We start from the raw sequence: 57671 nt of genomic DNA, 5'->3' as shown, positions 1-57671 counted from the left end.
ATGGCCGCCGTGGTATCCAGGGTGCCATTGCCGGTCAGGCTCAGGGCACCCGTACCAAGCGCTGCGCTGTTACCGAGGGTGAGCGTGCCGCCCGCCAGGGTGGTACCGCCGCTGAAGGTGTTGCTGCCGTTGAGGGTCAGGTTGCCGCTGCCGCTCTTGACCAGCGAACCGTTGCCACTGAGCACACCGCCCAGGGTCAGGGCGTTGCTGCCAGGCAGGCTGAGGGCCGCGTTGAGTGCCACGGCGTTGTTCAGCACCAGCGGCACGCTGCCTTGCAGGCTGCCGGCGCCGCTGACGGTAAGCCCGCCAGAGCCCAGCGCCGCGGCGCTGGTCAGGTTGAGGCCGCCGGCAGTCAAGGTGGTGCCGCCGCTGTAAGTGTTGGTGCCGCCGAGGGTGAGCAGGCCGGTGCCGGTCTTGGTCAGCCCGCCAACACCGCTGACCACTCCGTTGAGGGCCATGTCGGTGGTGCCGCCGACGTTCAGGCCGGCGTTCAGGGTCAGCGCATTGCTCAGACTCAGCCCGCCGATGGTGCCTGCCAGGCCGCCGCCGTTGACGGTAATGGCGCCGGCGCCGAAAGCGTTGGAGTTATCGAAGTTGACCAGGCCGCCGTTGAGGGTGGTCAGGGTGGTGCCGTTGAGCACCTGACCGAGCAGGCTCCAGGTGCCGCTGTCGACGATCAGGCGGCTGAAGTTGATGTAGTTGCTGGCGTTGATCGTGCCGCTGCCACCGGTGCCGCTGCCGCCGCCGATGGCGTTTTGCAGGGCCAGGGTGTTGGTGCCGCCGGCACCGCCGTCGATCTTGCCCGCCGCCGCGAAGGCGAGGTTTGGATTGCTGGTGACCAGCAGGGCCACGCCGACACCCAGCCCGGCACCGACACTGGAACCGGTGATGGCGTTGAAACGGTTGGTGCTGTTGGCACCCATCGCCAGGCTGCCGGTGATGGTGCCGGCGTTGGTGAAGGTGTTGCCTGCCGCAGAGGCTTCGAAGGCTGCACGGCCGAGGATGGTGCCGGTGTTGGTGAAGTTCACCGTGCTGCCGCCGGTCACGGCGATCACCGGGGTGTCTTCGCTCACCAGGGTAAGGCTGGCCAGCGCCGAGGAGCCGATGCTGCCGGCGTTGCTGATGGTGGTGGTGCCAGATGCACCATTGCGCACATCCAGCGCCATGCCCGTGAGGTTCAGCAGGTTCGCGCCGAGCAAGGCACCGGTGCCCTTGATCACGCCCGTGGCGTTGTTGTTGATGTTGAGGGTGCTGCCGGTGCCGGTGTTGCCGATCAGCACGGCAGTGGATTGGATGCTCAGCAACCCCAGCAAGGTCGGGTCGATGGTGCCGGAGTTGTTCAGGGTGTTGTTGTTGCCCGCCAGCGACAGCGAGGTACCGCCAACCCCCAGCAGCGTGCCCAGGCCGGCGCCCGGGTTGACGTTGACCGTAAGGCCACTGCCGCCGTTGCTATAGCTCGGCGCCAGTGGGTTGGCCGCGCCGTTGCAGGTGATGATGGACCCTGCCGCACTACAGACGGCCAGCGCCTGTTCACTGTTGAGGGAAACGGCCATGCCCCCGACAACCAGGCTGACGGCCAGGGACAATTGCGAGAGACGGGCAGGCAAACGGGCGGCAACACTTCTGTCCACGGAGAGCTCCTTCGTGGATCAGGTCATTCAGTCCTTGAATACGTGTATCGCGGTGCTGCAGCAGCGCGACGCACGCCGGCCGAAACGCCTGACCCTGGCTACAAGTTCCTTTGTGGAAATGTGTAGCCGCTCAAGCACGGACAGCACGCCGCTCGGGGCGGTCAAATGGTGTTAATACTATTTCGAGGCGGTACGAACTACGCGGGCTGCAGCGCAGTCGGGATTGGATCCATCCGACAAGCGGTCATGGCCAGTCGCCAGAGTGTGACCGCTTCGCCGTTTCGCTTGCGCCTCAGGCAACCTCGGCGCCGTCGTCCGGCCAATGCGGCTCGTTGGCGCCAGGCGGCGTCAGGGGGGGCAGGCCGTAGGCCGCACGGGCGTCGTCGCAGCTAGGGTTGTGCACACCGTTTTCCCACGACGCATCGAATTCCCGACAGGGGCTCGAGCGGTTCTCGTAGATGCCGCAGGCGACCTGCTTACCGATCTCGCCACCCAGGCTGGTGCAGCGGCAGGGCTTGGCGTCGGTGCCGATCATGGCGACGCGGGTCGGATTGATCTGTACCACCAGGTCGTCCGGCACCAGGCCGCCGGCCGACTGGCATTCACCCCAGAAGAAAGACACACGAAAGTAGCCGCAGCAGGCGCCGCAGGTCAGGCAAGGGTTCTGTTCGGACATGATGACCAGGGAGGGAGGTTGTTGTTATCGGGGCGAGCGCCCGCGGCGCTATTTTTAATCCAGGCGCGACTGGCTGAGAAGGGGGGAAATGAAAAAAAGATCGCCGCTGATCGGCGTAAAAGCATCGCGGGGCAAGCCCGCTCCCACGCCATCACCAGACGGCGTGGGAGCGGGCTTGCCCCGCGATCAGGTCGGACCTGCTTACTTGCTGGTCAAACCATCGGCCCGGAACATCTGGCGAATGCCGCGGATGGCCTGGCGAATGCGGTCCTGGTTCTCGATCAGGGCGAAGCGCACATGGTCATCGCCGTAGTCACCGAAACCCACGCCCGGCGACACGCAGACCTTGGCTTCGGCCAGCAGCTTCTTGGAAAACTCCAGCGAACCGAGGTGTGCGTACTGCTCGGGGATCTTGGCCCAGACGTACATCGACGCTTTGGGGTTCTCGACCATCCAGCCCATCTCGTGCAGGCCCTTGACCAGCAGGTTGCGGCGCTGGCGGTACTGCTCGGCGATGTCGCGCACGCACTGCTGGTCGCCTTCCAGTGCGGCGATGGCCGCCACCTGCAAGGGGGTGAAGGTGCCGTAGTCGTGGTAGCTCTTGATGCGTGCCAGGGCGCTGACCAGCTCCGGGTTGCCGACCATGAAGCCGATCCGCCAGCCGGCCATGTTGTAGCTCTTGGACAGGGTGAAGAATTCCACCGCGATGTCCTTGGCCCCCGGCACCTGCATGATCGACGGCGCCTTCCAGCCGTCGTAGACGATATCGGCGTAGGCCAGGTCGTGCACCACCAGCACGTCGTACTGCTTGGCCAGGGCCACCACGCGCTCGAAGAAGTCCAGCTCGACGCACTGGGCAGTGGGGTTGGACGGGAAGCCGAGGATCATCATCTTCGGCTTGGGGATCGACTCGCGGATCGCCCGCTCCAGCTCGTTGAAGAAGTCCACGCCCGGCACCAGCGGCACCGAACGCACCTGGGCGCCGGCGATCACCGCGCCGTAGATGTGGATCGGGTAGCTGGGGTTGGGCACCAGCACGGTGTCGCCCTGGTCGAGGGTGGCGAGCATCAGGTGCGCCAGGCCCTCTTTCGAGCCGATGGTGACGATGGCTTCGCTTTCCGGGTCGATCTCGACCTCGTAGCGGTCCTTGTACCAGTTGGAGATGGCCCGGCGCAGGCGCGGGATGCCGCGCGAGGTGGAATAGCCATGGGTGTCTTCACGCTGTGCGACCTGCACCAGCTTCTCGACGATGTGCGGCGGGGTGGCACCATCGGGGTTGCCCATGCTCAGGTCGATGATGTCCTCGCCACGGCGGCGGGCAGCCATCTTGAGCTCGGCAGTGATGTTGAAGACGTAGGGGGGCAGACGATCGATGCGCGCGAAACGGCGCGGCGAACCTGGATTGGCCATGGTTTCCTCTGGAGACGTAAGCGCCCGGAACCGTCCGAGCGACGTTGGCCGCTGCGGCGGCCGAATCAGAAGATAATCCCGCCAAGTAAAATTCGCAAAGGATAATTTTCTGTTTTTATAAAAATTTTCAGGCGCAAAATTTGAAAAAACAGAAAATTCAAAATCGACGATTTCCCTGTGGGAGCGGGTTTACCCGCGAATGCGTCGGTGGATCCACCCTCGAATTCGCGGCCCACTCCCACAGTCAGTTCAATGAATCAATAAACCTGCACCCGCCACAACTCGCGCGAAGCCGAGGCCGCGCTCATGGGCAGGCGCCCATGCAGGGTCTGGTAGTTGTCGATCAGCACCAGGTCGCCCGCCGCCCACTCATGGGCGATCAGGCACTGAGGGTCGTAGACCAGCCCATCGAGCTGTTCGATCAACCCGCGCTGGTACGCCTCATCGCCCCCCTGCACTTGCTGCTCCAAGGTCTGCAGCGACGACTCGCAACCTTCCTGGTAACGCAGCACCGGCTCGCCCGTGCGGGGGTCGCGGTCCACCAGTGGATAGGTACGTGGCGAGCCGCCGAAATAAGTCATGCGCGTGTAGTAGGTGATGTCGACGCCCTGCCACTGCCGGGCCACCTTGAGCCCGACCTGGCGCAGGGCGTTGCGGCTGTCGACGATGGTGGTCTGCCCTTCCCCGGGCTGCGGCGGGGTCTTGCAGTAGAGCATGAAGGTATGGGCGCAGAACTTGGGATCGCGCTGCACCAGCGGGTCGCTGTCGGGCAGCAGGTTGAGGTCCCAGTGCAGCGGCGTCTTCTCCAGCGAATGCACCACGCCCTGGGGCCGGTCGGCCGGCTTGACCACGTGCACCTCGCCGAAGGCCCAGCGGTAGATGGTGCCGAAGCGCGCGCAGTCGGCGGCGAAGTCGGACTGCTCGGCGTACTCGCAACCTCGCAGGCAGACGAAGCCGAAACTGCGCACCAGCGCCTGCAAGGTCTCGGTGCTGAGCTGTTGCGGGCCCTGCCCCGAGGGTGCGCTGACCACCAGGCCGAACAGCGGTAGCTTCTGCAGCTCGAAGCGATAGCCCTCCAGCGCCTCGCCGCAGGTTTCATGCAGCAGCCACGGCCGTCCTTGCCAGGTCACCTGCACGTGCCGGGCGCTATCGATCTCGGCATGGCCGCGCAGTGCCTGGCCGCCGTCGAGCTGGCGCACCGGTACCGCGTGCCAGGGGCTGACGACCTGGCCCAAGCCCTCGGCCAGGGCCAGGGTGAACTTGGGGCCGGCATTGTCGTACTGATGCACCGACAGGCGAATGTGTTCGGGGAAGAAGCGATCGACCGCCGCGTTGAGCGCTTGGCCGCGCAGCATCATCTGGAAGGCCTTGTGGGAGATCTGGTGCAGGTGCTCGTCGCGGTCCTGCCCGGGCTCGCCGCACAGGCGCAGGTCGTTGTACAGATGGCTGCACAGCTTGTCGTGGCTGCGGGCCAGGGTGTCGTCGTGCTGGCATTGCTCGATCAGGGCCTCGACGTGCTTCCACGGCAGGCGCGCCTGCTTGACCAGGGTCGCGCGCAGCGCCTCGGGGCTGCTGGCCTGGGGGAACAGATCTTCCATGCTCACCCAGCGGATGCAATGGGTGACGCACAGGCTGCGCAGCGCCTGGTTGTAGGCGCGGCGTACCTCGTCGGGCACACCGACGATGTCGTTGAAGGTGGTGCCATCGCTGAGGATAGCGATCTCGCAGCCTGGCGCGTGCAGCGCGGCGATCTCCTGGCCGAGGCGGTCGAGGCGCTCGATGGCCATCACCTCGCCGTAGTCCGGCAACACGCCGAAGGTCTTGTCGCGGTCGTTCGGCGACTTGCAGGGAAAGCCCGGCAGCACCATGCGCACCGGCTCGCCGCGTGCGAAGCAACGGGCCAGGCCCTGGGCCAGGCGAGCTTTGCCGGTGTCGGCGAAACGGTCGCCCTCGGCCTTGAGCAGATAGCCGTCCAGCACCTGGCTGACGGCTGCGATCCAGCTGTCTTGGTCATGCATGTCTTGTCGTCCTTTGGTGGTGTTACAACGAACCGGCCCGTTCCATGGGTTGGCTCAAGAGGGAGACAGCCGCCGGGCACAAGGCCGCGAGCAGCTGATCAGGGGCCTGGCAGTACGCCTGCGGGCGGTGGGCTCGCAATGTCTCGGGCTCGCCATAACCCCAGCCGGCAGCGACTACCGGCATTCCGGCGGCATGCGCCGTCAGCAGGTCGATAGTCGTGTCACCGACGAACAGGCAGTCGCCAGGGGCGACGCCAAGCCGCTCGGCCGCCTGCAACGCGGCGTCCGGAGCCGGTTTCAACGGCTGACCCGGCTGATGCCCGATGACTGCGTCGAAGGCCGTGGCCGGCAACAGCAGCTCCAGCACTTGCCGGGCCAGGGTGTGAGACTTGTTGGTGACCACGGCCATGGGCAGGCCGCGCGCCGCAAGCGATTCGAGCAACTGCTCGATGCCGGCATAGGGGCGGGAGAACTGCACCAGGTGCTGACGGTAACAGGCGCTGTAGTCCGCCAGCAGGCGCCCGGCGTCCGGCGTACCCTGTTCCAGCGCCACCTGTTCGATCATCGCCGCCACGCCTCCGCCGACCAGGGCGCGCAGCCGTGTCTCGGGCAGCGCGGCCAACTGGTGCTGCGCCAATACGTGATTCAGGCACCAGGCAATATCCGGCAGGGTGTCCACCAGGGTGCCGTCCAGGTCGAACAGCACCGCTTGCGCTTCGCTCAGCCGCATCATCAGTGCACGCTCGCGTAATGGCAGGGGCGACCGCGACGGAACACCAGGCGGCTGTAGCGTTCATCGACGTTGCTGCGCCGCTCGAGGGTGACCACGCCGCGGCGCTTGATGGCCACCGAGTGCCAGGGGGTGCGCCACAGGTCGCTGGTGGGCACCAGGCGGATACCGATCTTGCTCGACACCGCCAGCTGCGGGTGGATCGACAGACGCAGGCAGTGCGGGTAGCGCTCCTGCAGCAATGCGCTCCAGGCTTCGCTGCGCTGGATCACCCGCTGGGAGGCCGGCTTGGCTACCTTTTTCACCGCGTTCATGCTCATGCCGGCGAAGTCCGCCAGGCCCGAGTAGTCCTCCGCGAGGAAGCGGTGGATCCCGCAGTACATCAACATCATGTGGTCCTCGGACTCGAAGCGTTGCTGCAACGCGCGCAGCGACTGGCCGTGCTCGATCATCAGTTCTTCGCGCATGGAGTCCAGGCAGCCAAGGTGCGGGTAGGCGTCTTTCAGGTCGAACAGGGTGAAGCTGCCCGGATAGTGCTGGTCGGCGTAGCGCTGGATGTCGTCGGTGTAGGCCTGGACGTGGGTGTCGGGCACCCGCACCAGGTCGGAGAACACGTAGCCGTCGGAGCAGATATGGATCACCGCGCCAGGCGCATGCAGCGCTTTAATCTCTTCGCAGAGCCGGTGCAGTTCGTCGATGGCGTGGTGCTCGGCCAGGTCCGGCAACGGGCCGAGGGTTTTCTGGCGATTGGGTGACTTGCCTGGGAATGCCGGCAACACCATCTCGATCGGCAGGCCCTGCTCGAGCGCGGCCAGGACCTTGGGCAGATGTGGCGCGAGCGCGGCTTCGTCCAGCGCAGGGTCTTGCCCAGGCGCCAGGCTGCGGCGGCTGAACAAGCATTGCAAGATAGCGAGCGCGGTGTCCAGGTGGGCAACGGGGTGACGCTGGCGCAGCAATGCGCCACACGCCGAAAGCGCAAGGCTCGGTTCGGTCATGGAACAATCCTTTGTCTGAATAGGAAACGCGGTAACTTCACCGCCGGGTCATCCTGACCCGCGGCGGATAAATTCCGGCAAAGTGGGTAACGATGTCAACTCCGTCCCGATGAATTTTTTCCAGGCAAAAAAAACGCCCCGGCAAGCCGGGGCGTTTTTCTGAATCAGTCATCGGTCAGCGTGCGTAGGTCATCAGCACATCGGCTGCGGTCTGGCTGTCCACACCCATCATCACGCTCAGGGCGGTGACGGTGAGGATGGAGAAGCCGAAGACCTTGCGCGCCCACTTGCTGTCGTCCTCGGCCTTGTAGCCGCCCCAGGCCATGTACAGCCAGTACAGGCCCATGGCGGCTGCCACGGCGAGGTAACCCAGGCCGGCGTAGCCGCCCAGGGTCAGCATCAGGGTGGCGAGCACGAAGGCCAGCACGTACAGCACGATCTGCTTCTTCGCCGCGAGGATACCGCGCGCCACCGGCAAAACCGGAATGTTGGCGGCGCTGTAGTCCTTGAAGCGGAAGATGGCGATGGCGAAGCTGTGCGGCATCTGCCACAGGCTGAACATCACCAGCAGGGTCACTGCAGCCAGGTCGAAGCTGTTGCTCACGGCGCAGTAGCCGATCACCGGAGGCATGGCACCGGACAGGCTGCCGACCAGGGTACCGTGCACCGATTTGCGCTTCAGCCAGAGGCTGTAGAAACCGACGTAGACCACGAAGCCAACCAGGGCGCAGAACGCCGACAGCGGGTTGGCCTGCACATACAACAGGCTGAAACCGGCCACCCCGAGCAGGGTGGCGTAGATCAGCGCGAGGGTCAGCGACATGCCGCCCTGCACCATGACGCGGTTCTTGGTGCGCTCCATCTTGTGGTCGATGTCGCGGTCGATGCAGTTGTTGAACACGCATCCGGACGCGACCACCAGCGAGGTACCGATCACCACTGCCAGGAACAGGGCGAAGTCCACTTGGCCCTTCGCGGCAAGGAAGAACCCGCCTGCCACGGAAAGCACGTTACCGAAAATGATCCCCGGTTTGGTGATTTGGATAAAGTGCTTCACGGACATGCAGTCTTACCTCACTTGGCCATCATTTCGAAGTGGATGCTGAACATGATCCACAGCGACAGGCCGACCAACAGTGCAATAACCAGAACGGTGAACAGGAACGTCGACACGTTGGAGCGCTGCTCTTTCGAGCGGTCCATGTGCAGGAAGTACACGAGGTGCACTACCACCTGGATGACGGCCATGGCCACCACGATCAGGACGGTCAGGTTCTTCGGCAGGCTCGGGTACATCACCAGGCCGAACGGGATCGCGGTCAGGATGATCGACAGTACGAAGCCGATCATGTAGGACTTCACGCTGCCGTGATTACCTTCGTGATGAGTGTCGTGTGCGTTAGCCATTACAGAACCCCCAGCAGGTAGACGACGGTGAATACGCAGATCCAGACCACGTCGAGGAAGTGCCAGAACAGGCTCAGGCAGCTCATGCGGGTCTTGGCGGTCGGCGTGATGCCGTGCTTGTTGATCTGGTACATCATGATCGCCATCCAGATCAGACCGGCGGTCACGTGCAGACCGTGGGTACCGACCAGCGCGAAGAACGCCGACAGGAAGCCGCTGCGCTGCGGGCCGTAGCCCTCAGCGATCAGGTGATGGAACTCGTAGATTTCCATCGCGATGAAGCCAGCACCGAACAGGAAGGTCACAGCCAACCAGCCCAGTACACCTGCTTTCTTGCCGTCGAACATCTTCAGCATGGCGAAGCCGAAGGTGATCGAGGACAGCAGCAGGAACGCGGTTTCAACCAGCACGAAGTCGAGCTGGAAGATGTCGTGACCCGACGGGCCGCCGGCGAAACCGCCGGACAGCACCGCGTAGGTGGCGAAGAGCGACGCAAACAGGATGCAGTCGGTCATCAGGTACAGCCAGAAACCGAGGACGGTCATCTGGCCCGAGTCGTGGTGGTGCTCGTCGTGCCCATGGTCGTGACCATGAGCAGCACCGTGGATTACTTGACTGGACATTGATTACACCCGTTCAAACGATTCGACACGTGCGCCGCCGGCAGGCAGTACACCAGCCTTGGCCAGCGCCTTCATGCGCTCGCCTTCGATGCGCGCCACTTCTTCGGCCGGAACCATGTAGCCCTGGTCGTCACGTGCAGCGTGGCGAACGAAGACCGCGATGGTCGCAACCAGGCTCGCGCCCACCAGCCACCAGATGTGCCAGATGAAGGCGAAGCCGAACACGGTCAGGAACAGACCCATGAACAGACCGGTGGAAGTGTTGCTCGGCATGTGGATCGCTTCGTACTTGGCCGGAACCTTGTACGCAACGCCGGCTTCCTTGGCTTCGTGCCAGGCGTCCAGGCCAACTTTCTCAGGCATGTGAGCGAAGTTGTAGAACGGAGGTGGCGACGAAGTGGACCACTCGATGGTACGGCCGCCCCATGGGTCGCCAGTGACGTCCATGTTGTCTTTGCGGTCGCGAACCGACACGAAGATCTGGATCAGCTGGCAAGCGATACCGAACAGGATCAGCACGGCGCCGACAACGGCTACGTACAGGTAGGGTTCCCACAGTGGGTTGTCGGAGTGGTTCAGACGACGGGTCATGCCCATGAAGCCCAGGGCGTACAGCGGCATGAACGCAACGTAGAAGCCCGACAGCCAGAACCAGAAGGCAGCTTTGCCCCACTTCTCGTTCAGGGTGAAACCGAAGGCTTTCGGGAACCAGAAGGCGAAACCGGCGATGTAGCCGAATACCGCGCCACCGATGATCACGTTGTGGAAGTGAGCGATAACGAACAGGCTGTTGTGCAGAACGAAGTCAGCACCTGGAACGGCCAGCAGTACGCCGGTCATGCCACCGATGGAGAAGGTGACCATGAAGCCCAGGGTCCAGAGCATCGGTGCGGTGAAGCGCACACGGCCTTGGTACATGGTGAACAGCCAGTTGAACAGCTTCACACCGGTCGGAATGGAGATCAGCATCGTCGCCAGGCCGAAGAAGGTGTTGACGCTGGCGCCGGCACCCATGGTGAAGAAGTGGTGCAGCCAGACCGCAAAGCCGAGGATGGCGATGGCGCCCGATGCGTAGATCATCGAGTGGTGGCCGAACAGGCGTTTGCCAGAGAACGTCGAAGTCACTTCCGAGAACACGCCGAAGGCCGGCAGGATCAGGATGTAAACCTCAGGGTGACCCCAGGCCCAGAACAGGTTGACGTACATCATCGGGTTCCCACCAAGCTCGTTGGTGAAAATGTGGAAGTCCAGATAACGGTCAACGGTCAGCAGGGCGAGTGCAGCGGTCAGGATCGGGAACGAAGCGACGATCAGCACGTTGGCCCAGGTGCAGGTCCAGGTGAAGATCGGCATGTCCATCAGCTTCATGCCAGGTGCGCGCATCTTCATCACGGTGACGAGGAAGTTCACGCCGGTAAGCGTCGTACCCAAGCCTGAGAGCTGTAGCGCCCAGATGTAGTAGTCGACACCCACCCCAGGGCTGTACTGAATGCCCGCGAGCGGCGGATAGGCAACCCAGCCGGTCTTGGCGAATTCACCAACGCCCAGCGAGATGTTGACCAGCAGCACGCCTGCCAGCAGCAGGTAGAAGCTCAGGGAGTTCAGGAACGGGAAGGCAACGTCACGTGCACCGATCTGCAGAGGAACCGCCAGGTTCATCAGGCCGGTGAAGAACGGCATCGCCATGAAGATGATCATGATCACACCGTGGGCGGTGAAGATCTGGTCATAGTGTTCAGGCGGCAGGTAGCCTTCGGAGCCACCGGTAGCGGCAGCCAGCTGGGTACGCATCATGATGGCGTCGGCGAAGCCGCGCAGCAGCATGACCATAGCGACGATGATGTACATCACGCCGATTTTCTTGTGGTCGACCGTGGTCAGCCACTCGGTCCACAAGTAGGTCCACTTGCGGAAATAGGTGATGGCACCAACGACAGCGATACCACCGAGCGCGATCATGGCAAGCGTCACCATGACTATCGGCTCGTGATACGGTATCGCCTCCAGAGTTAATTTACCGAACATCTCTTACTCCTCTGCACCGGCAGCTGGTTGCATACTCGATTCCACACCCTTGGTAGTGGCCAGATCTTTGCTGCCTGCTTCTTCGTGGACCGGCTTGCCGCGGTTCATGCCTTCGTACTTGTCGACGATGCGCTGGAACTGGTCAGCCGGTGCCTCGCTGTACAGCGCGACCGGGTTGTTTTCGCTTGGTTTGGCCAGGGCTTCGTATTCGGCCTTGTCCAGCTTCTTCGGCGAGGCCTTCACTTCAGCGACCCATGCATCGAAGTCAGCTTGCGAAGTGGCGGTTGCCTTGAATTTCATACCGGTGAAACCGGCGCCGCTGTAGTTGGCGCTGATACCGTCAAACACACCGTTCTCGTTGGCGATCAGGTGCAGTTTGGTGGTCATGCCAGCCATGGCGTAGATCTGGCCGCCCAGGCCCGGGATGAAGAACGAGTTCATCACGGCGTCCGAGGTGACGCGGAAGTTGACCGGGGTGTTGGCCGGGAAGACGATCTTGTTGACCGTGGCAATGCCTTGTTCCGGGTAGATGAACAGCCATTTCCAGTCCAGCGCGACCACGTCGATCTGCACCGGCTTCACATCGGAATCCAGTGGACGGTACGGGTCCAGCTTGTGGGTGGAGTGGTAGGTGACATAACCCAGGGCGATGATGATCAGGATCGGGATGATCCACACCGCGGCCTCGATCTTGGTCGAGTGCGACCAGTCAGGGGTGTAGGTGGCGGACTTGTTGGAAGCACGGTACTTCCAGGCGAACGCCAGGGTCATGATGATCACGGGAATTACCACCAGCAGCATCAGGCCGGTGGCGATCAGGATCAGGTTCTTCTGCTCAATGCCTACCTGGCCCTTCGGGTCGAGCAGGGTCCAGTTGCACCCACTGAGTAAAAGCATGCCTAAAAAGGGCAATATGCCAAACAGTCTGGGGTAACGCTTTTTACTCATCTCACGACCTCTAGATCAGCTTGCTTCAATGCAATTGTGTTTTGGTAGCCAACACTTCGTCCTGCCAAGCGTTAGCATTTCGAGCCCGAATTCGCCCCTGCCTGGGGTCCGACTGCTGGACCTGGGCGCGAGCGGCTATACGGTGCTTTATGGTTTCGTAGGCAAACGGCCTGTACTTCAGACCAAGTCCATTTGGTGCGGGAAAACGCGGAGGGGTGTCCGCCCGGATCGCCGTTGGGCGAAACTTGTCGAAGTCAGCAATAAGAAAGCGCTGCGGCTTCCTTCAATCCTGCGACTCGCAAGCAGTGCCGAACGGAAATTGGGGGCGATTGTAGATAGGTCGCCCCCCATTGACTATGACTTATTGAGCAACAGTCTTTTACAGAACCCGTAACAATAGCACCCCAAAAATCAACTTCGCGACAGTTTGTCGCACCCCGCGCAGTAGCCCTGAAACCCTTGTAGCGCAAGGCTTGGGGCTTGATCCAGAGCAACCCTGGGAGCTGATTTGCTACTTATCTCGCCGCGCAATAGACCTGGGTCAAACAAGGACTTTGGTCTAACGAACGGTGCGTTCGTGGCGACGGTTACGGTAGATCCCCAGCGGCACCAGGATGGCCGTCAGCACGAACGCCAACAGGGCCCACTGGGCAAGCGACAGACCGAGGATCGGTGGGTACGGCGTGGAGCAGAAGCCGTCGACCTGGAAGGCCAGCGGCCAGAGCTTGGCCAGCGGCAGGTCATCGACGATCGGCTGCAAGGTGTCGATACCACAGCTGACCATCGGGTTGGCGAGTATATACACATGGTTGCCGGCTGAAACGATGCCACCGATGGCACTGAGCACCACCAGAGCCTCGAACAGGGTCAGGCTTTTACGCCCGGGCATGGCCGCGGCGATGAAGGCGAAGATCGCGATGAACAGCAAGGCATAGCGTTGCAGGATACACAGCGGGCAAGGCGCTTCGCCCAGCACCACCTGCATGTACAGGGCACCGCCGATCAGCGCCAGGCAGATCAGGCCGAGGAGCACCAGAAAGCGCCGTTCGCGGTTCAGGCGCGATGAGAGTTCGTTCATTGCCGATTCCTTCGATGGAGAGTGGCAGCGCTGGCTGCCCGAGGGGCGCCAAGTCTACACGCTGGAGTGGACCTGTGACTGCGTCGAGGCACGGTGAGCGCGGCTATCCATTGATGACCTAGGACCGAGCGGGTCGGTTTCGGTTCACTGCTGCGCGTAAAAAACACGGCAGCCCGAGCGCCGGACAGGGACAAGCCCCTCGACACTCGGGAGTGAAGGATACAGTGATTAAAGGAGGATTAAAGATGAACGCGGGTGTAACCGCGTTCATCACTTCTTTATATAGAAGAGAGGCTGGGCCCAATCGCTGCGGTTCGGCGCTCGGCCTGTTCGGCCTTGCACGCTGAATGCAGACGTCCGTTTCGTTCTCGATTACCCACGGGCGGGAGCATGGCGTGCAAGACAGGCCAGGCGGAACGCCGAACCGCAGCGATTGGGATGAAATCCATCGCGGGGCAAGTCGCACCGGCGCACCGCCGCTCCCACGCCAGCCCCCCTGGATTCAATGTGGGAGCGGCGGTACGTGGGAGCGGGCTTGCCCCGCGATGACATCAGTGCATCACTCCAGCGCCGCCGCCGGCCCGAAGAACTCATAACGGCTCTGCCCTTCCGGCACGCCAATCGCCTTGAGCTGACGCTTGATCGCCGCCATGAAACCCTTCGGCCCCAGGAAGTAGGCATCGATGTCACGCTCACCCGGCAGCCACTCGGCCAGCAGCGCCTGGTCCAGCAGGCCCACGGCATCAGCCGCCTGGCTGCCATCTTCCTCGGCGTAGCAATAGAAGCGCTTGAGCTGCGGATGACGCGCCGCCAGGCCGTCGATCCAGTCGCGGAACGCATGCACAGCACCATTGCGCGCGCAGTGGATGAAATGCACCGGGCGCTGGGTTTTCAACGCAGCTTCAAGCATGGCCAAGGTCGGGGTGATGCCCACGCCGCCGCTGATCAGCACCAGCGGCTTGTCACTGGCCGCCAGGGTGAAGTCGCCGGACGGCGGGAACAGCTGCAGGGTGTCGCCCACCATCAGCCCGTCATGCAGGTAGTTGGACACCTTGCCGCCCGCTTCGCGCTTGACGCTGATGCGGTACTGCTCGCCGTCGCACAGGGCCGACAGCGAATAGTTGCGGCGCTGCTCGGCGCCATCGATGAACAGCTGCAGGCCGATGTACTGGCCCGGCTCGGCCTTGAGCACCGGCTTGCCATCCACCGGGGCGAAGTAGAACGAGACGATCTCACTGCTTTCCTGCACGCGGCGCACCAGGCGGAACTCGCGGGCACCGCGCCAGCCGCCGGCGGCTTCTTCCTTCTGCTTGTACAGGCTCTCTTCGGCGCCGATCAGGATGTCGGCCAGCTGGCCGTAGGCGGCGCCCCAGGCGGCGATCACTTCAGGGGTGGCGATGTCCTTGCCCAGCACTTCCTCGATGGCGCGCAACAGGCAGCTGCCGACGATCGGATAGTGCTCGGGGAGGATCTGCAGGGCCACATGCTTGTTGATGATCTGGCCGACCAGGCCACCGAGCTGTTCAAGCTTGTCGATGTGGCGGGCGTACATCAGCACGCCGTTGGCCAGGGCACGGGGCTGGTCGCCGCTGGCCTGGTGGGCCTGGTTGAACAGTGGGCGCACCTCGGGGAACTCGCTGAGCATCATCTTGTAGAAGTGGGTGGTCAGCGCTTCGCCGCCGCTTTCCAGCAGAGGAACAGTGGCCTTGATGATTGCACGTTGTTCGGCATTGAGCATTGCTGCAACTCCTGAGCCTTTGGCTTCGAATGGTTGCCTTTGACTTATCAGCAATCGTGCCAACTTTAAAAGCCAATAAAATCAGGCTCTTGAGCATATGAGTGTCAAAACGACACACTCAAGCGTATAGTCATTTCGACCAAATGGAGTCCATATGACTGCAAAGCCCCTGCTCACCGCCCTGCTGCCCCTGGTCAGCGACCTGTCCTGCGACCTGCCCGACCAGGAGCGCTATCGCCGCCTGCTGCAGGCCATGCGCGGCCTGTTGCCGTGCGACGCCGCGGCGCTGCTGCGCCTGGATGGCGAATGGCTGGTGCCGCTGGCGGTTGATGGCTTGTCGCCCGATACCCTCGGCCGACGCTTCCGAGTCGACGAGCACCCGCGCTTCCAGATCCTGCTCAGCCGCCCCGAACCCACCCGCTTCGCCAGCGACAGCCCACTGCCCGACCCTTACGACGGCCTGGTCAACGCCGAGCATGTCGACCTGGAAGTACACGACTGCATGGGCTGCCCGTTGATGGTCGACGAACAGCCCTGGGGCCTGCTGACCCTGGATGCCCTCACCCCCGGCCAGTTCCAGAGCCTGGAGCTGGAGGCGCTGCAGGCGTTCGCCAGCCTGGCTGCCGCCACCGTCACCGTGGCCGAGCGCATCGAGCACCTGGCCCTGCGCGCCGAGGATGAACACCAGCGCGCCGAGGTGTACCGCCAGGCCAGCGGCCAGGACAAGGAACTGATCGGCCAGAGCAAGGCGCACAAGCGCCTGGTCGAAGAGATCCGCCTGGTTGGCGGCAGCGACCTGACCGTGCTGATCACCGGCGAAACCGGTGTCGGCAAGGAGCTGGTGGCCCAGGCCCTGCACCGCGCCAGCAAGCGCGCCGACAAGCCGCTGATCAGCCTCAATTGCGCCGCCCTGCCCGACACCCTGGTGGAAAGCGAACTGTTCGGCCACGTGCGCGGTGCCTTCACCGGCGCCCACGGCGAGCGGCGCGGCAAATTCGAACTGGCCAACGGCGGCACGCTGTTCCTCGACGAGGTCGGCGAACTGCCCTTGGCGGTGCAGGCCAAGCTGCTGCGGGTGCTGCAGAGCGGCCAACTGCAACGGCTGGGCTCGGACCGCGATCACCAGGTGGACGTGCGCCTGATCGCCGCCACCAACCGCGACCTCGCCGAAGAGGTACGCAACGGCCGCTACCGCGCCGACTTCTATCACCGCCTCAGCGTGTATCCGTTGCAGGTGCCACCGCTGCGCGAGCGCGGCCGCGACGTGCTGATGCTGGCCGGCTACTTCCTGGAACAGAATCGCTCGCGCCTGGGCCTGGGCAGCCTGCGCCTGTCCGCCGAGGCCCAGGCGGCGCTGCTGGCCTACGACTGGCCGGGCAACGTGCGTGAGCTGGAGCACTTGATCGGGCGCTCGGCGCTCAAGGCACTGGGGCAGCATGGGCAACGGCCGAAGATTCTTACCTTGGAGGCGGCGGACATTGATCTGCGTGCTGTCCAGCCAGAGGCTCAGCTTCCCACGCCTGTAGTACAGGCAGACGCACCGCTGCCGGAAGGCGGTTTGCGCGAGGCGCTGGATGACTATCAGCGGCAGATCGTCGAGGAGTGCCTGAAGCGCCATGGTGATAACTGGGCGGCGGCGGCGCGGGAGCTGGGCTTGGACCGGGCCAACCTGAGTCGCCTGGCCAAGCGATTGGGATTGCGCTGAATACGCTATCGCGGGGCAAGCCCGCTCCCACAGGTCGGTGCAGTCCGTGGGAGCGGGCTTGCCCCGCGATGGACCGCAAATAGCAAACTACGCTAAAGCCTGACGTCAAAAAGCCGATAACCCGGCATCCTCCCCTTTACCTGAACGAAGGTTGCCCATGGCCACGCAAAAAGCCCGCGCGGACTCGCTGTCCCTGCTGCTGTTCACCCTGCGCAGCGGCAAGCTGATGGCAATCAACCTGCTCAAGGTCAGCGAGATCATCACCTGCCCGCCGCTGACCAAGCTGCCGGAGGCCCACCCGCACGTCAAAGGAGTGGCCACCCTGCGCGGCAACTCGCTGTCGGTGATCGACCTGTCCCGCGCCATCGGCGAACGGCCGCTGGAAGACCCCGCCGGTGGCTGCCTGATCGTCACCGAGATCAGCCGCTCGCGCCAGGGCCTGCACGTGCAGGCGGTAAGCCGCATCGTCCACTGCCTGAGCACCGACATCAAGCCGCCGCCGTTCGGTTCGGGCAACCGCTCGTTCATCACCGGCGTGACCCGGGTCGACAACACCCTGGTGCAGGTGCTGGACATCGAGAAGGTCATCCACGGCATCGCCCCGCCGCAGCACGAGCCGCACCCGGGCGAAGTCAGCGAAGAAGACGCAAGCCTGCTGGCGGCCGCCAACATCCTGGTGGTCGACGACAGCCAGGTGGCGCTGCAGCAATCGGTGCACACCCTGCGCAACCTCGGCATCGAATGCCACACCGCACGCAGCGCCAAGGATGCAATGAACGTACTGCTGGAGCTGCAAGGCACCGAGCGGGAGATCAACATCATCGTCTCGGACATCGAGATGTCCGAAATGGACGGCTTCGCCTTCACCCGCACCCTGCGCGAAACCCCGGACTTCCAGCATCTGTACATCCTGCTGCACACCTCGCTGGACAGCGCCATGAGCGGCAACAAGGCCAAGGAAGCCGGGGCCAACGCCATCCTCACCAAGTTCAGCTCGCCAGAGCTGACCGACTGCCTGGTGGTGGCGGCCCGCGCTGTGGTGTTCGCCGAGCGCTGATATATTCAGCGACAAACTCCCCGGCTTGCCGCCGGGGAGCGTTCGGGCATAATGCGCGCCCTTCGCAGCCAACGGCGGACCCGCACATGAAATACCTCAGTTCCCTGCTGATTGCATTCGCGCTGTTCAGCGGCGCGGCCCACGCGTCCAGCACCCAGGCCTGGAACGACCAGCGCCAGCACATGCTCAAGGCTTGCCTGAAGGCCAGCCAGTTCAAGCAAGCCCACGCCCTGGGCAAACCTGCCGAATTCGACGACCAGGTCGGCTACAGCGCCCTGTTGATCGAAGGCGTGTACCCGCAAAAGCACATGAACAACGCCACCGGCACCGAGCTGTGCCTGTACGACCGCCAGCGCCAGCAGGCGTTCGTCACCGAGTGGGCGGCCGGCAAGTGAGCGACAGCATCCGTTTCGGCTGTACCGGCTGCGGCAAGTGCTGCACCGGCCACCATGTGCCGCTGACCCTCGCCGAAGCGGGCCAGTGGGCGCGCGCCGGGGGCCAGGTGATCGTGCTGATCGAAGGCTTCATGGCCGATGGCCCGGGCATGCCGCCGGAACAGCGCGAACATGTGCTGCGCCGCTCCCACCCGGTACCCTGCGGCACAGGCGAGCTACGCGTGTCGGTGACCTTCGCCGCGTTCAACCCAGGGCGCTGCCGCAACCTGGACGCCGACGACCTGTGCAGCATCTATGAAAGCCGCCCGCTGGTGTGCCGCATCTACCCGGCCGAAATCAACCCGCACCTGCCGCTGCGCCCCGAGAGCAAGGACTGCCCGACCGAGGCCTGGGAACAGGGGCCGGAGCTGATCCATGGCGGGTTGCTGCAGGATGCCGAGTTGCGCGGGTTGATCGAGGCGTCGCGCCAGGCCGACCGTGAAGACATCGCCAGCAAGGTCGCTATCTGCCAGGCGTTGGGGATCACCACCAGTGCGCTCAAGGGCAACGGATTTACCGCCTGGCTACCGGACATGGGGGCATTGGCGGCGGCGTTGGACGCGGTGCCTGTGGAGAACCCTGCGCAATGGCAGGTGCATGTGGTGGATGGCGAGCTGGCTGGCAGCCTGCAGGGGCATGGGTTGCAGACTACCGCCGAGACGCCGGTGTATTACGCCTTTATCGGGTTCTGATCTGCCCGCTACCCATTGGCCACACCTGCCCCTGTGGGAGCGGCTTTAGCCGCGAACACCGGCAAAGCCGGTGCCATCCACCGCGTCGCCTGCTTCGCGGCTAAAGCCGCTCCCACAGGCAATCTCCCACAGTGATCGGTGCTCCAAGCTACCAAGGCGCTTACTGGCACCTGCGCCAGAACTCATCCGCCAGCCGCCGCAAGTCCTGCGCCAGATCCGCCACGTCGCTGGCGCTGCCATGGCTGCGCTGCCCCACCTGCACCGTCGCCTCGCTGGCCTGGCGGATGCTGATGATGTTGCGGTTGATGTTCTCGCTGACCTGGCTCTGCTGCTCCACCGCCGCGGCGATCTGCAAACTCATCTCGTTGATCTGGTTGACCCGCACGCTGATGCTGTCCAGCGCATCGCTGGCCAGTTGCGCCTGCTCGACGCTGTGCCCGGCATGGGCGCTGCTCTCGCGCATCACTTGCACGGCAGCGCGGGCGCCGTCCTGCAGGGCACTGATCATGTGCTGGATGTCATGGGTGGACTGCGCGGTGCGCTGCGCCAGGCCACGTACCTCGTCGGCCACTACGGCAAAGCCGCGCCCCTGATCGCCGGCCCGCGCCGCCTCGATGGCGGCGTTGAGCGCCAGCAGATTGGTCTGCTCGGCAATGCCGCGGATCACGTCGAGCACCCCGGAAATCTCGCTGCTGTGGCTTTCCAGTTGCTGGATCACCTCGCCGGCCTCGACCAGCGAACCGGCCAGGTCCTGGATCGCGCAGCGGTTACGGTCCACCAGCTGGTGCCCGGCCTGGGTCTCGCCCTCGGCCTGGTCGGCGGCCATCGAGGCCATCTGCGCGCTGCTGGCCACCTGGGCCACGCTCGCGCTCATCTGGTGGATGGCAGTGGCCACCTGGTCAGCCTCACTTTGCTGCTCAAGGCTATTGGCATGGCTGCTGTGCAGCGCCTCGACCAGCGAGCCGGAATGCCCGGCCAGACGCGACGAGGTGTCGCCGATGCGCCCGACCACGGCGCCCAGTTGCGCCTTGAGCATGCGCATGGCGAACTCGATCTGGCCCAAGCCATCGCGCCGGCCTGTGTATAAAAGCTGGCTCAGCGGGTTGTCGGCAATCGCCAGGGCCTGGCGGCGCAGGCGCTCATAGGGGCGCAGCAACAGCAGGATGGCCAGGCCGGCAAGGCCCGCCACGCCAAGTACTTCAACCAGTGACACCAGCAGTGGCGCCCCTGCCCACCATTGGCCCGCGCCTATCACCAGCGCCGCAACCCCCGCCACCGCCAGCGACAGGCGGGTTGCCAGGCCCGCCACTGGCAAGCGTTCGCGCCAGCTGCGCCGCCCTTCACGCAGGCGTGCATAACAGGCTTCGGCCGCCGCCACCTGTTCCCTGCCGGGCTTGGTGCGCACCGACTGGTACTCCAGCGCCTGCCCGCCACTGCTGATGGGCGAGACGAACGCACTGACCCAGTAATGATCACCGTTCTTGCAGCGGTTCTTCACCAGGCCCATCCACGAACGTCCAGCCTTGAGCGCCTGCCACATCTGCGCGAAGGCCTGGGGCGGCATGTCCGGGTGGCGGACCAGGTGGTGGGGCTGGCCCAGCAGCTCGTCGCGGGTAAAGCCGCTGACCTGCATGAACACGTCATTGGCGTAGGTAATGCGGCTGTCCAAGTCGGTGGTGGACAGGATGTTGGCGTCGCCGGGGTAATCCACTTCGCGACCGGTAACAGGCAAATTGCACTTCATCGGAGGCTCTCGTTGTTGTTGGGGACAATCGGCAGGGCGCTCGAGATTAGTGGCAATTGGCAATCATTTTTTGATCTGGCTCAATCATTTGTAGGTCAGGGTGAAGCTCAACGAGGCGTTGGCGACCCCGGCCGTGGGGGCGGCGTCGCCCAGCTGGATGTAACGTGCGGATAACGGCAGTACAAGTTCGTAGTTGGGGACCTCGAAGAGCGGCACCTCCTCGGTAAGCCGCATAGGTTTTGGGCCGTATTCCTCCATCACCTGAACGCCAATCCCCGTGGCGTCGGACTCGCTATTGAGGCCAATGATGCCGTTCGCGGAATCCACCACAGGCGAGCCATTGCGCGGGTCCAGGCGCAGGTAGCCAATGGGATAGTTGCCAGGCACGGTTCCACCTACACACTTCATGAACGGCAGGTGGAACACCTTGGTGTCAGTGAAACTGCCTGGCCCGCTGAAATGCGAAACCTGCCAGGTGCCCATCGGTACCCGGACCTGCTTCGAGGGTTCGCCAGGCAAACCACACTGCGCCACATTCAGCGTTCCGCCGGAAAAGTCCACTTCCAGCACCTTGCCGCTACGGTTGCTGGTGAACTCGGCCAGGGTGTGCCCGGCAAGCGGTTGTGGTCCCATGCCTGGGTCGATGGGGCCGATCTTGATCAGGCGGTAGTGGTATTTCAGTGAGTTCACAAAAGGTACCCGGATCGCGCCTCCCACCTCCGCGGGGCTGACGATCTCGCGGTGCGGCACGCCCCAGCCAAAAAGCCCCTGGCCGGGAATGAACTGCCAGTGCTGGCCAGTGTGGGAGTCGCCGAAGCTGGCCAGCACGGCCAGGCCGACACCGGGAATATTCGTGTGCAACAACACCTCTCCTGGCTCCACCCACGGTGAACCCGTCTCTTGCCGCAAGGGGGTGGTGACCTCGAACACCGTCTGCTCGGGGCAGTCGATATTGACCGGCGAAAACACCACCGTTCTGTAGGTGTTGAGGGTTTCGCTCGAGTAGATGAGGCTGCCGATGGGCGCATCCCTGCCCACCACCAGGTTGCCAGGGTTGAACGAGATCCGCTGGAAGAATCCGGGGGGAAACTCACAGGCCAACGCCTGCAACGGCAGGCACAGGCCAGCCAACACTGCCAGTTTGCGCAAATACATACTGCTACGCCTCCGAGGCCAGAAACCGGTTGAAGCTCATTTGTAGGTCAGGGTGAATCCCACCGATGCATTGGCCACGCCCCCTACGGGAGCGCCCTTGCCGGTCTGGATGTAGCGGGCGGCCATGGGGATCTGGATGTCGCCGTTCTGCATTCGGACCATGGGCACGTCTTCGATCAACGGCATCGGTGTCAGGTCTGCCTTGAGCACCTGCACGCCCACACCGGTAGCGTCCGAGTCCTGGTTCAGGCCAAGGATGCCGCGCGGCGCGTCGAGCACACTGGAACCGTTGCGTGGGTCCAGGCGCAACACGGCGAAGTTCTCGTTGCCGGGCTCGGTTCCGGCCTGACAGGCCTGCACCGGGACGTTGAACGAACGGGCATCGGTGACGCTCCCCTCGCCGGTGAACTGGTCGGTGCGCCAGGTACCCATGGGCACGGTGACCTGGGTGGACGGTGCGCCGGGCAAGCCGCACAGGGCGGTATCGAGGGTGCCCGCCGAGAACACCAGCTCGACCACTTTGCCTGCCTTGTCGTTGGTGACCTCCGCCAAGGTATGGCCAGCCAGCGATTGTGGCCCCACCCCCAAGTTCACAGGGCCGTACTTGATGATGCGGTAGTCATAGAACATGGGTCGGATTCCAGATCCCGCCGTTCCGCCTATCTGGACGGTCGAGGTGTGGGGTATGCCCCACCCGAAACGCCCTTGGCCAGGCATGTATGTCCAGTAAGGGCTAGAGGGACTGCCATAGCTGGCGCCCATCACAACGCCGATCCCCGGTATCCGCGTCTGCAGGATCACCTCGCCGGGGCCGACCAGACCAGAGCCATGGATCTGCGGCATGGGCGATGTGACCTCGAACCGATTTGTCCCATAGCACCACATCATGTCCACGCTTGTGTGCTCCCATTCAAAGCTCGGCTGCTGAGGGCGAATGATCGTGCCGACCGGGGCATCCCGGCCGACAAACAGGTGCCCCGGGTCTATGTTCACCCTGTAGAAGAAACCCGGTGGAAAATTGCAGCCCATCACTGACAGAGGCAACCACGAAAACAGCGCCAGCCCCCACTTCAATGTCCCACGCCAAATAGCACCACCCGATACATCACGCATTGCTCTGTCCAACAGACTGCTCCTCATCCACGACCTACGGCGTGATGCTCAAGCAACGCCACCTCTCCTTGGCGACAGACACTCTCAACCTGTCGATACCCTTGTGCAGGCGCCTCGCCAGCCAGTGCCAGCAGCGCCCGGCACTGTTGCGACGCACTGGCGCCCCAGCGCACGGTCAGCGCCTCTACTCCCCCTTCGAATGCCAGCAACGCCTGCCCGCCGGGCCCGACCACGCCGACCGTGCGCTGCGCGCCGTCCACCACCTGGGCGCCGAACGGCGGCAGCCCGCCGTCTTCCAGGCGCAGGTTCAACAACACCTTCTCCACCCGCTGCGCAGAAAACTCGGCCTTGACCACTGCCCCCCGGCGCGGCACCACGTTGGTGACGCCGTTCTCGATCTCTGTGCTGTGGTCCAGCCCACTGGTGTCCAGGCTCACACGGTTCTTGCGGTACGGCGTGAGGTAGGGGATCAAGGCGTAGCCGCTGCTGTCGGTACGGGTGCCCGGTGCATTGCCAAGGCCCACACCTGGGGTATCGGCCACATGCACGAGCCCCAGGGTTTCGCCCAGGGTCTGGCCCAGGGCGACGCCGCCACTGTGGGCGAGCAACGAGCCCGAAGCGCTGACATTGACTTGCTGGTAGCGTTCGCCGGCACTCACGCCAGCACCCAGCTGGGCGAAGGGTGCCAGGTAGTTGAGCGAGGCCGAGCCGCTGCCACCTGAACGCTCGGCATGGTTGGCGTCCAGGGCATAGTTGAGATGCCCGGAGCGTCCCCGGTAACCGGCGCGCTGGTCGTAACTGCCATCGCTGTTGCGGCTCAGCGCCAGGGTGCCGCTGCTGCCGCCACCCAACGGGATAGACACGTTGAAGCTGATCAAGCTGGACTGGCCGAACGAATCCACCAGGCTCTTGCTGGCGTACAGGCCATAGCTCACCCCACGGTGCACGGTGTTGACGCCCAACTGCAACTGGCGCTCGCGGCGCGAAGTGTTCCAGTAATCCTGCTGGCTCAGGTTGAGGTATAGCGAGGTGTTGCCGAAGTTCTGGTTGATGCTGGCCTGTACCCGGCTGCGCTTGGTCATGCGGTTGAAATCGTCGCCCTGGTGCTGCCACACCGCTTCGCTGAAGTCCCGATACCCTTCAGTCGAATAGCGGTAGCCGGCAAAACGCACCGAGGTGCCGGTAGCGAACGCCTTGCCATAGCGGATGCCGTAGCTGCGGCCCTGGTCGGTGCGCCCGTCGCGGCCTTCGGTGCGGGCCTGGGTCACGTCCAGCGAGATGGCGCCGAAGCGCCCCAGGTTCTTACCCAGGCCCAACTGCGTGGCGCGGTAGAAGTCATTGCCCAGCAGGCCGCCGGACAAGGTGTAGTCGTAGGGCAAGCCGTAGGCCAGCGTGGCCTGTGCAAGGCCTGGGCGGTTGCCATTTTCATCGGCGGCGTTGTACTCGCCAAAGGTCAGCCCATAGCGCCAGGTGTTCTCGCGCAGCAGGTTGCCGAGGGTGGCGTAGGGCTGGGTGAAGCGCCGCTCGCGCCCGTCCGCCTCGGTGATGATCACCTCGAGGTCGCCGCTGCCGCTGGAGGCGTTGAGGTCGTTGATCTCGAACGGTCCGGGCGGGACAAAGGTGGAGTACAGCGAATAGCCGTTATGGCGCACCTCGACCCGCGCACGGGTCTCGGCCACGCCACGGATCACCGGCGCGTAGCCCTGCATCGAATCGGGCAACATGCCGATGTCGCTGGCCACCTGCACCCCACGAAACGGCAGGCTATCGAACACATCTCCGGCAGTGAAGCTCTCACCGAGGGTGAAAGTGCCAAGGCTGCCGGGCAAGTCGGTCTGGGCATAGGTAGCCGAACGCTGCCACTGACGCTGGCCGTTCTGGTCCTGGTTGTAGCTGCCGTTGGAGCGCAGGCGCCAGCCGGCGAGGTTGAGGCCGCCATTGAGATACAGGCTGAACTGGTTGTGGTCGCCCTGCCCCGCCGTGTGCCCTTGCGAGCCGGTGAACTGGTAGTTGAGCAGCCCGGCGTTGATGCCCGCGTCCCATTCTTCCGGCGCCACGTACCCCGCGGCGTCGCGACGCAAGGCCACCTGTGGCACGCTGATGTCCAGCGCCAGATACGCGGGATCGAAGGTCACCATGGCGCCTTCGACCGCCTGTTGCAGATCGACGCAATCCAGCGTGTCCAGCTCGCGCTGGTCGATGAACGTGGCCAGCTTCACGCCCATGGCATCGAGCATCGCCGGGCTCAGGCAGGCGCGCACCTCGCCATTGCCGGCATCGTCGAAGCGCAGTTCGCGGCGGTCATGGAAGCTCTGGTTCAGGCGGATGGTCACCAGGTGCAGCCCCGGCGGTACCTGAGCGTTGTGGGCGATAGCCTCGAGGTCCAGGTTGGGGCCGGCCGAGCCGCCGCCAAAGGGCTGCATGAAGCTGCTGTCGAACATCGCCGCCTGGGCAACCGGCAGGCCGGCACCGAACAAACAGGCGAGCAGCGTCGGGCCACAGGCGCCAGGCCTGCGGCAGGAAAAATTGGGCATTACGGTTACTCGATCAGAGGGCGGGCGCCTGTCAGCGCGTAGCGGTAAGGCTGACCCGTTCGGGTTTGGTGTAGCCGCCGTAGTCGTTGATCACCGAGAACTCGACGCTGTTCGGCGTCCAGCCCAGGCGCGGGGCGATGGCGTACTGGCGGCTGGAGAACGGCGCCACCATCACCGGCTTTTCGATTTCGCTGTCGCGCGAGCCGTCGGCCACCTTGATATGGATGAACGAGACATGGAACGGCGTCGGGTTGTGCACGTGCAGTTGTGGTACACCGGCCTCCTGACGGATGGCCCACTCCAGCCGTGGCAGGGCCTCGAGCAGGCTGCCCTGCAGCCCTTTGGGCCGGTAGAACAGCTTGATCCGCGTGCGCAGGGCGATCTTCAGGGTGTTGCCGTCGTCGTTGCTGGCGGCGGGAATTTCCTGGGCATTGAAGTAGAACACCGACTCGCGGTCGGTCGGCAGGTTGTGCGCGGTAGGCACGATACGCACCATCTGCTCCTTCATCGCATCCAGCCGGAACAGCGGCGGCGTGGCGATGAAAGGCGCGCTGATGGCGTGATCGTCTTCCTCGGTGTTGATCCAGGCCTGTACCGCGTAGGGTTTGTCGGTACCGTTGCCGGCGGTGATCGATGCATCGCGCTTGCTGGCATCAAAGATGATGCGCGTGCCGCTCAGGGTCACCCCTGCCTGTGCCGAGGGCAGCAGCGCCAGCAACAGTGCGCCCGCCAGCCACCCGTATGATTGAGTGCGGAACATCACGCCCCCTTGGTTTCAAGGTGAGTTTCAAGGTGAGCCACGCCCGGCAAAGGGCGCGGCTGCAGTCCGGTTTACTGGATGTTCACGGTGAACTGCGCCTTGGCGTTGGCCGGGCCAGGGGTGGCCGCGCCGGTGGCGATGTAGTTGGCAGTGAAGCGCAGTGGTTGACTGAGATCGGCGTACTCGGCGGATGGCTCGGACACCGGCAGTTCGGTACCGTTGAAGTCGCGCAACTGCACCGCCACGTTGCTGGCGGCACCGGCCACCGGCTCCAGCGCCAGCCACTGGCCTGCCGCACCGGCCGAGCCGGTAATCGGCAGGAAGGTCACGGTGGCGGCTTTGCCGGTGATATCGCAACCTGGGTCGCTGGCGTCCACCTGCAACGTGAACGAACCACCACCGGCCACATCGCCGGCCTGGGCCAGGCTGCTCACCGGTACCTGGTCGCCCAGCTTGACCACGCCCTTCGCACCACCGGTGCCATCGCCGACCTCGATGGCGCAGGTGCTGTTGATGATGGTGCCTTCGAAGCTGATCTCGCCATCGGCAGCTTGTGCGAACTGGCTCGCGCCCACCAATGCCATTGCGGCGGCCAGGCCGCTCAAGGTTACCTTTTTCATGGATGCTCCCTTTATGATGCTGCGCACGTTGCGCCTTGATGATGCGTACAACGGCAACCGTGAGTGGCTGCCGGGTACGAGGGGCATCATGCAGTGGCCGACCAGGCGATCCATGGCGAAACGGAGCAAGCTCAAGGGAACGCTTTCCCAAGCAAACTGCGAAATTTCCTCAACGCTTGCAATACTGACAGCGCTGACAGCCAGCGGTCACCCTGGCGACCCGATCGGCGCGCTATAAGACACTGTCCCCTTCCCCTTTCCGGCCACCGCCACATGACCCGACCCCTGCCCCGCAAAGCCTTGATCCTGCTGCTCGTCGTCGCCCTCGGCGCCACCGCCTGGTGGCTGCGCCCGACCGCCGACACCGCGCACAAGCCTGCCACCGCCATCCCGGTGCGGGTAGTCGGCGTGGCGCAGCAGGATGTGCCGCGCTACCTCGGCGCCATCGGCTCGGTGCTGTCGCTGCACAGCGTCGAGGTGCGCCCGCAGGTCGAAGGCGTGCTGACCCAGGTGCTGGTGAAGGAAGGGCAATGGGTGAAGCAGGGCGACCTGCTGGCCACCCTCGATGACCGGGCGATCCGCGCCAGCCTCGACCAGGCCCGCGCCCAGCTTGGCCAGACCCAGGCGCAACTGCAGGTGGCGCGGGTCAACCTCAAGCGCTACCAGTTGCTGAGCAGCGATGACGGCGTGTCGAAGCAGACCCTCGACCAGCAGCAGGCGCTGGTGAACCAGTTGCAGGCAACCATCACCGGCGACCAGGCGGCCATCGACAACGCCACCGTGCAACTGAGCTATACGCAGATCCGCTCACCGGTGAGCGGCCGAGTGGGCATCCGCAACGTCGACCCGGGCAACCTGGTGCGTACCAGCGACACCCAAGGCCTGTTCAGCGTCACCCAGATCGACCCGATCGCCGTGGAGTTCGCCCTGCCCCAGCAGAACCTGCCGACCCTGCACAAACTGCTCGAAGCCCCCACGCCTGCCGAGGTGGAGGCGTTCATGGATGCCGACGGCGAGCGCAGCCTGCTGGGCAAGGGCCACCTGGCGCTGATCGATAACCAGGTGTCGGCCAATACCGGCACGGTGCGGGTCAAGGCCGAGTTCGACAACAAGGACGGCCACCTGTGGCCCGGGCAACTGGTGACCGTGCGCCTGCTCACGGCGGTGGACGAGAACGCCCTGGTGGTGCCGCCGCCAGTGGTGCAGCGCAGCATCGACGGGCACTTCGTTTACCGGCTGGACGGCGACAAGGTCACCGCCGTGCCGGTGAAAGTGCTGTATCAGGACAGCACGCTGAACGTCGTTGATGGTGTGAAGGCAGGGGATTGCCTGGTGCTTGATGGCCAGTCGCGGCTAAAGCCCGGCAGCCGGGTTGAGACCAGCGGGCAGTGCGCAGAGCCGCAGCGCCTGGCCGATGGCCATCGCGGGGCAAGCCCGCTCCCACGCGATCCTCCCCGCGATGCAAGTACTAACGTGGGAGCGGGCTTGCCCCGCGATGAGGCCCTTACCGACAACGCCAAAGCCGAGGCGAGCCAGCCATGAACACCCGCAACGGCGTTTCGGCCTGGTGCATCGACCACCCCATCGCCACCCTGCTGCTGACCTTCGCCCTGGTGCTGCTGGGCGCCATCGCCTTCCCGCGCCTGCCGGTGGCGCCGCTGCCCGAGGCTGACTTCCCGACCATCCAGGTCACCGCCGCACTGCCCGGCGCCAGCCCGGAAACCATGGCGTCCTCGGTAGCCACGCCCCTGGAGGTACAGTTCAGCGCCATTCCCGGCATGACCCAGATGACCAGCAGCAGCGCCCTGGGTTCGACCAACCTGACCTTGCAGTTCACCCTCGACAAGAACATCGACACCGCCGCCCAGGAAGTCCAGGCAGCGATCAACACCGCCACCGCGCGCCTGCCCCAGGACATGCCCAGCCCGCCGACCTGGCGCAAGGTCAACCCGGCCGACAGCCCGGTGCTGATCCTTACCGTCAGCTCCACGCAGATGCCCGGCAATGAGCTCAGCGACTACGCCGAAACCCTGCTGGCGCGCCAGCTCAGCCAGATCGACGGGGTCGGCCTGGTCAACATCACCGGCCAGTTGCGCCCGGCCATCCGCGTGCAGGCCCAGCCCGAGAAACTCGCCGCCATCGGCCTGACCCTGGCCGATATCCGCCAGGCCATCCAGCAGACCAGCCTCAACCTGGCCAAGGGCGCGCTGTATGGCGAGCACAGCGTGTCGACCATCGCCGCCAACGACCAGTTGTTCCACCCCGAGGACTATGCGCGGTTGATCGTCAGCTACCGCAATGGCGCGCCCGTGCACCTTGCCGACGTGGCCAAGGTGATCAACGGCGCCGAGAACGCCTACGTCAAGGCGTGGTCGGGCGACCAGCCGGGGCTCAACCTGGTGATCTTCCGCCAGCCGGGGGCGAACATCGTCGACACCGTGGACCGGGTCCTCGATGCCCTGCCACGCCTGCAGGGAATGCTGCCGGCCGCGGTCGAGGTGTCGGTGCTGCAGGACCGCACCCAGACCATCCGCGCCTCGCTGCACGAGGTGGAGCTGACCTTGATGATCGCCGTGGCCCTGGTGATCGGGGTAATGGCGCTGTTCCTGCGCCAATGGTCGGCAACCATGGTGGTGTCCAGCGTGCTGGGCGTGTCGCTGATCGCCAGTTGCGCATTGATGTACGTGTTCGGCTTCAGCCTCAACAACCTGACCCTGGTGGCCATCGTCATCGCCGTGGGCTTCGTGGTCGACGACGCCATCGTGGTGGTGGAGAACATCCACCGCCACCTGGAGGCCGGCGACGACAGCCGCACCGCCGCGCTCAAGGGCGCCGGCGAAATCGGCTTCACCGTGGTGTCGATCAGCTTCTCGCTGATTGCCGCGTTCATCCCGCTGCTGTTCATGGGCGGCGTGGTCGGGCGGCTGTTCAAGGAGTTCGCCCTGACCGCCACGGCGACCATCCTGATTTCGGTGGTGGTGTCGCTGACCCTGGCGCCGACGCTGTGCGCGCTGTTCATGCGCAAGCCGCCGCAAGAGCAGCACGGCGGTTTCGGCCAGCGCCTGCTGGGCTGGTACGAAAAAGGCCTGGACCGCGCCCTGGCCCACCAACGCCTGACCCTCGGCATCTTCGGCATCACCCTCGCCCTGGCGGTGGTCGGCTATGTCGGCATCCCCAAGGGCTTCTTCCCGCTGCAGGACACCGGCTTCATCCTCGGCACCACCGAGGCGGCGGCGGACGTGTCCTACCCCGCCATGATCGAAAAACACCTGGCCCTGGCCAAGATCATCGGCGACGACCCGGCGGTGCGCGCGTTCTCCCATTCGGTGGGGGTGACCGGCAGCAACCAGACCATCGCCAACGGCCGCTTCTGGATCTCGCTCAAGCCCCGCGGCGAACGCGATGTCTCGGCCAGCGAGTTCATCGATCGCCTGCGGCCCAAGCTGGCCCAGGTGCCCGGCATCGTCCTGTACATGCGCGCCGGCCAGGACATCAACCTCAGCTCCGGCCCTTCGCGCACCCAGTACCAGTACGTGCTCAAGAGCAACGACGGCGTGGCGCTGAACCTGTGGACCCAGCGCCTGACCGAGCGTCTGCGGGAAAACCCGGCGCTGCGCGACCTGTCCAACGACCTGCAACTGGGCGCCAGCGTCACCCGCATCGACATCGACCGCCAGGCCGCGGCGCGCTTCGGCCTGACCACCACCGATATCGACCAGGCGCTGTACGACGCCTTCGGCCAGCGCCAGATCAGCGAATTCCAGACCGAGACCAACCAGTACAAGGTGATCCTGGAGCTGGACGCCCGCCAGCGCGGCAAGGCCGAAAGCCTCAACTACTTCTACCTGCGCTCGCCGCTGTCGGGCGAGATGGTGCCACTGTCGGCACTGGCCCACGTGGCGCCGCCCAGCACCGGGCCGCTGTCGATCAGCCACGACGGCCTGTTCCCCGCCGCCAACCTGTCGTTCAACCTGGCCCCCGGCGTGGCCCTGGGCGATGCGGTGCAGATCCTCGAACGCACCCAGCGCGAGCTGGGCATGCCCGACTCGATCACCGGCAACTTCCAGGGCGCGGCCCAGGCCTTCCAGAGCTCGCTGTCGAGCCAGCCGTACCTGATCCTCGCCGCGCTGGTGGCGGTGTACATCATCCTCGGCGTGCTCTACGAGAGCTTCGTGCACCCACTGACCATCATCTCCACCCTGCCCTCGGCGGGCCTGGGGGCGATCATCCTGCTGTGGGGAAGCGGGCAGGACTTCAGCATCATGGGGCTGATCGGCGTGGTGCTGCTGATCGGCATCGTCAAGAAGAACGGCATCCTGTTGATCGACTTCGCCCTCGAAGCCCAGCGCCACCACGGCATGACGCCCGAACAGGCAATCCGCCAGGCGTGCCTGGTGCGCTTTCGCCCGATCATCATGACCACCCTGGCCGCGCTGCTCGGCGCGGTGCCGCTGATGTTCGGCTTCGGCGCCGGCGCCGAGCTGCGCCAGCCACTGGGCATCGCGGTGGTGGGCGGGCTGCTGGTGAGCCAGGCGCTGACGCTGTTCTCCACCCCGGTCATATACTTGGCCCTGGAGCGCCTGTTCCACCGCCGCCAGGCCGCCACCGCCGCCGCGCCGACCGCCCGCTGAGACAAGACCATGCGCGTACTGATCATCGAAGACGAAGAAAAAACCGCCGACTACCTGCACCACGGCCTGACCGAGCAGGGCTTTACCGTGGACCTGGCGCGCGACGGCATCGACGGCCTGCACCTGGCCCTGGAAGGCGACTATGCGGTGATCGTGCTCGACGTGATGCTGCCGGGCCTGGACGGCTACGGTGTGCTGCGAGCGTTGCGGGCCCGCAAGCAGACGCCGGTGATCATGCTCACCGCCCGCGAACGGGTCGAGGACCGCATCCATGGCCTGCGCGAAGGCGCCGACGATTACCTGGGCAAGCCGTTCTCGTTCCTCGAACTGGTCGCCCGCCTGCAAGCCCTGACCCGCCGCAGCAGCAGCCAGGAACCGCTGCAGGTGCAGGTGGCCGACCTGTGGATCGACCTGATGGCGCGCAAGGCCACCCGCGCCGGCCAGCGCCTGGAGCTGACCGCCAAGGAGTTCTCGTTGCTCAGTGTGCTGGCCCGGCGCCAGGGCGAGATCCTGTCCAAGACGGCCATTGCGGAGCTCGTGTGGGACATCAATTTCGACAGTGACGCCAATGTGGTGGAGGTGGCGATCAAGCGCCTGCGCGCCAAGCTTGACGGGCCCTTTGACAACAAGCTGCTGCATACCATTCGAGGCATGGGCTATGTCCTGGAAAACCGTGGGTAGTGAGCGGTCCCTGTGGGAGCGGGTTTACCCGCGAAGTGGCCACCGAGGTGCCTGGCACCGGCGTTGCCGGTGTTCGCGGGTAAACCCGCTCCCACAGGGGCTTGGCGGCGTCGTCGACTGGATTGACTGTCAATGAACACGAAAGACCATTTGCGCAAAAGAGCCGGCAACTCCATCGCCCAGCGCCTCTGCGCCCTGTTCACCCTCGTCGCCCTGGGCGTGTTCGTGCTGATCGGCAGCGCCCTGTACCGCCAGGTCGACCGCAGCCTCGACCTGTTGCCCGCCGCCGAACTGGACGCCCGCTTCAGCGTGCTCGAGTCCGCCCTCAACCGCTACGGCACGCCCGAGCACTGGGCCAAGATCAACAACAAGCTCAACCTGCTGGGCGAAGAGGACAAGCGCATCCGCTTCTGGGCAGTCGGCAGCAACCCGAACTACGAATACGGTCAACCCACCGAGCTGGTCCGCGCCTTCGCCGAAGGCCCGCCGGGCATGCGCGACCTGCGCCTGGCGGACAGCCCCTACCCTTACAAAGTGCTGGTCAGCGAGCTGCCGGCACTGGGCGAACGCCCGCCGCTGCGCTTTCTGATCGGCATCAACACCGAAACCTTCTGGCAGGCCCAACACAGCCTGCTGGTGGCCATCGTCGGCCTGGCAGCTTTCGGCGTACTGCTGGCTTCACTGCTCAGCTACTGGGTGGCGCGTATCGGCTTGAAGCCCTTGCTGACGCTCTCCGACCAAGCCCAGGGGCTCGCCCCGCCACGCCTGGACGGGCGCCTGCCAACCGAAGCCCTGCCCCCGGAACTGGCCCGCTTCGCCGGCGCCTTCAACGCAGCGCTGGACCGGGTCAGCCAGGCCTACACCCAGCTCGAAGCGTTCAACGCCGACGTCGCCCACGAACTGCGCTCGCCGCTGACCAACCTGATCGGCCAGACCCAGGTGGCACTGACCCGCGGGCGCAGCGCCGAGCACTACTTCGAGGTGCTGCAATCGAACCTGGAGGAGCTGGAGCGCCTGCGCAGCATCATCAACGACATGCTGTTCCTCGCCAGCGCCGACCAAGGCAGCAAGGCCACCGCGCTGGCCGAGGCCTCGCTGGCCGAAGAAGTGGCCACCACGCTGGACTACCTGGACTACATCCTCGAGGACGCCCAGGTGCGCGTGAGCGTCAGCGGCGACGCCCGGGCACGCATCGAGAAAGCCCAGCTGCGCCGGGCGCTGATCAACCTGCTGAACAACGCCGTGCAACACACCGCGCCCAACCAGGTGATCGAGGTGTGCATCAAGGCCGATGAACAGCAGGTGAGCATCGCCGTGAGCAACCCAGGGCCGGCCATTGCAGACGAGCACCTGGCCTTGCTGTTCGAACGCTTCTACCGAGTGGATGCGGCACGCGCCAACAGCGGCGGCAACAACCATGGTTTGGGGCTGGCGATCGTGAAGGCCATCGCCTTGATGCATGGCGGCAGCGTTTTCGTGCACAGCGAAGCGGGTGCCAACACCTTTGGTATCAGCCTGCCAAGCGCTCAACTACGCGGGTTTGCGGTAAAAGTCTGAGGATATTTGCAGCAATCATTACTTTTTGCGCAACAGTGCTTATCTGAACAGGCCCTGTTTCACCGGGCCTCGCGGGATTAATTTAGCGCCATCTCCACTAGCACTTGCTTAGCAAGAAGGTTGTTTCAAATGTCCAACAGTATGGGTGTTGCCAGCGTATTTATCCTGTCGTCCCTGTTGTTGTCGCCCCTGGCCATGGCGGAAGAATCCTCGGCCTTCGTAAACCGCAACGCAGAAGTTGCAGCGGTCCATCAGCAGGCCCGCGAAGCCATTGCCGCGCAAAAAGCCGACGCCGCGAAAGGCTCGCAGCAGACTGCTTCCAAGGTATCCGTCGACGATAGCGCCGACAGCTGATCCGCCACTCTCCAGTTTCCTGATTTTCCCTTGGCTACACCGTGGGCGTTGCCCGCGACGATATGTTAGCCTTTCCAAGCCGCTGCCGATCAGCGGCTTTTTTTATGTGTCGAAAATATCAGCCCGGCTGTTACGTCTCTAATAAGAAACTTGCAGATACGACAATAAAAACTGCCCCACCGCTTGACCAAAGGAGTTTGTACCGGTGTCTTTTGCGTTTCGTTTTACCCCGCTTTTCCTTGCGTTAACCGCAACGATTCCCCTGGCCGCCCAGGCCGATGAAGACAAGGCTGATGGCTTCATCGAAGGCTCTACGCTGAACCTGCATTTTCGCAATGCCTACTTCAACCGCAACGAACTCAACCGTGACGTGCGCGACAAGCGCGAATGGGGCCAGGGCGCCGTGGCGCGCTTCGAGTCCGGCTACACCCCCGGTGTGATCGGTTTCGGCCTGGACGCCCACGGCATTCTCGGCCTCAAGCTCGACGGTGGTGCGGGCCATGCCGGCACCTCGATCCTGCCCAACCACATCAAGGACGACGGCAGCCAGGGCGCTGCACCGCACTCGTTCTCCACCGCGGGCGGCGCGATCAAGCTCAAGGGCTTCGACACCGAGTTCAAGGCCGGTGACCTGTTCCTCACCAACCCGGTGATCGCCGGCGGCGAATCGCGCATGCTGCCGCAGACCTTCCGTGGTTTCGCCCTGACCAACACCAGCATCGACGGGCTGATGCTCGAAGGTGGCCAGGTGAGCTTCACCAAGCCGTACAACCAGAGCGGCCACCGCCGCATCGACACCTACTACGGTGCACTGGAAGACGGCGACAAGAGCAAGCACCTGAACTGGGCCGGCGCGTCCTGGAGCGGCACCGAAAACGTCACCGCCAATGTCTACGCCGCCGAGCTGAAGGACATCTGGAACCAGTACTACGCCGACTTCGACTACACCTACCAGGTCAACGACCTGGTCAGCCTCAACCCGGGCGCGCACTACTACCACACCCAGGACACCGGCCAGTCGCTGCTGGGCAAGATCGACAACAACACCTACAGCCTGCACTTCACCGTGGCTGCCGGGTTCCACAGCGTCACCGCCGCCTACCAGCGGGTCAACGGCAACACGCCGTTCGACTACATCAACCTGGGTGACAGCGTCTACCTGGACAACTCGCGCATGTACTCGGACTTCAACGCGCCCAACGAGCGCTCGTGGAAGCTGCAGTACGACTATGACTTCGCCGGTGTCGGCGTGCCGGGGCTGACCAGCTCGCTGTCGTACTCGCGCGGCGAGGCGGACCTGACCAAGGCCACCCAGGACACCACGCACTACGACTACTACAACGCAGACGGCAAGCACGCCACCCACTGGGAGCGTGACTTCGACCTGAAGTACGTGTTCCAGGAAGGCCAGTTGAAGGATTTGTCGGTGCTGCTGCGCTATGCCAGCCACCGGGCCAATGCGGCGTATGCGGCGCAGTCGGATAACGACGAAGTGCGGGTGATCATCGATTACCCGGTGAACGTGTTCTGATCTGACGTCGGCGCACGGCGAGGGCTTCGCCCTCGTTTCGCCGGCAAGCCGGCTCCCACAAGGTCCGCGCCGACCTGATGACAGGCGCGGTACCTGTGGGAGCTGGCTTGCCAGCGATGGGCCGCAAAGCGGCCCCAGTCAGCATCACTCATCTGCGCTGTTGGCATACGTGTCCTCCAAAAAGCAAAACGCCCAAGGGGTCGGCACGTCCTGGATGAGGTGGACGGCTTACAGCCTTGGGCGGGATACGCGAAGAGTACAAGCCTCTGTTTTACTAACGCCTGTTCAACCCGAGCTCCAGGTCATTGACCAGCGCCTTGGCCATGGCGCTGAGAATCCGCGCCGCACTGCCGGCCAGCAAATCCCCCTCCATTTCCGCCTCGGTCGTCAGGTGCAGGATGCAGCCCTGCAACATCGACAGCTCATCGAATGCCCGGCTGAACGGGATATCGGGCTGGACGCGGTACAGCTCAAGGAAGGTCTCGACGCCTGCGGTGAAGGCGGGTTCGGGTTTGTCGCTCATGGCGCTGCCTCCAGTGACCGGGCATGGTCGAACAGGCAGCGCAGCAGCTGGCTGAGGATGGCCACGTTTTCCATCAAGACCATGGGGCGGTCGTCAGGGTCGAATGTGCGGTAGACATCCAGGGTTCGGCTCAGGGTCGACATCAGCACGGCGGCGTGGGCCATGGCGGCGTCGTGGGTCAGGTGGTCGATGATGCTGATGTAGGGGATTGGAGGGTCGGGGACTAGTTTTTTCATATGCAATTTCCAATATCGATAAAGGAAACCGCCAGCTCATCCTTTCTCACGAGACAAGGGTGGCAGCCGTACATGGGGTGAGAAAACCGAGGATATTGGAACCCGGCCAGACCTAAGTCTGCCCATGCACGACTGCCATAACAGGGTGCGGGACCAACATCGTTCGGGTTTCTCACGCCCGGTCACCATTCGGCGACTCGAGGAAGTTATCCCTGATGATTGTCCCGGCATATCTAGAACCTTCCGGCAGGCGCGTAGGATAGGTCCCAAGCATGGCCTGGCTGAAGCATTTGGTTTCAGATTCGGAAATGTCGTACGCGGTTGTGCGGGGCTGGTCAGGATCTGGTGATGGCTACCAGGTGCCCGCCACAACCCTTGCAGCGCCTGTGAGATCGAGCGCCGCCCGCGCGGCGCTTCGCGGGTAAACCCGCTCCCACAGTTTGTTTCGGGCCAGTCTCTCCTGTGCCATTACCTGGTCCGCCTTGTTGGCTCGACACAATTTCAGCGTGGGCGTTGCCGCCGCCCCACATGACTCAAGGCATGCACCAAGGCAGGCGCCGGTACTTTCACAGAAATAACTGGCCCGAAACAAACTGTGGGAGCGGGTTTACCCGCGAAGCGCCGCGCGGGCGGCGCTCGATCTCATAGGCGCTGCAAGGGTTGTGGCATGCACCTGTATGCCCTGATGCCATCAACAGCCAGACACCCGATAACCCTCATGCGATCGCAAGCCCGCCACAAAAGCCCCCACCCCCACAATTTCGTCGGACAAAACACCATAATTCTTGTCCGACAATCCTCCCTTCCTTAGAATACCGCCGCCGCGTAATGGCCCATCCCCCATGGATCAAGGGGCTTATGCAGTAGCGAGCATGACGTCAGTAACCCGATCACCACGTTCAGCCCTGTACAAGTCACACCCCGAACTGATCCTCAACCTGGGCAGTTGCCTTGCCGTGCTCGCCATAGTGGGCATCGTCAGCTACCTGCTGGCACGCGAGCGCGACAGCGTCGAGCAGTCGGCGATCCGCTCCTCCGGCAACATCGTGCAACTGATCGAAAGCGACATCCTGCGCAACGTCGAGCTCTACGACCAATCGCTCAAAGGCCTGATCTGGGCCGTCAAACACCCCGAATTACTCAATGTCCAGCCCAGCCTGCGCCAGCAGATCCTGTTCAGCCAGGCGATCTCGGCACCGGTGCGCGGCGACATTCTCTGGCTCGACGCCAGGGGCGATGTAGTCGGCGACTCCACCAGCGTGGTGCCCCGCCAGGCCAACTTCGCCGACACCATCCCCTTCCAGCGCCACCGCGACCATCCCGGCCTGGGCCTGCTGATCAGCCCGCCGTTCAAGGCCCGGCTGGGCGACCTGGACTGGTGCATCAGCTTCAGCCGGCGGATCTCCGGCAGCAACGGTGAGTTCATCGGCCTGGCCGCCGGGGCCCTGCGTCTGTCGTATTTCAGCCGGCTGTTCGAGCGCCTGGACATCGGCGACGACAGCAGCATCAACCTGCTCAACACCGACGGCCAGCTGCTGGCGCGCCAGCCCTCCCGGCCACAGGATCCGCTGATCGGCACCAGCTTCAGCGAGCGGCCCAACTTCAAACGCATCCTCGGCGAGCGCAGCGGCAGCTTCACAGCCAGGTCGAGCTTGCGGGAAGCCCAGCGCATGTACACCTTCGCCCGGGTCGCCGACCTGCCGCTGATCGTGCTGGTGGTGCACTCCACCGACGAGGTGTTCCAGTCCTGGCGGCGCACGGCGATCGTGGTCAGTGTGGCCACCGGCGTGCTGTGCATCGGCATCCTCTGGCTCACCTTGCTGCTGGGCCGCGAATTACGCCGGCGCCACGATGCCGAGCAGGGCCTGGCGACCCTGGCCGCCACCGACAGCCTCACCGGGCTGGCCAACCGCCGCCGGCTCGACCAGGTGCTGCGCCTGGAATGGGCACGCGCCCAGCGCAACCGCAAGTCGCTGGCGGTGCTGATGGTGGATGTGGATCATTTCAAGGCATTCAACCAGCGCCATGGCCATGCCGGCGGCGACCATGTGCTGCGCGAGGTCGCCAAGACCATCGAGCGTTGCATACGCCGCCCGGCGGACCTGGCAGCGCGTTATGGCGGGGAAGAGTTTCAGGTGGTGCTGCCCGAGACCGAACTGGCCGGCGCACTGCTGCTGGCCGAGCGCATACGCGCCAGCGTCGAGTCGATGCCGCCGTTCGGCGCGGACGAACGCTCGGTAACGGTGAGCGTCGGCATCGGCCTGCACATCCCCGGCACCCAGCACGACCTGACCCGGCTGCTGGGTGACGCGGACGAGGCGCTCTACCGGGCCAAGGCGAATGGCCGTAACCGGGTAGAGGGCCCTCAGGCTTAAGAGGCGGCGCGGGCTGCGTTGCGCAGTGCCTTCACCTGGTCATGGTTACGCTGTACACCCTGCAACTGGTTTTCCACCAGCATGTAGGTCTGGTCACTGGTGGTACGGCCCAGCTTGACCAGTTTCTCGCGGGCGTCCTTGTAGGCTTTGAGGGCGTGATCCTCGCCCCGCTCAACTTCATTGAGCACCGCCGTTTCATCCTTGCCGGTGACCAGCGACTTGAGGTTGACCCAGCCACGGTGCAGGTCGCCGCTGATGCTGGTGCTGGTTTCCGGGTCGCCACCCAGACGGCGGACTTCGCTTTGCAGCTGGGCCGCGGCATTGGCGCACTCACCGGCACGCTGGACGAAGAACGCCTTGAGTTGTGGATTCTTCACATCCTCGGCGGAGGTCTTGAAGCCCTTCTCGCCGTCCTTGCTGTACTCGATCAGGTCGTTGAGCACATCGATGACGTCTTTGTTGGGATTACTCATGGCAACAACTCCTTGGCAGGTGGTAGTCACCTTTACCGGAGCAGGCTTCATGCCAGGCTTATTGGCTAAAAATAATCTATAAAAATCAGTTGCTTATAATTATTCAGAAATCGCCGCGCCGGTGCGTTCTGCATGATCGCCGCTTGGGTCGTCGTGCAGATTGCAGTATCGTCCGCGCTTCACCCGCCACAGGCCGCCGCCCCGATGAAACCTGAAGCCCTGCAACTGCTGGTCACCCGCACCATGCCTTTTGGCAAGTACCAGGGGCGGCTCATCGCCGACCTGCCGGGCGACTACCTGGCGTGGTTTGCGCGCAAGGGTTTCCCCCATGGCGAGCTGGGCGCGTTGCTGGCCTTGATGCATGAGATCGACCACAACGGCCTGGCCGACCTGCTGGTGCCGCTGCGGGCAAAAACCTGGCAGGGCTGAACGCTCAAGACCTCGCTGTACCTGCCGAAAACTCAAAGAGCTCTTTTCAAGGACGACTGACCTTCCATGCCTTCGCGTCAATCCGCTTCATCGGCGTTTGTCATCTCCCTGCTGGTCGCAGGTTCGGGGCTCTACTACGTAGGCCGCCTGCGTTGGGCGCTGATACTGCTGGCGCTGTTCTTCATCGACTTCTTCCTGATCGGCCTGTTTGCCACACCTATGGCGGTGATCGTCGGCCTGTGGGTCGCATTGGCCCTGAAGCTCGGCTCGGCCTGTCTGGCCGCCTGGATCGCCTGGCGCGGTCACCCGGGCAGCGAACCACCCGGAGCACGCCTGGTGGGATACGCCGCTGCGGTGGTGGTGCTGGCCGGCGTGCTGGTGCTGCTGCGCGGGCCGTTGTTCGGTTACCGGCTCGACCAGATTCCTTCGGGCTCGATGGAGCCGACGCTGCAGATCGGCGATCACATCGTCAGCGACTCGCGCTTGCTGGGCGACCTCAAGGTGGGGGATGTGGTGCTGTACCGCCAGGGCAATATTGAAGGGTTCAAGCGCGTGGCGGGGGTAGCCGGCGACCGGCTGGAGATCGTTGCGGGCGAACTGTTGGTCAATGGCCGCAATCTGGGCTTGTTCCATGCACCCGCCGAGATGGTGCGCAGCCCTTATTCACTGAGCCTGGCGCCCCTGGTGGTGGAGCCCGGCCATGTCTACCTGCTCGGCGACCGGCGCGACAACAGCACCGACAGCCGTTACTTCGGCCAGGTCGCAGTGGCGGATGTAACGGCGAAGATTACCGGGGTCTGGTACGCGAAGAATCGCCAACGGATCGGCACCACCTTCTAATAGCCATCGCGGGGCAAGCCCGCTCCCACGCTGTAGCCGGCGTGGGAGCGGCGGTGCGCCGATGCGACTTGCCCCGCGATGGGCGTCAGCCCTTGGCCGGCGCCACCACCATCTCCACCTGCTCGCCCTTCTTGATCACCGCATACACCACCGCCGTCACCAGGCTCCCTGCCAGGATCGCCAGCAGGTACAACAGCGCATGGTTGATCGCATTGGGTATCAGCAGCACGAACAGCCCACCGTGCGGGGCCATCAGCTTGCAGCCAAAGTACATCGACAGCGCGCCGGTCAAGGCGCCGCCGGCGATGCTCGCGGGGATCACCCGCAGCGGGTCCTTGGCGGCGAACGGGATGGCGCCTTCGGAGATGAAGCACAGCCCCAGCGCCAACGCCGCCTTGCCGGCCTCGCGCTCGCTCTGGGCGAACTTGCGCCGGGCGAGGAAGGTGGCGATGCCCAGGCCGATCGGCGGCACCATGCCAGCCGCCATGGTCGCCGCCATCGGTGCGTAGCTGGATGACGCCAGCAAGCCCACCGAAAACGCATAGGCAGCCTTGTTGATCGGCCCACCGAGGTCGACGCACATCATGCCGCCGAGCAGCAGCCCGAGCAGGATGGCGTTGGTGGTGCCCATGCTGTCGAGAAAGTGCGTGAGCCCTGCGAGCATGGCCGCCACCGGCTGGCCGACCACGTAGATCATCACAAGCCCAGTGAACAGGCTGGCCAGCAGCGGGATGATCAGGATCGGCTTGAGCGCTTCGAGGCTGCTGGGCAGACTCACCCAACGGGCGATGGCCTTGGCGCTGTAACCGGCGAGAAAACCGGCGACGATGCCGCCGATGAAGCCTGCGCCTAGGGTGCCGGCCAGCAGGCCGCCGATCATCCCTGGCGCCAGGCCCGGGCGGTCGGCGATGGACCAGGCGATGTAACCGGCCAGCAGCGGCACCATCAGTTTGAACGCCGCTTCGCCGCCGATCTGCATCAAGGCCGCCGGCAGCGTGCCGGGCTGCTTGTAGGCCTCGATGCCGAACACGAACGACAGGGCTATCAGCAAACCGCCGGCCACCACCATCGGCAGCATGAACGACACGCCGGTGAGCAGGTGTTTGTAAACGCCGGTCTTCTCGGTTTTTTGCGGCGCGCTGGCGGCATCAGCGGCGTTTTCCACCTTGCCTTCGGCCAGTGCCTTGTCCAGGGTGACGCGGGCCTGCTTGAGGGCGATGCCGGTGCCGCAGCGGTAGATGCGCTTGCCGGCGAAGCGTGCGGTGGGCACTTCGATGTCGGCGGCCAGCAGCACCACGTCGGCGGCGGCGATGGCCTCGGCCGGCAAGGGATTGCGGGCACCTACCGAGCCTTGGGTTTCCACGGTCAGCGTGTAGCCCAGGGCCTGGGCGGCCTGCTGCAGCGCCTCGGCGGCCATGAAGGTATGGGCGACACCTGTGGGGCAAGCCGTTACCGCAACGATCTTCGGCGTGCTGGCGGTCGCGCTGGGGCCGATTTGCTGCGCGTGCACCTGGGCCTTGGCGGCGGCTTCGTCAAGAAATCCCTCGCGGTCGGCCAGGGCCTGGGCCGGGGTGCTCTGGTACAGGCGCTTGCCGGCGAAACGCGCCAGATCGACCGGTCCGGTGTTGACCACCAGCACCCAGTCGGCCTCGGCGATCTGCGCGGGCGACAGGCGCCGCTCGGGGTGTTCGGCCTCCTGCACTTCGACGCTGGTGCTCCAGCCTCGACGCTGGGCAGCGGCGGCCAGCAGGCGCGCACTGAGCACGCTGGACACCTGGCCGTTGGGGCAGGCGGTGACAATGGCAATGTTCATCAGCAGCCCTCTTGTTGTTCTGTCAGGTGCACGGCGGCTTCAAGGTGCGCCAGCTGCTCGCGGTCGTGGATGCCGAAACCGACCTGGGTGACCGCCTGGGCGGCGATCGCGGTGGCGCGGCGCAGGGTCGCTGCTGGCGCCTCGCCCTGCAGCAGGCCATGGACCATGCCCGCCACCAGCGAATCACCGGCGCCCACGGTGCTGGCGATGCGCACCTGGGGTGGCTGGGCATGCAGCGCCAGCCCTGCGGCAAACCAGGTGACGCCGTGTTCGCCCTGGGACACCACCACATGCTCGACGCCACTGGCCAGCAACTGGTCGGCGGCGGCGTGTTGCCGTGCCGCGTCATCCACCGGCAGCCCAAGTACTTCACCCAGTTCGTCAGTGTTCGGCTTGACCAGCCAGGGCGCGGCCTGCAGGCCGGCGCGCAGGGCTTCGCCGCTGCTGTCGAGGGCCACTTTCAGGCCTTGAGCCTTGAGCATCTGCAGCAACTCGCGCAACCAGCCTGGGCTGATCCCCCGTGGCAGGCTGCCGGCCACCACCGCCGCATCATGCCCCGGCGCTACCTGCGCCAGGCGGTGCAGCAGGTCGTTCCTGGCGGCCTCATCGACTTGCGGGCCCTGGCCATTGATGTCGGTGACCCGGCCGTCGGCCTCGACTAGCTTGATGTTGCTACGGGTCTCGCCGGGGACACGCACGAAGCAATCGGCAAAGCCGCGCTGGGCGATCAGCGCCTCGAAAGGTTGCAGGTTGTCCTGGCCGAGAAAACCACCGACGGTGACGCTGTGGCCCAGGTCGGCCAGGACCTGGGCGACGTTCAGGCCCTTGCCGGCGGCATGGCTGTGCTGGGCCTGGCTGCGGTTGACTGCGCCGGCTTGCAGGCGGTCGAGGCTGACGGTGATGTCCAGCGCCGGGTTGAGGGTAAGGGTGAGGATCTTGGCCATTTCAGTAACGCTCCACCAGCGCCCGGACCGCTTCGGCGCTGTCTTGTTGCAGGGCCTCGCGCGCCAGGGCGCGGGCCGTCGATAGGGTGGCCTGGCGCACCAGTGCCTTGACTTCGGGGATGCTGCGGGCGGCGACACTCAACTCATCCACCTCCAGCCCCAGCAGCACCGCGACCGCCTGCGGGTCGGCCGCCAGCTCACCGCAGATGCCCACCCACTTGCCTTCGGCGTGGGCGGCGCGCACGGTCATGTCGATCAATTGGAGCACTGCCGGGTGCAGGCCGTCGGCCTGGGCCGAAAGGCTCGGGTGGCCGCGGTCGATGGCCAGGGTGTACTGGGTAAGGTCGTTGGTGCCGATGCTGAAGAAGTCCACTTCGCGCGCCAACTGCGGGGCCAGCAGCGCGGCGGACGGCACCTCGACCATGATCCCGACCTGCAGGTCGCTGACCGGGATTTCCAGGCGCAAGCGCTCGACCATGGCCTTGGCGGCACGCCACTCGTGCACCTGCCCGACCATCGGGAACATGATGCGCAGGGGGCGGTTGTCAGCCGCGCGCAGCAGGGCGCGCAGCTGCTCTTCCATCACCTGCGGGCGCTGCAGGGTCAGGCGTACGCCGCGCACGCCAAGGAAGGGGTTTTCTTCCGCCGCAATCGGCCAGTAGGGCAAGGGTTTGTCGCCACCCACGTCGAGGGTGCGCACCACCAGTGGCCGCCCGGCCAGGCCGTCGAGCACGCGGCGGTATTCGGCTTCCTGGGTGGCCACGTCGGGGGCCTGCGGGTGGGCCATGAAGATCAGCTCGGTGCGCAGCAGGCCGACGCCTTCGGCGCCCTGCTCCACCACCTTGTCGATGCCGCTACTGTCACCGATGTTGGCGCACACTTCGAGGCGATGGCCGTCGCGGGTCTCCGCCGGTTCATGGCGGTTGGCCCAGGCGATCTGCAAGCGCCGCTCGCGGGCGTCGCGTTCGGCCAGGGCGCGTTGCAGTTCATCGGCGGGCGGGGCGATGGCGACACGCCCGCGCTGGCCGTCGAGCAGCAGCGGCGTGCCGCTGTCGAGCAGCAGGATCGCCGCGCCGGCGCCGACCACCGCCGGGATGCCCAGGGCGCGGGCAACGATGGCACTGTGGGCGGTGGCACCGCCTTGGGCGGTGACGATGCCGGCGACCCGAGCCGGGTCCAGGCGCGCCACGTCCGAGGGGCCTACTTCGGCCATCACCAGCACGTAGGGTTGTGCGGGCTCGGCAGCCTGCTGCACGCCACACAGCTGTGCCAGCACCCGCCGGCCAATGTCGCGCAGGTCGGCAGCGCGCTCGGCCAGCAGGGTGTCGTGCAGGGCCTCCTGCTGGCGCGCGGCGGCGTCGATCACGGCCATCCAGGCGGCGGCGGCGCTTTCGCCCTGGGCCAGGCGCAGCTCGACCTCGTCCATCAGGGCCGGGTCGCTGAGCATCTCTTGATGGGTGACGAAGATTTCGCCGATGGCCTTGTCGCTGCGCTGCACCAGGGCCTGCAGGTCGGCGTGCACCGCCGCCACGGCGCTGCGCAATTTCAGGCGTTCCTGGGCAGGGGATTCGCCGCGCAGGGGGTAGTCGATGTCGCGCTCGACCCGCACAAAGGCCGGGCCGCTGGCGATGCCGGGGGCTGCCGCGACGCCCTGGATGGTGGTGCCGGGCAGCGGTGCCTCAAGCACCGGCGCGGCTGCCTCGGCAGCAGGCTGGGTAACGGCTGGCAGTGGCTCCACGTCCTCGCCGAGGCCTTGCTCGATGGCAGCCAGCAACACCGGCAGCGCGTCATTGGCGATGCCCGGCTCGGCGATCAGCTCCAGTACCTGGCCACGCCGGGCGCCCAGGCTGAGCAGCTTGCTCAGGCTCTTGACCGATACCGCAGGCTGGGCGCTGTCGAGTACGCGCACGCGGATCTCGCCTTCGAAACCTTTGGCCAGTTGCGCCAGTTCCTTGGCCGGGCGGGCATGCAAACCATGGGGGTTGGCCAGCACCACCCGGGCGCTGGGCCAGTCGGCAGGTGCTTCGCCGCCGAGCACTTCGAGCACGGCGCGGCTGCTGGTGGCCTGGTAGAGCATCTGCCCACGGCCTTCGATCAGCACTTCGCACAGGCGTTCGAGCAGGGCCTGGTGCGCGGCACCGAGGCTGGCCAGGCAGAACAGGCCATTGAGCGGCTGGTCGCGGTAACGCAGGGTTTGTTGTGGGGTGACGAAGGCCAGGCCCGGCTGGCGTACCTGGCGCTCGCTGTGCAGCCACCACAGGCCTTCGCCCAGGGGCAGCGGCTCGGCCTGTTGCAGCACCGCAGCGAAACCGCTGTCGACACAACCGGCGCGCTGCAACAGGCGTGCACCGCGCCAGGCCAGTTCGTCGAAGTCTTCGGCGGCCAGGTTGAGGCCGACCAGCTGCGCATCCAAGGCCAGTTCCTGGGGCGCGCCTTGCAGTAGCTTGAGCAGGGCTTCGGCACTGCCGGCACGGCGCAAGGCCTCGGCCAGGTCGGTCTCGCCGAGGGCGCGGGTGAGCAGTTGCAGCAGGCGCAGGTGTTCGTCGGAACGGGCGGCGATGCCGATGGCCAGGTACACCATCTGCCCGTCGCCCCAGTCCACCCCTTCGGGGAACTGCAGCAGGCGCACGCCGGTGGCGAACACCAGGTCGCGGGTCTGCGGCGTGCCATGGGGGATGGCGATGCCCTGGCCGAGGAAGGTCGAGCCCTGCGCTTCGCGGGCGCGCAAGCCGTCGACATAGCCCTCGGCAACCAGCCCGTCGGCCACCAGCCGCGCGGCCAGCAAGGCCAACGCCTCGCCTTTGTCGGCGGCCTTCTGGCCCATGGCAATCTGCTCCACGGCAAGCTCGAGCATGACCTTCTCCTTTCCGGCGCCCAGGTGGGGTACCGAGGTATTGTTGTGGATTTTTCCGGCAAAAGCCGTTCAATTGATCAGCGCAAGTGGCCAGGCTGGATGTGGCAAGCAGGAAAAATCAGCCAAGCTGAAACGATTAATCTGACCAAGCGGCCACGTTACTCGATAATCTGCCGACGAAAAAGCCCCATCCTGTCGGACAATTGCGACAATGGTCGTCTGCGCGCGGGCCTGCGCTTGGGTGAAACTACCCGGTCAGGCAAGCAGTCAGCCCCGGAAATAACAAGGAAAATTCGGTGAAACTCAGCGATATCGCCCGTCTGGCCGGTGTGTCCGTGACCACGGCCAGCTACGTCATCAATGGCAAGGCCGAGCAGCAGCGCATCAGCAACAGTACCGTCGAGCGCGTGCGCGCGGTGGTCGAGGCCCATGGCTTCACCCCCAACCCGCAGGCCGCCGGCCTGCGCAGCCGGCACACCCGCACCCTGGGCTTCATTCTCCCCGACCTCGAGAACCCCAGCTACGCCCGTATCGCCAAGCAGCTGGAACAGGGCGCCCGCGCCCGTGGCTACCAGTTGCTGATCGCCAGCAGCGACGACCAGCCCGACAGCGAGCACCAGTTGCAGCAACTGTTCCGCGCCCGCCGTTGCGATGCACTGTTCGTCGCCAGTTGCCTGCCGCCCGAGGACGACAGCTACCGTGAGCTGCAGGACAAGGGCCTGCCGGTGATCGCCATCGACCGGCGCCTGGACCCGGCGCACTTCTGCTCGGTCATCAGCGACGACCGCGACGCCAGCCGCCAGCTCGCCGAGAGCCTGTTGAAGACCCGCCCACAAAGCATCGCACTGATCGGCGCCCGCCCCGAGCTGTCGGTGAGCCAGGCCCGTGCCGGTGGCTTCGACGAGGCCATGCAGGCCTATGCCGGTGAAGTGCGTCGCTACCAGGGCGATGCGTTCAGCCGCGAGTGCGGCCAGCGCCTGATGCAGCAACTGATCGCCGAACACGGCGGCCTGCCGGATGCCCTGGTGACCACCTCCTATGTGCTGCTGCAAGGGGTGTTCGACATCCTGCAGGCGCGCCCGGCGGATTCGCGCCAGCTGCAACTGGGCACCTTCGGTGACAACCAGTTACTCGATTTCCTGCCACTGCCGGTCAACGCCATGGCCCAGCAGCACGGCCTGATTGCCGCCACCGCGCTGGAGCTGGCGCTGGCCGCCATCGAAGAGAAGCGCTACGAGCCCGGCGTGCATGCCATCGGTCGTACCTTCAAGCAACGTATTCCAGGCGCCTGACATGCGCCTGATTGACACCCACACCCACCTCGACTTCCCCGAGTTCGACGCCGACCGCCCGCAGCTGCTGGCCAACGCGGCGGCGCGCGGGGTGGAGCGGATGGTGGTGCTGGGGGTGTACCAGGACAACTTCCAACGCGTGTGGGACCTGGCCTGCAGTGACTCGCGCCTGTATGCCGCACTCGGCCTGCACCCGATCTACCTCGACCAGCATCGCCCGGAGCACCTGCTGCAACTGCGCGAATGGCTGGAGCGCCTGCGTGGCGACCCGCGCCTGTGTGCGGTGGGCGAGTTCGGCCTGGATTACTACCTGCCGGAACTTGACCCGCAGCGCCAGCAAGCGCTGTTCGAAGCCCAGCTGCAACTGGCCTGCGACTTCGAACTGCCGGCCCTGCTGCATGTGCGCCGCAGCCATGCCCAGGTGATCGCCACGCTCAAGCGCTACAAACCGAAGCGGGCGGGGATCGTCCACGCCTTTGCCGGCAGTTATGAAGAGGCGCGGGAGTACATCAAGCTGGGGTTCAAGTTGGGCCTGGGCGGCGCGGCGACCTGGCCGCAGGCCCTGCGGCTGCGCAAGACCCTGGCGCGGCTGCCGCTGGAATGCGTGGTGCTGGAGACGGATTCACCGGACATGGCGCCGGTGATGTACCCGGGGGTGCGCAACAGCCCGGAGCACCTGCCGGAGATCGCCGGGGCGCTGGCCGAGGTGATGGGGGTTGAGGTCGGGGTGCTGGCCGAGGCCAGTAGCTGCAATGCCGACGAGCTGTTTGGCTGGTAGTTGTGTGGTGCTCCTACCGGCCTCATCGCCGGCAAGCCGGCCCCCACATGTTCGGCCTGCGGGAGCCGGCTTGCCGGCGATGAGGCCGGTACAGGCAGAAACTAAACCCTGAACGCCCCGATCAGTCGCTTCAACTCCACCACCTGCACCGACAACGCCCGGCTGGCATCCTCGGTCTGGCAGGCGCCTTCGGTGGTGTCCTGGGCCGCCCGATTTATCGCCACGATGTTCTGGTCGATGTCGTGGGCCACGGCGGTCTGCTGCTCCACCGCTGCAGCAATCTGCTGGTTCTGCTCGACGATGCCACTCACCGCGCCAAGGATGTTGCCCAGCGCCTGCTGCACCTGGCGCGCCTCGTCCACCGTACCGGCGGCCATCTGGTGGCTGCTGCCCATCACCCGCACCGCGGCACCGACACCTTCGCGCAAGCGCTCGATCATCTGAGCGATCTCCTCGGTGGAGTCCTGGGTACGCCGGGCCAATGTACGTACTTCATCGGCCACTACCGCAAAGCCACGACCCTGCTCGCCGGCCCGGGCCGCTTCGATGGCGGCGTTGAGGGCCAGCAGGTTGGTCTGCTCGGCAATGCTGCGGATCACCTCCAGTACCCGGCCGATGGCCTGGCTGTCGGCGGCCAGCTGGTTGACCGCCACCACGCTCTGGTCGATCTCCCCCGCCAGGCGGGCGATGCTGCCCTGCTGGCTTTCGACCAGGTCGCGGCCCGAGGCGCTTTCGTGGTTGACCCGTTGTGCGCCCTCGGCGGCCAGCGCCGCGCTGCGCGCCACTTCCAGCGCAGTGGCGGTCATCTGGTTCATGGCCGTGGCCACCTGCTCGATCTGTTCGCGCTGGCCGCCAACCGCCTGGTTGCTGCGCGCCGACACCGACAACACCTGGCCGGCCTGCTCCTCGACCGTGGCCACCGTATGGCCGACCTGCTCGATCAACCCGCGGATGCGCCGCACGGTCTCACTGAAACCACGGCCCAGCTCGCCCAGTTCGTCCTGGCTGCTGGCCTGGAAACTGACCGTCATGTCGCCGGCGGCCACTTTGTCCATGGCGCTGCCGAGCTTGCCCAGGGTTTCGCGGGTAGACACGTAGAAGCCGCTGTAGAGGTAGATGATCAGCACGAATACCGTGGCCAGCGCGGCAACCATGGCGATCATGCGCAGGCGGTGCTGGGCGAGGCGGTCTTCCAGTTGCCCGTTCAATTGCGCCAGCACGGCGTCGTTGAGGCGGTAGGTCTGGGCCATCAGCTCGGTGGTCTGCTGGTAGAAGCCGGCCCAGGGCGCGTCCAGGGTCTCGGCTACCACCACCTGGTCCTCGAACAGGCTGGCGGCCTGCTTGACCGTGGCCTGGCTGGCCTGGGCACTGGCTGCCAGCGCCGCCTTGGCCTGATTGTCAGCAGCCAGGGCGTCATCAAGGCGAATGGCGTAGTCGGCGGACAGCCGCTCCAGGCGCTGCAGCAGGTCTTCGAAACGGGCGCTGCCGGCGGAGTCCATGAACCCGCGGCCCAGGGCCACCGAGCCCATCGCCCGCCCCTCGCCGATAGCCTGGGTAACCTGCGCCGTGGCGCTGCCGATCAGCTCGCCGAGCTGGAGTACCGAGGCCTGGCTGTCCTGATTGAGGCCCGACTGGCTGGCCACCAGCTTGCCCAGCACCTGGGCCTGGGCCAGCAGTTTTTCAAACAACGCGGCCTTGTTCTGCAACGAGGTTTCACCACGGGCACGGGTGAAGGCGTCGGCCAGCTCGGCGCGCTTGGCTTCGAGGGCCGGGTCGCTGCCCTTGAGCGCGTCGAGCCGGGCCTGGACCTTGTCCTGCAAGCTGGCGATACGGCCTTCCACATCCCCGGCCTGGCCCGACTGGCCGAGCACGGCGTTGATCTGCAGCAGGTTGCCGAGGGTTTCCAGATCGCCCCGCAACGCCAGGCTCTCGCCCAGCGGGGCCAGGCCCTGCAGCTCGACGCGGGTGGCGTGGAACTGGTTATAGGCGTCGCGTACCAGATAGAAGCTGGTGACCAGCATGGGCAGGAAGAACAGGACGCTGATCAGGCTGAACTTCATGCCGAAGCTCAGCCGATTCATCAGCGCGATGGCCGGATAGAGCAGACGCTTCACAGGTCACCTCCTTGAATTCTTGTTGTTCTGCGGGGTAGCACTCGGCCATCAAGGGCCAAACACTTTGTATAACGCAGAATGAATTCAAGGTTTGTAACTTAAGGTTAAGCGACCTGTGCTCAACCGTTGCGTCAGACCAGCACCGTCCACAGGGCGAAACAGGCATACCACAGCACCGCGCTGCGCAGCAGCAGTTCCCACAGGCTGTCCAGCCGCTCCAGCCCGCGCTGGCGGTCTTCTTCCTCGGGGATGTCGTCGGCCACCCGGCCCACCTTGGCCACCAGATGGCCGGCGCTGATATGCCAGTCGAGCAGCTCATGCAGCATCACCCGGGTGACCGCGACGAAGTTGCCGACCAGGGCAAAGCTCACCGCCAGCACCCGTACCGGCAACCAGTCCAGTGCATGGCGCAGTTGCTCGGCGAGGGTCTTGAGCGCCGGCTGCCGGCTGTTTTCGCCGGTCAAGGCCAGCAAGCGGTAGGCCAGCGCCGCCGCCGGGCCGAGCAGGAAGTACCAGAAGATCACCGCGAAGAAACTCTGGTAAGCCTGCCACAGCAAGTGGCCCTGGGCCCGCTTGATCAGGCTCATGGCATCGTCGGCGGCCAGCCCCAGGTCGCGCTCGGCCACGTGTAGCGCGGCCTGGTCGTCGCCACGCCGCCAGGCGTCGCGGAACGGCCCAAGGGCGGCTTTGACGTCGCCGCGGCCCAGGCTGTAGATCAGCACCAGCAGGTGCACCGGCAGCGCCAGCAGGCCATAGGCGACCGGCTCCAGCACATGCAGCAGCAAAACCAGCAGCGCCACCGGGGCGAGGATCAGGATGGCCAGGGTCCACCAGGGGTGGACCTTGCCGCTGCGCTCGAGGCGCACCAGTTCTCCGAGGTAGAAGCCGTCGCGCTGCAACCGTTGGCGCAGCGACGAAAACTTCTCGAACCACAGCGCCAGCACCAACACCAGAAAGCTCATGCCTTGTCCTCAATGCGTTGCACAGCGTCGCGGTAGCGCGGCCAGTCGAAGGCCGGGCCAGGGTCGGTCTTGCGTTGCGGGGCGATATCGCTATGGCCGCAAATACGCTGCAGGTCGATCACCGGCCAGGCTGCGCGGATCGCTTGGGTCAGCTGTTGCAGGGCGCTGTACTGGGCATCGGTGTAGGGCAAGTCGTCGGTGCCTTCCAGCTCGATACCGATGGAAAAGTCGTTGCAGCCTTCACGGTCCTCGAAGCGCGACACACCGGCGTGCCAGGCGCGGTCGAGCAGCGAGACGAACTGGGTCACCGCACCGTCGCGCTCGACGAACAGGTGCGCCGATACGGTCAAGTGGCTGATGCTGGCGAAATAGGGGTGCTCGTTCGGGTCGAGGCGGTTCTGGAAGAACTGCTGGACCTTGCCGGTGCCGAAGCAGGCCGGTGGCAGGCTGATGTTGTGGATCACCAGCAGCGAGATCGCCTCGCCGTCAGGGCGGGCATTGCAGTTCGGTGAAGGGCAGTGGCTTACGCCGGTGAACCAGCCGGTCGCATGGTCCAATTGCATGGGGCAAATCCTGAATGACGCCGGGGGCAGGCGCTCAGTATGCCGCGCACGTGCGGCGCTTGCATGTAAATGATTGTTCAGCCAATGCCCTGCTCCGCACGCAGTTGCGCCAGCACGGCCTCCAGTGCGCGCTCGAACAACTGCCCGTCATCGAGCGTGCGCACCTGGCCCAGGCACAGCGCCTGGGCCAGGCCCGCGTGGCTCCATTCGCGCACCTTCATGCCGGTACGGTTGGCGAACACCAGCCGGTCGCTGCCGTCGATACGGGCCACCAGCTTGCAGCGCAGGGGTTCTTCGTCGTCCAGCACCTCGACCCAGGCGCCGATGCGCAAGTGTTCCACCAGGCGCTGCGCGGGCGCCTGTTCATCGACGTCCAGGCAAGGGCCACGGGGCGTTTCGTCGGCAGTGGCGAGGACGATACCGGCCTGTACGCACACCTCCTGCAACGCCTCGTCAGGCACCCATGGGCCGCCACAGGCGCGCTGGTGCAACTGCTCCAGGTGCTGGAAGAAATCACGGGTGGCGGCTGCGTCCAGCGCCACGCCAGCCAGCCCTTCGCGCAACGCTTTGAGCAAGCCGGGCAGCTGCTCCAGCAACTGCCCAGGTTCGCGCTGCGGGGCAATGCTGGCCAGCAATTGGTCGACCGTCGCCAAGCCATCGCGCCAGGCCGCAGACGCCTCGCCCTGCTTAAGCCAGGCCAGCAGCAGCACCTGGCTCCAGGCCTGCTCCAGCATCTGCACCACCACCTGCGGCAACACCCGGCCGCGCAGGCGCAGGTTGAGTACCTGCTGTACCCGCAGGTTGGCCTGCAACGCCCGTACGCGCCCTTCCTCGGCGTCGCGGGTGCGTTGCTCGAGCAGTTCGTTGCGCCGCCGTTCGTCCTGGCTAAAGGCAAGAAACTCGTCGAGCAGCTCGTCGAACAGCTGACAGTCTTCGGCGAAATCCTTGAGCAGCCGCTGGACGATGCGCTCAACGCGCCGCTGCAGACCCTCGCCGTCGGCCTCCCAGCCGATTGCCACGGCGGCGATCTCGTTGAGCAGGCGGCGTGCCGGGTGGCTGGCGCGGCTGAACAGGCCTTTGTCGATCAGGGCAACCTTGAGCAGCGGGATATGCAGGCGGCCGACCAGCGCGCGCACATTCGCTGGCAGGTTATGGTCGGCGTCGATGAAGCTGAACAGCAGGCCGAACAAGTTGATCATGTCTACGTCGCTGGTAGCGATACAGCGGCGTGTGCCGCTGCGCACGCTGACCCGCAGCACCAGCTGTTCGAGCTGCTGGCCCAGGTCGAAGTCGTCGGCCTCGCCGGGGCCCGGTACATAGTGCTGCAGGTGGGTCAGCAAGCGCAGCAGGTCGCCGGTGCCGATCGGCTGTGCGTCGCTGGCCGCCTGCAGGCGCGGCGCGAAACGCCCGCGAACAGGGGCCAGCAGGGCTTGCACAGAGGCGAAGAACGCCTGGCCGGCAAGGTCGACCCCGGCGTCCCTCACCTGCGCGGGGCCTGCCGCCACCCGGCGGGGAATACTGCGCCGATCGTCGGCGCGACGGCGTGGCGCGGGCGCCAGGTCAGGCAGCACGCCCGCGGCGACGAGCAACTGGTTGGCCTCGCCATAGAGCAGGTCGAGGTCGCGCAACACATAGCGCTCGAACAGTTTGAGCAGGACTTGCTTGACCTCAGGCCCCACGCCCAGGTTGCGCCCCGCCGTGAGGAAGTAGCCACATAGGCTGCCAGGCCCCAGCGGGTTGCATGCCGGCTCCAGGTCCTGTTCGAGCAAGGCTGCGCAGCGCAGGTTCAGTTGCCGCAGGTCGAAACCGTCGCGCGACAGCACACGGTCGACCATCGCCTGTACCACGGCGGAATGCGCCGGTGCGGCTATGGCATCGGCCTGACCGATCAGGGCGAAGGCCTGGTAGAAGGTGTCGAGGAAGCCGCGCTCGATGCTCTTGCGCTTGAGGCGCAAGTCACGCATGGCCTCGAAGTGCAGATTCTGATCCAGGCGGTCGCAGGCTTTGTCGGCCATCTCGAACAGGGTGTCGTCGGCGTTGTCGAACAAGGCCTGAAGGCCTTGGCGCAGCTGTAGCGCAGCCTTGTCGCGCACTTGCAGGAGCAACGACGGAAGGCTGGGCGAGGGCGTTTGCGCACCTCGATCGATGGCGGCCGCCAGGGGCACCACCTTGCCTTCTTCTTGCATCCCGGACTCCTTGATGGATGTTGCGTACTCGACTGCGCAAAAATCGTCAAAGCTATGACGCCAAATACAAGGCGCCATTATCTGTGAAAATCATTACAGCTGCCAGCGTGGCTTTCGCACGACTCAAACAGACCGTGCCTTATAGCGATTACTCACAGAGCCCGACCAACGGTCATCGTCGGTGCTGCTGTACACACCGCCCCCCTGCCCTATAATCGCCGCCATCTAGCTTGTGGAGCCGACCATGCCGAACCTACGCCTCGCCGACCTGACCGCCGAAATCGAAGCCAACGTGCGCCGCGCGCTGCTCGAAGACATCGGCAGCGGCGACATCACCGCCCAGCTGATCCCGGCCGAGCGCCTGGCCAAGGCGACCATCATCACCCGCGAAGAGTGCGTGGTTGCCGGCACGGCCTGGGTGGATGCGGTGTTCCGCCAGCTCGACCCACGGGTGGCGGTGCACTGGCAGGTGGCGGACGGCGAGCGGGCCAGCGCCAACCAGGTGCTGTTCCACCTCGAAGGCCCGGCACGCTCGCTGCTCAGCGGTGAGCGCTCGGCGCTGAATTTTTTGCAGATGCTCTCGGGCGTGGCCACACGCGCACGCTCGCTCGCCGACCTGGTCGAGGGTACCCAGGTGCGCCTGCTCGACACCCGCAAGACCCTGCCGGGCCTGCGCCTGGCGCAGAAGTACGCGGTCACCTGCGGCGGCTGCCACAACCACCGCATCGGCCTGTACGACGCCTTCCTGATCAAGGAAAACCATATCGCGGCCAGTGGTGGCGTGGCCCAGGCAGTGGCTGCGGCGCACCGCATCGCCCCGGGCAAGCCGGTGGAAATCGAAGTGGAAAGCCTGGACGAGCTGCGCCAGGCACTGGCTGCCGGGGCCGATATCGTCATGCTCGACGAACTGACCCTCGATGAAATGCGCGAGGCGGTGCGCATCAACGCCGGCAAGGCCAAGCTCGAGGCCAGCGGCGGGGTTAACGAGACTACCCTGCGGGTGATCGCCGAGACTGGCGTGGACTACATCTCGATTGGTGCCATGACCAAGGATGTGAAGGCGGTGGATCTGTCGATGCGTCTGAGCCTGTAAGGTTATCCACAGGCACAAAAAAACCGGCCAGATGGCCGGTTTTTTTATCGCGGGGCAAGCCCGCTCCCACGGGATTGTGGGAGCGGGCTTGCCCCGCGATGGCTGGATCAGGATCAGGCGTTGGCCAGGCCGTCCAGGTAACGCTCGACGTCCAGTGCGGCCATGCAGCCGGCGCCGGCCGAGGTGATGGCCTGGCGGTAGACGTGGTCGGCCACGTCGCCGGCAGCGAACACGCCTTCGACGTTGGTGGCGGTGGCGTTGCCTTCACGGCCGCCGTGCACCACCAGGTAGCCGTCCTTCAGGGTCAACTGGCCTTCGAACAGCGAGGTGTTCGGGGTGTGGCCAATGGCGATGAACACGCCGTCGACCTTGACCTCGTCAAAGCTGCCGTCGTTGTTCTTCAGGCGCGCACCGGTCACGCCCATGTTGTCGCCCAGCACTTCGTCGAGGGTGGCGTTGAGCTTGAGCTCGATCTTGCCTTCGGCCACGCGGGCGTGCAGCTTGTCGATCAGGATCTTCTCGGCGCGGAAGGTATCGCGGCGGTGCACCAGGGTGACCTTGCTGGCGATGTTGGCCAGGTACAGCGCCTCTTCCACGGCAGTGTTGCCACCACCGACCACGGCAACCGGCTTGTTGCGGTAGAAGAAGCCGTCGCAGGTAGCGCAGGCCGAAACACCTTTGCCCATGAAGGTTTCTTCCGACGGCAGGCCCAGGTAGCGGGCGCTGGCACCGGTGGCGACGATCAGCGCGTCGCAGGTGTAGGTGCCGCTGTCGCCACGCAGGGTGAACGGCTTGTTGGCCAGGTCGACGGCATTGATGTGGTCGAAGACGATCTCGGTCTCGAAGCGCTCGGCGTGTTCCTGCATGCGCTGCATCAAGGCCGGGCCGGTCAGGCCGTGGGGGTCGCCCGGCCAGTTGTCGACTTCGGTGGTAGTGGTCAGCTGGCCGCCGGCCTGCATGCCAGTGATCAGCAGCGGCTTGAGGTTGGCGCGCGCGGCATACACCGCGGCGCTGTAACCGGCAGGGCCGGAACCCAGAATGATGACGCGCGAATGACGTACTTCAGACATGTCGAACTCCTGTCGAGCGGGCCGCAGCGGGCCGGCATCGGGATGCCGGCTGTGCCAGCTGGAATTAAAAAGGACCCACGCAGCACTTGGGGAAGTGCTACAACGCGTCGGTCCGAAAACGAAAAGTTGAGTGCACTGTAGCGAGGCCGCAGAGATTAAGGAAATATCCTTCGACAATCCACCTTATAGAGAGTCTCTATCCAAGGAGAAAACCGATAGGGATTGTCCATACGCTTTGTTACAGACCGTTTCGCAGGCTGCGGGCGCCTTTCGTCGAAACGGCAAACTCGGTAAGGTCAGCGCGTTTTCCTTCTGCGGAGCGTTCCGATGCAAGCCCCCGTCCTTTCTGGCCCGCAATACCTGCGCGAAGGCCTGAAACTGATCCTCAGCCCAAGCCTGCGGCTGTTCGTGCTGTTGCCCCTGGCGGTCAACCTGCTGCTGTTCGGCGGGCTGATCTGGTTCGCCGGCCACGAATTCAGCCTGTGGGTCGATGCGCTGATGCCCAGCCTGCCCGACTGGCTGAGCTTTCTTTCCTACATTCTCTGGCCGCTGTTCGTTGCCCTGGTGTTGTTGATGGTGTTCTTCACCTTCACCATGCTGGCCAACGTCATCGCCGCGCCGTTCAATGGCTTCCTTGCCGAGAAAGTCGAAGTGGTGGTGCGCGGCCAGGACAACTTCCCGGCGTTCAGCTGGGGCGAGCTGGTGGCGATGGTACCACGCACCTTTGGCCGTGAAATGCGCAAGCTCGGTTACTTCCTGCCGCGCGCCATCGGCCTGTTCATCCTGTCGTTCATCCCGGTGGTCAACGTGGTCGCCGCGCCGCTGTGGCTGGTGTTCGGCGTGTGGATGATGGCGATCCAGTACATCGACTACCCGGCGGACAACAACAAGATGAGCTGGCAGGACATGCTGGCCTGGCTGCGCCAGAAGCGCTGGCAGTCGCTGGGCTTTGGCGGCATCACCTACCTGGCGCTGATGATCCCTGGGGTCAACGTGGTGATGATGCCGGCGGCGGTGGCCGGGGCTACGTTGTTCTGGGTGCGTGAGCGCAATTGAGCGCGTGAGGGCACAACGGTCTTGCGTTGCTTGCAATGGCCTCATCGCCGGCAAGCCGGCTCCCACATGGATCGCGTCGAATCTGGACTGCCCCCAAGAAGTTGGACACCAATCCAACCCTTGGGGGATTTATGGGCAAGTACACCGAGCGCTTCAAGCTCATAGCCATCAGCGCCTACCTAGAAGGCAACAATGGCTTCAGGAAGGTAGCGCAGCATTTTGG

47 protein-coding genes and 3 pseudogenes (1 of these 50 running past the window's edge) are annotated in these 57671 nt (G+C 64.9%); 18 read left to right on the top strand and 32 right to left on the bottom strand.

The features are described from left to right. From RTH46_RS22730 to hmpA, 13 genes are all read right to left on the bottom strand, one after another. Positions 1–1631, bottom strand: the beginning of a protein-coding gene (locus tag RTH46_RS22730; protein WP_316906693.1) for an autotransporter-associated beta strand repeat-containing protein. 12349 nt of this gene lie to the left of the window's left edge; only the first 1631 of its 13980 coding nucleotides appear in the window; its start codon is at positions 1629–1631; its stop codon lies beyond the left edge, outside the window. A 292-nt stretch (positions 1632–1923) separates the two neighbouring features. Beyond that, the gene (locus tag RTH46_RS22725; RefSeq protein ID WP_153786520.1) at positions 1924–2307 is read right to left on the bottom strand and encodes a YkgJ family cysteine cluster protein; all 384 of its coding nucleotides are present in this window, start codon (positions 2305–2307) and stop codon (positions 1924–1926) included. A gap of 201 nt (positions 2308–2508) precedes the next feature. Next, positions 2509–3717: an alanine transaminase gene (gene alaC / locus RTH46_RS22720; protein WP_110995869.1), complete on the bottom strand. Its 1209-nt coding sequence runs from the start codon at positions 3715–3717 to the stop codon at positions 2509–2511. Between the two features lie 257 nt (positions 3718–3974). Next, on the bottom strand, positions 3975–5735 hold the full coding sequence (locus RTH46_RS22715) for an isocyanide synthase family protein (protein WP_153786519.1): 1761 nt from the start codon (positions 5733–5735) through the stop codon (positions 3975–3977). 22 nt (positions 5736–5757) lie between these two features. Continuing rightward, a complete protein-coding gene (locus tag RTH46_RS22710) occupies positions 5758–6468 on the bottom strand; it encodes an HAD family hydrolase (RefSeq protein WP_153786518.1) in 711 nt (236 codons plus the stop codon). Continuing rightward, positions 6468–7460: an isocyanide synthase family protein gene (locus RTH46_RS22705; protein ID WP_316906692.1), complete on the bottom strand. Its 993-nt coding sequence runs from the start codon at positions 7458–7460 to the stop codon at positions 6468–6470. Before RTH46_RS22705 ends, RTH46_RS22710 begins: the two co-directional genes overlap by 1 nt. A gap of 175 nt (positions 7461–7635) precedes the next feature. After that, a complete protein-coding gene (gene cyoE / locus RTH46_RS22700; RefSeq protein ID WP_110995870.1) occupies positions 7636–8523 on the bottom strand; it encodes a heme o synthase in 888 nt (295 codons plus the stop codon). Between the two features lie 11 nt (positions 8524–8534). Then, positions 8535–8867 (bottom strand): cytochrome o ubiquinol oxidase subunit IV, encoded by a 333-nt coding sequence (cyoD, locus tag RTH46_RS22695; protein ID WP_153786516.1) that lies wholly within the window; start codon positions 8865–8867, stop codon positions 8535–8537. Next, entirely contained in the window at positions 8867–9490 is a 624-nt protein-coding gene (gene cyoC, locus RTH46_RS22690) for a cytochrome o ubiquinol oxidase subunit III (RefSeq protein ID WP_110995872.1), read from the bottom strand. Before cyoC ends, cyoD begins: the two co-directional genes overlap by 1 nt. 3 nt (positions 9491–9493) lie before the next feature. Beyond that, positions 9494–11515: a cytochrome o ubiquinol oxidase subunit I gene (gene cyoB, locus RTH46_RS22685; RefSeq protein ID WP_153786515.1), complete on the bottom strand. Its 2022-nt coding sequence runs from the start codon at positions 11513–11515 to the stop codon at positions 9494–9496. Positions 11516–11518: 3 nt separating this feature from the next. Continuing rightward, complete coding sequence (gene cyoA / locus RTH46_RS22680; RefSeq protein WP_110995874.1) at positions 11519–12463, bottom strand: ubiquinol oxidase subunit II; 945 nt, start codon at positions 12461–12463, stop codon at positions 11519–11521. A 559-nt stretch (positions 12464–13022) separates the two neighbouring features. Beyond that, a complete protein-coding gene (locus tag RTH46_RS22675; RefSeq protein ID WP_316906691.1) occupies positions 13023–13541 on the bottom strand; it encodes a disulfide bond formation protein B in 519 nt (172 codons plus the stop codon). Between the two features lie 559 nt (positions 13542–14100). After that, positions 14101–15279 carry an NO-inducible flavohemoprotein gene (gene hmpA, locus RTH46_RS22670; protein WP_316906690.1) on the bottom strand — a complete coding sequence of 393 codons (1179 nt, stop codon included), beginning with the start codon at positions 15277–15279 and terminating at the stop codon, positions 14101–14103. 154 nt (positions 15280–15433) lie between these two features. Here hmpA and norR point away from each other — a divergent pair, with 154 nt between their 5' ends. The 4 genes from norR to RTH46_RS22650 all read left to right on the top strand — a co-directional run bounded on the left by norR (position 15434) and on the right by RTH46_RS22650 (position 19167). Further along, on the top strand, positions 15434–16984 hold the full coding sequence (gene norR / locus RTH46_RS22665; protein ID WP_316906689.1) for a nitric oxide reductase transcriptional regulator NorR: 1551 nt from the start codon (positions 15434–15436) through the stop codon (positions 16982–16984). Between the two features lie 157 nt (positions 16985–17141). Further along, the gene (locus RTH46_RS22660; protein WP_153786512.1) at positions 17142–18041 is read left to right on the top strand and encodes a chemotaxis protein; all 900 of its coding nucleotides are present in this window, start codon (positions 17142–17144) and stop codon (positions 18039–18041) included. Positions 18042–18127: 86 nt separating this feature from the next. Next, entirely contained in the window at positions 18128–18436 is a 309-nt protein-coding gene (locus RTH46_RS22655; RefSeq protein WP_110995879.1) for a hypothetical protein, read from the top strand. Continuing rightward, complete coding sequence (locus tag RTH46_RS22650; RefSeq protein ID WP_316906688.1) at positions 18433–19167, top strand: YkgJ family cysteine cluster protein; 735 nt, start codon at positions 18433–18435, stop codon at positions 19165–19167. Before RTH46_RS22655 ends, RTH46_RS22650 begins: the two co-directional genes overlap by 4 nt. Positions 19168–19327: 160 nt before the next feature. Here RTH46_RS22650 and RTH46_RS22645 read toward each other — a convergent pair whose 3' ends face one another. From RTH46_RS22645 to RTH46_RS22620, 7 genes and pseudogenes are all read right to left on the bottom strand, one after another. Beyond that, positions 19328–20383: a methyl-accepting chemotaxis protein gene (locus tag RTH46_RS22645; RefSeq protein ID WP_410478592.1), complete on the bottom strand. Its 1056-nt coding sequence runs from the start codon at positions 20381–20383 to the stop codon at positions 19328–19330. 246 nt (positions 20384–20629) lie between these two features. Further along, a pseudogene (locus RTH46_RS26420) lies at positions 20630–20800 on the bottom strand (PAS domain-containing protein); the annotation flags it as partial. A gap of 195 nt (positions 20801–20995) precedes the next feature. Further along, positions 20996–22066 (bottom strand): fimbrial protein, encoded by a 1071-nt coding sequence (locus RTH46_RS22640; protein WP_153786508.1) that lies wholly within the window; start codon positions 22064–22066, stop codon positions 20996–20998. Between the two features lie 36 nt (positions 22067–22102). Then, positions 22103–22696: a fimbrial protein gene (locus RTH46_RS22635; RefSeq protein WP_316906686.1), complete on the bottom strand. Its 594-nt coding sequence runs from the start codon at positions 22694–22696 to the stop codon at positions 22103–22105. A gap of 506 nt (positions 22697–23202) precedes the next feature. Then, a complete protein-coding gene (locus RTH46_RS22630; RefSeq protein WP_316906685.1) occupies positions 23203–25713 on the bottom strand; it encodes a fimbria/pilus outer membrane usher protein in 2511 nt (836 codons plus the stop codon). Positions 25714–25744: 31 nt separating this feature from the next. Continuing rightward, positions 25745–26473 carry a molecular chaperone gene (locus tag RTH46_RS22625; protein WP_316906684.1) on the bottom strand — a complete coding sequence of 243 codons (729 nt, stop codon included), beginning with the start codon at positions 26471–26473 and terminating at the stop codon, positions 25745–25747. A gap of 71 nt (positions 26474–26544) precedes the next feature. Then, positions 26545–27093, bottom strand: coding sequence for a fimbrial protein (locus RTH46_RS22620; RefSeq protein ID WP_153786504.1), 549 nt, complete (start codon positions 27091–27093; stop codon positions 26545–26547). Between RTH46_RS22620 and RTH46_RS22615 the strand changes: the two genes are divergently transcribed. From RTH46_RS22615 to RTH46_RS22585, 7 genes and pseudogenes are all read left to right on the top strand, one after another. After that, positions 27092–27331: a hypothetical protein gene (locus tag RTH46_RS22615; RefSeq protein WP_153786503.1), complete on the top strand. Its 240-nt coding sequence runs from the start codon at positions 27092–27094 to the stop codon at positions 27329–27331. The two genes, RTH46_RS22620 and RTH46_RS22615, sit on opposite strands and share 2 nt — an antisense overlap. 35 nt (positions 27332–27366) lie before the next feature. Beyond that, positions 27367–28509 (top strand): annotated as a pseudogene (locus RTH46_RS22610) (efflux RND transporter periplasmic adaptor subunit); the annotation flags it as partial. Between the two features lie 122 nt (positions 28510–28631). After that, complete coding sequence (locus RTH46_RS22605) at positions 28632–31724, top strand: multidrug efflux RND transporter permease subunit (RefSeq protein ID WP_316906683.1); 3093 nt, start codon at positions 28632–28634, stop codon at positions 31722–31724. A 9-nt stretch (positions 31725–31733) separates the two neighbouring features. Further along, positions 31734–32405: a heavy metal response regulator transcription factor gene (locus tag RTH46_RS22600; protein ID WP_153786500.1), complete on the top strand. Its 672-nt coding sequence runs from the start codon at positions 31734–31736 to the stop codon at positions 32403–32405. Positions 32406–32537: 132 nt separating this feature from the next. After that, positions 32538–33962, top strand: coding sequence for a heavy metal sensor histidine kinase (locus RTH46_RS22595; protein ID WP_316906682.1), 1425 nt, complete (start codon positions 32538–32540; stop codon positions 33960–33962). Between the two features lie 129 nt (positions 33963–34091). Next, complete coding sequence (locus tag RTH46_RS22590; protein ID WP_316906681.1) at positions 34092–34316, top strand: hypothetical protein; 225 nt, start codon at positions 34092–34094, stop codon at positions 34314–34316. A 205-nt stretch (positions 34317–34521) separates the two neighbouring features. Further along, entirely contained in the window at positions 34522–35847 is a 1326-nt protein-coding gene (locus RTH46_RS22585) for an OprD family porin (protein WP_316906680.1), read from the top strand. Between the two features lie 274 nt (positions 35848–36121). Here the strand turns inward: RTH46_RS22585 and RTH46_RS22580 are convergent, their stop codons facing one another. Beyond that, a complete protein-coding gene (locus tag RTH46_RS22580; protein WP_125465478.1) occupies positions 36122–36370 on the bottom strand; it encodes a DUF3077 domain-containing protein in 249 nt (82 codons plus the stop codon). Continuing rightward, positions 36367–36606: a hypothetical protein gene (locus RTH46_RS22575; RefSeq protein WP_316906679.1), complete on the bottom strand. Its 240-nt coding sequence runs from the start codon at positions 36604–36606 to the stop codon at positions 36367–36369. Before RTH46_RS22575 ends, RTH46_RS22580 begins: the two co-directional genes overlap by 4 nt. An 872-nt stretch (positions 36607–37478) precedes the next feature. Here RTH46_RS22575 and RTH46_RS22570 point away from each other — a divergent pair. Beyond that, on the top strand, positions 37479–38981 hold the full coding sequence (locus tag RTH46_RS22570; protein ID WP_316906678.1) for a sensor domain-containing diguanylate cyclase: 1503 nt from the start codon (positions 37479–37481) through the stop codon (positions 38979–38981). Here RTH46_RS22570 and RTH46_RS22565 read toward each other — a convergent pair. After that, complete coding sequence (locus RTH46_RS22565; protein ID WP_153787032.1) at positions 38978–39454, bottom strand: ferritin-like domain-containing protein; 477 nt, start codon at positions 39452–39454, stop codon at positions 38978–38980. The two genes, RTH46_RS22570 and RTH46_RS22565, sit on opposite strands and share 4 nt — an antisense overlap. A 204-nt stretch (positions 39455–39658) precedes the next feature. Between RTH46_RS22565 and RTH46_RS22560 the strand changes: the two genes are divergently transcribed. Further along, the gene (locus RTH46_RS22560) at positions 39659–39883 is read left to right on the top strand and encodes a DUF3820 family protein (RefSeq protein ID WP_153787033.1); all 225 of its coding nucleotides are present in this window, start codon (positions 39659–39661) and stop codon (positions 39881–39883) included. 66 nt (positions 39884–39949) lie between these two features. After that, positions 39950–40723: a signal peptidase I gene (gene lepB, locus RTH46_RS22555; protein ID WP_316906677.1), complete on the top strand. Its 774-nt coding sequence runs from the start codon at positions 39950–39952 to the stop codon at positions 40721–40723. Positions 40724–40808: 85 nt separating this feature from the next. On the opposite strand, the gene RTH46_RS22550 is transcribed toward lepB, so the two are convergent. From RTH46_RS22550 to ptsP, 3 genes are read right to left on the bottom strand one after another with little or no spacing between them, the layout of a single operon-like run. Next, positions 40809–42536, bottom strand: coding sequence for a PTS fructose-like transporter subunit IIB (locus tag RTH46_RS22550; RefSeq protein WP_316906676.1), 1728 nt, complete (start codon positions 42534–42536; stop codon positions 40809–40811). After that, entirely contained in the window at positions 42536–43480 is a 945-nt protein-coding gene (gene pfkB / locus RTH46_RS22545) for a 1-phosphofructokinase (RefSeq protein WP_153787036.1), read from the bottom strand. Before pfkB ends, RTH46_RS22550 begins: the two co-directional genes overlap by 1 nt. Position 43481: 1 nt before the next feature. Beyond that, a complete protein-coding gene (gene ptsP / locus RTH46_RS22540) occupies positions 43482–46334 on the bottom strand; it encodes a phosphoenolpyruvate--protein phosphotransferase (protein WP_316906675.1) in 2853 nt (950 codons plus the stop codon). A 296-nt stretch (positions 46335–46630) separates the two neighbouring features. Here ptsP and cra point away from each other — a divergent pair, with 296 nt between their 5' ends. Beyond that, on the top strand, positions 46631–47626 hold the full coding sequence (gene cra / locus RTH46_RS22535; RefSeq protein WP_316906674.1) for a catabolite repressor/activator: 996 nt from the start codon (positions 46631–46633) through the stop codon (positions 47624–47626). 1 nt (position 47627) lies between these two features. Continuing rightward, positions 47628–48404: a TatD family hydrolase gene (locus tag RTH46_RS22530; RefSeq protein ID WP_316906673.1), complete on the top strand. Its 777-nt coding sequence runs from the start codon at positions 47628–47630 to the stop codon at positions 48402–48404. Between the two features lie 101 nt (positions 48405–48505). On the opposite strand, the gene RTH46_RS26415 is transcribed toward RTH46_RS22530, so the two are convergent. From RTH46_RS26415 to RTH46_RS22510, 5 genes and pseudogenes are all read right to left on the bottom strand, one after another. Beyond that, positions 48506–49210: a methyl-accepting chemotaxis protein gene (locus tag RTH46_RS26415; protein WP_390968701.1), complete on the bottom strand. Its 705-nt coding sequence runs from the start codon at positions 49208–49210 to the stop codon at positions 48506–48508. A 153-nt stretch (positions 49211–49363) separates the two neighbouring features. Further along, positions 49364–49558: pseudogene (locus RTH46_RS26410) on the bottom strand (HAMP domain-containing protein); the annotation flags it as partial. Positions 49559–50649: 1091 nt separating this feature from the next. Beyond that, positions 50650–51480, bottom strand: coding sequence for a regulatory signaling modulator protein AmpE (ampE, locus tag RTH46_RS22520; protein WP_279845804.1), 831 nt, complete (start codon positions 51478–51480; stop codon positions 50650–50652). Next, positions 51477–52043, bottom strand: a complete 567-nt coding sequence (gene ampD, locus RTH46_RS22515; protein ID WP_153787042.1) for a 1,6-anhydro-N-acetylmuramyl-L-alanine amidase AmpD — start codon at positions 52041–52043, stop codon at positions 51477–51479. Before ampD ends, ampE begins: the two co-directional genes overlap by 4 nt. 77 nt (positions 52044–52120) lie before the next feature. Further along, on the bottom strand, positions 52121–54229 hold the full coding sequence (locus RTH46_RS22510) for a DUF1631 domain-containing protein (RefSeq protein ID WP_316906671.1): 2109 nt from the start codon (positions 54227–54229) through the stop codon (positions 52121–52123). Between the two features lie 244 nt (positions 54230–54473). Between RTH46_RS22510 and nadC the strand changes: the two genes are divergently transcribed. Then, positions 54474–55322: a carboxylating nicotinate-nucleotide diphosphorylase gene (gene nadC, locus RTH46_RS22505; RefSeq protein WP_279845801.1), complete on the top strand. Its 849-nt coding sequence runs from the start codon at positions 54474–54476 to the stop codon at positions 55320–55322. A gap of 113 nt (positions 55323–55435) precedes the next feature. On the opposite strand, the gene trxB is transcribed toward nadC, so the two are convergent. After that, a complete protein-coding gene (trxB, locus tag RTH46_RS22500; RefSeq protein WP_279845800.1) occupies positions 55436–56392 on the bottom strand; it encodes a thioredoxin-disulfide reductase in 957 nt (318 codons plus the stop codon). A 327-nt stretch (positions 56393–56719) separates the two neighbouring features. On the opposite strand from trxB, the gene cysZ reads away from it, so the two are divergent. After that, a complete protein-coding gene (gene cysZ / locus RTH46_RS22495; RefSeq protein ID WP_125465495.1) occupies positions 56720–57448 on the top strand; it encodes a sulfate transporter CysZ in 729 nt (242 codons plus the stop codon). Positions 57449–57671 lie beyond the last annotated feature (223 nt).

The sequence above is a fragment of the Pseudomonas sp. zfem004 genome (genome assembly GCF_032621715.1).
Lineage (GTDB): Bacteria > Pseudomonadota > Gammaproteobacteria > Pseudomonadales > Pseudomonadaceae > Aquipseudomonas > Aquipseudomonas sichuanensis.
This window is presented reverse-complemented; position numbering and strand designations above follow the sequence as displayed.

Coding starts and splice junctions, on each gene's coding strand:
- RTH46_RS22655 (WP_110995879.1), top strand. CDS start 18,128: ATGAAATACCTCAGTTCCCTGCTGATTGCATTCGCGCTGTTCAGCGGC.
- RTH46_RS22510 (WP_316906671.1), bottom strand. CDS start 54,229: ATGCAAGAAGAAGGCAAGGTGGTGCCCCTGGCGGCCGCCATCGATCGA.
- RTH46_RS22530 (WP_316906673.1), top strand. CDS start 47,628: ATGCGCCTGATTGACACCCACACCCACCTCGACTTCCCCGAGTTCGAC.
- pfkB (WP_153787036.1), bottom strand. CDS start 43,480: ATGGCCAAGATCCTCACCCTTACCCTCAACCCGGCGCTGGACATCACC.
- RTH46_RS22620 (WP_153786504.1), bottom strand. CDS start 27,093: ATGAAAAAGGTAACCTTGAGCGGCCTGGCCGCCGCAATGGCATTGGTG.
- norR (WP_316906689.1), top strand. CDS start 15,434: ATGACTGCAAAGCCCCTGCTCACCGCCCTGCTGCCCCTGGTCAGCGAC.
- cyoE (WP_110995870.1), bottom strand. CDS start 8,523: ATGTCCGTGAAGCACTTTATCCAAATCACCAAACCGGGGATCATTTTC.
- cyoD (WP_153786516.1), bottom strand. CDS start 8,867: ATGGCTAACGCACACGACACTCATCACGAAGGTAATCACGGCAGCGTG.
- RTH46_RS22550 (WP_316906676.1), bottom strand. CDS start 42,536: ATGAACATTGCCATTGTCACCGCCTGCCCCAACGGCCAGGTGTCCAGC.
- ampE (WP_279845804.1), bottom strand. CDS start 51,480: ATGAGCTTTCTGGTGTTGGTGCTGGCGCTGTGGTTCGAGAAGTTTTCG.
- nadC (WP_279845801.1), top strand. CDS start 54,474: ATGCCGAACCTACGCCTCGCCGACCTGACCGCCGAAATCGAAGCCAAC.
- alaC (WP_110995869.1), bottom strand. CDS start 3,717: ATGGCCAATCCAGGTTCGCCGCGCCGTTTCGCGCGCATCGATCGTCTG.
- RTH46_RS22625 (WP_316906684.1), bottom strand. CDS start 26,473: ATGTTCCGCACTCAATCATACGGGTGGCTGGCGGGCGCACTGTTGCTG.
- RTH46_RS22595 (WP_316906682.1), top strand. CDS start 32,538: ATGAACACGAAAGACCATTTGCGCAAAAGAGCCGGCAACTCCATCGCC.
- trxB (WP_279845800.1), bottom strand. CDS start 56,392: ATGTCTGAAGTACGTCATTCGCGCGTCATCATTCTGGGTTCCGGCCCT.
- cyoA (WP_110995874.1), bottom strand. CDS start 12,463: ATGAGTAAAAAGCGTTACCCCAGACTGTTTGGCATATTGCCCTTTTTA.
- RTH46_RS22660 (WP_153786512.1), top strand. CDS start 17,142: ATGGCCACGCAAAAAGCCCGCGCGGACTCGCTGTCCCTGCTGCTGTTC.
- RTH46_RS22615 (WP_153786503.1), top strand. CDS start 27,092: ATGGATGCTCCCTTTATGATGCTGCGCACGTTGCGCCTTGATGATGCG.
- hmpA (WP_316906690.1), bottom strand. CDS start 15,279: ATGCTCAATGCCGAACAACGTGCAATCATCAAGGCCACTGTTCCTCTG.
- cysZ (WP_125465495.1), top strand. CDS start 56,720: ATGCAAGCCCCCGTCCTTTCTGGCCCGCAATACCTGCGCGAAGGCCTG.
- RTH46_RS22635 (WP_316906686.1), bottom strand. CDS start 22,696: ATGTTCTATGACTACCGCATCATCAAGTACGGCCCTGTGAACTTGGGG.
- cyoB (WP_153786515.1), bottom strand. CDS start 11,515: ATGTTCGGTAAATTAACTCTGGAGGCGATACCGTATCACGAGCCGATA.
- RTH46_RS26415 (WP_390968701.1), bottom strand. CDS start 49,210: ATGACCGCCACTGCGCTGGAAGTGGCGCGCAGCGCGGCGCTGGCCGCC.
- RTH46_RS22605 (WP_316906683.1), top strand. CDS start 28,632: ATGAACACCCGCAACGGCGTTTCGGCCTGGTGCATCGACCACCCCATC.
- RTH46_RS22710 (WP_153786518.1), bottom strand. CDS start 6,468: ATGATGCGGCTGAGCGAAGCGCAAGCGGTGCTGTTCGACCTGGACGGC.
- RTH46_RS22575 (WP_316906679.1), bottom strand. CDS start 36,606: ATGAAAAAACTAGTCCCCGACCCTCCAATCCCCTACATCAGCATCATC.
- ptsP (WP_316906675.1), bottom strand. CDS start 46,334: ATGCTCGAGCTTGCCGTGGAGCAGATTGCCATGGGCCAGAAGGCCGCC.
- RTH46_RS22715 (WP_153786519.1), bottom strand. CDS start 5,735: ATGCATGACCAAGACAGCTGGATCGCAGCCGTCAGCCAGGTGCTGGAC.
- RTH46_RS22630 (WP_316906685.1), bottom strand. CDS start 25,713: ATGCCCAATTTTTCCTGCCGCAGGCCTGGCGCCTGTGGCCCGACGCTG.
- RTH46_RS22560 (WP_153787033.1), top strand. CDS start 39,659: ATGAAACCTGAAGCCCTGCAACTGCTGGTCACCCGCACCATGCCTTTT.
- RTH46_RS22640 (WP_153786508.1), bottom strand. CDS start 22,066: ATGTATTTGCGCAAACTGGCAGTGTTGGCTGGCCTGTGCCTGCCGTTG.
- RTH46_RS22675 (WP_316906691.1), bottom strand. CDS start 13,541: ATGAACGAACTCTCATCGCGCCTGAACCGCGAACGGCGCTTTCTGGTG.
- RTH46_RS22590 (WP_316906681.1), top strand. CDS start 34,092: ATGTCCAACAGTATGGGTGTTGCCAGCGTATTTATCCTGTCGTCCCTG.
- RTH46_RS22725 (WP_153786520.1), bottom strand. CDS start 2,307: ATGTCCGAACAGAACCCTTGCCTGACCTGCGGCGCCTGCTGCGGCTAC.
- RTH46_RS22705 (WP_316906692.1), bottom strand. CDS start 7,460: ATGACCGAACCGAGCCTTGCGCTTTCGGCGTGTGGCGCATTGCTGCGC.
- RTH46_RS22570 (WP_316906678.1), top strand. CDS start 37,479: ATGACGTCAGTAACCCGATCACCACGTTCAGCCCTGTACAAGTCACAC.
- RTH46_RS22580 (WP_125465478.1), bottom strand. CDS start 36,370: ATGAGCGACAAACCCGAACCCGCCTTCACCGCAGGCGTCGAGACCTTC.
- RTH46_RS22565 (WP_153787032.1), bottom strand. CDS start 39,454: ATGAGTAATCCCAACAAAGACGTCATCGATGTGCTCAACGACCTGATC.
- RTH46_RS22600 (WP_153786500.1), top strand. CDS start 31,734: ATGCGCGTACTGATCATCGAAGACGAAGAAAAAACCGCCGACTACCTG.
- ampD (WP_153787042.1), bottom strand. CDS start 52,043: ATGCAATTGGACCATGCGACCGGCTGGTTCACCGGCGTAAGCCACTGC.
- cyoC (WP_110995872.1), bottom strand. CDS start 9,490: ATGTCCAGTCAAGTAATCCACGGTGCTGCTCATGGTCACGACCATGGG.
- lepB (WP_316906677.1), top strand. CDS start 39,950: ATGCCTTCGCGTCAATCCGCTTCATCGGCGTTTGTCATCTCCCTGCTG.